The following is a 57,671-nucleotide window of genomic DNA, read 5'->3' as shown; positions in this document are numbered from 1 at the left end:
AACTGGTTATCTTTCATGATTTTTTGAGGGTTTGTTAAGGATTCGGAACGGTCTAATCCCGAAAACTGATTTTAAAACAATACTTATGATATACTTTATGGTTTTTTACTGTAATCCTTATTGGATTGAAGAAATATGCGACACTCCTGCCGAATAACTGGCTAGCCAAGACCCCACAGGCGCTTGCTTTGATGTGGCTTGGCAGACAGTCGGCGGAAAGGGAGCGGATTTCTGAAATCAAGCTGGAACGTTTTTTAAAGAAAGGTCTTCTGTTATGAAGGCCTTTTTTTTGTTGGTATAGATACCGTACTTACGATATATCTATACGGCCCGATCAAGGACAAGAGTGGCAAGTTGAAAAAGTAATCAGGATATACCCAGAATGATAATACCAATATTGGTCACTGGCATTTCAAAATTGAAACCGAGAATTTTGAAATTAAGAGTAATATGAAAATGTCACGAAGTAATAGGGAAAATATCTATTTTTCCTAAGTAGAGAAAACCATTCTTTTTACGGTCGGCCATTTCTGTAGATAAGGGGGCATAAAAAATGCGTAAAAATTTATCATTAGCGCGGTTAATAGAATCGAATAAAGAAAATCTCAACAATAATCAGCTATTCATAGATTATATTGAAGAAAAAGTTCATAAAAAGCAAGTGGAAATGCAGGATAGACATGTGACAAAACAGGCAGGTGATGATGATGTTATTAAGAAAAGCTTGGTTCTTACAACAAACGATTGTCTATCATAGAAAAAAGAAGGATGAAATAGCCCAACGAAAGGAATTATCAAGCTTGGAAGGAGTCCGTGTCAGTAATCAACTTAATTATGCGATTGTGGAAATGCAAAGGTTAATGCGCGAGTGAGGATGGATTCCAAAAAGATAATGAGAATGGCTATAAGCCATAATATCAGTTGGCGGCTATTTGACATTATAATACGCAAAAAAGCGTGTATGATAGTTTATCAATACAAGCTTTTTTGCTCTTTTATCAAGGCCTATAGAGTTAATTTTTTAGCCATCAATCGGTTATTGCCATCAATCATTTAGTTAAGTACACGAACTGCCTTTACAAAGCTAGGTCCCCAGTAAGAACTGTTGATGTTAGCGTAGGATACACCTTTAGATGTAGAAGCATTCAGCATTTGACCGTTACCGGCATAAATTCCCACATGATTGATTACACCATCATTATTGGTATCGAAAAATACTAAATCCCCTTTTTGGAGGGATTTTGAAGATACAACTGTACCAACGTGTGATTGTGCCACTGAATTTCGAGGCAAGGAAACACCTGCACTTTGGAATGCCCTTAATGTGAATGAAGAGCAATCAAATACATCAGTGCGTGAAGTGCTCGCACCGTAAACATACCTGGCTCCCATATATTTAGCGCCAGCAGCCAAAACTTGATCCGCCTTGGTCGATTTGGACGGTTTTTTAATTGCAGATGCCGAGGCTTTCCCGGAAACCCGGATGGATTGGCCGATACGAATACGATTTGAATTGGAAATATTAGGGTTCATTTTAAGTAGGGCACTAAGGGAAAGGTTATATCTTTTAGAGATTGTTGAAAAGGTATCCCCTAATTTAACCACATAAACTTCTGTTGTATTTTTACTATTATTCGAACTCGTATAGTTGTTAAGGGTATTAACCTTCAAGACCTGGCCGGGAAAAATAAGGTTACTAGTCAAATTGTTTTTAGACTTTAATTGTTTGACAGTCATATTATTGACTCTAGCAATTTTATCCAGGGTGTCACCGGATTTGACCTTATATGTAGCATTAGAAGGACTGTTTTTAGCCGTAGAGCTAGATACAGGGGCTTTTCCGGAAACCCGGATGGCTTGGCCAATATAAATTCGATCCGAATTAGAAATATCAGTGTTTAATTTAAGCAGAGCACTAAGGGAAAGGTTATATTTTTTAGCGATTTTTGATAAAGTATCCCCGAGTTTAACCACATATTTTTCGGTTTTATCTATATTTTTATCTGTATGGTTGTTAAGGTTATTAACCTTCAAGACTTGGCCGGGAAAAATAAGGTTACTAGTCAAATGGTTTTGAGATTTTAATGCTTGGACAGTTGTATGATTAGCTTTAGAGATTTCATCAAGGCTGTCCCCTGATTTAACTTGATAAGAACCAGCATAAGCGGAAGTGCCTGCCACTAAGGTACCTATAATAGTTCCTGCAAGAATGAAAGAGTTTTTAGAATTGTTCATTTAGGAAAGTTCCTCCTGATGTGGTAAAAAAATATGTAACATTTATATTATAAGGGTATGGAATATAAAAAACATGACCCATATAAATAAAATTAAACTTTTTCGTCATTTTTCAGGTAATCTTGCTACAGGGAAATGGGGTTTTATGGGATTCAGGTGGAGTGTAAGAGGGCCATACTGTAATTTCGCATAAATGGATAAAAAGAGCATTTCATAAAATGGAAGTTTGAGGTAATTAAAAAGAAAGGTAAGTATAGCATATCCTTACCTTTCCATGATTCATTTTTTAATATTGTCTATAAACGTAGGGATCATTCGGTTCAGCGATTTTACTATGTGATGATACTTTGAGCAGGGGAATGGTTTTCTTGAATGGCTGATAATAAATGGATTCCAATTCACCTGTCACGGAATACCACTCATCATTTTTAGGATGCATTCCTTCAGGAAATTCGATTAGCATACCGAATACCCCAGAGTCCGCGACACAGTGAATGACCCCAAAACGAAACAGGAATGCCTGGTTTTTGGCTAGCTCATTTGAATTGTACGTAAATCCGGTTAACGTTATTTGCTTGCCAGTGAACTTTCCAGGAGAGTAATAGATGGCTTCTAAATCGTTTAGATAGTTTTCATCTGTTAATTGAAGACTATCACGATCAACCAAGCCTTTGAGAGAGTTATCCATTAAAGTTAAATAGTCATCCTTGCCATAATAAAGACTCGTATCCGGCTGCAGGAATTGATGCTGGCTATATTCATCCGAGTCTTCATATACCGGGAAATGAAATCCTTTTTTTTCTACAATATTGGAGTCCATAGTGGCAACAGGCAAAAAGAGACCGGTTAAAATGGGAATGAAGAATAGGAAATAAGTAAGGTTCCTTTTCCATTTCTTATTTTCCTGGGAGTGATCATGTCCACACTGACAATCAACACATTCTTCTTGATCATCTTCCTTAAAATATAAGTAAGATCCCATTAACGTGAATATTGCCAGTATATAGATGGCAATCTGTGAAACATATGAATATTCCATATTAATGTATTTAGATATATTCCCTGAGGCGTGTAAATGCATGAATAAAAAAGTAAGTCCAAGTAATATGAATAATCTTCCCATATAAAACACCCTCTTTAAGAAATAAACAATAAAGTTAGGCCTAAGACGGAAATAAATATATAGGCCATCAAACATAAAACGAATTTTGTTTTGAAGGTACCTAAAAGCATGATCGTATTTTTAATATCAAACATGGCCCCAAATACAAGAAAAGCAACTAGTGAAGAGGGCGAGAAGGTACTTCTAAAAGAACTTGCAACAAAGGCGTCCGCTTGGGAACACAAGGACATGACATAGGACAAAGCCATCATGACTGCATTCCCGGATAGTTTTCCTTGACCGATTTCAAGCAATAGGGATGTTTTCAAAAAGGTTTGAATGGCAGCTGCCAGCAATGCACCAATGATTAAGTATTTTCCAACAGAAAAGAATTCTTCAATCGAGTGTTTGAACATCCCCGTTATTTTGTCTTTAAAAGTAAGTTTATGGTGATGTATATGTTCGATATGTTCCTGTTTAAGCTGATTTGTCTTAAATTGAAAAGACAGGATGCATGCAATGATCAGGACGACCGCGAATGCAATTCCGCCACGATAGAAAACCATGCTCCAGCTATTACCAAACGCTATATAGGTGGAAAACAGGACGATCGGATTGAGTATGGGTGCAGAAAGCATAAAGGCAATGGCCGCTGAAAGAGGAACCCCTTTAGCGATCAAACGGCGGGTAATCGGGACGATCCCGCACTCGCAGGCAAGAAAAAAGACTCCTGCACCTATTGCGGATAGAACAGATAAGATCGGATTTTTCGGAATGATTTTTGCAATCATCTCTTCTGACACAAACATTTGGATAATTCCAGATATAAGGACTCCCAGTAAAATGAAGGGAAGGGATTCAATTAGGATACTAATAAAAATTGTATTCATTTGCAAAAGAGCCTGAACGTTCATCATAAACCACCTTCCATATTGCTGACTTAACTATATTAGGTTCGTAATAGATGGAAGTCAATTTATTATTACTGGGGGAATATGCGGGAAGTTGAATGGGTAAGGAAATTATGGAAATTGAACTATGGGATATTAAGGGGACTTGAATAATCTAATGTATAAGTTTGGCAGAAATTAAGTATTACTTCAATTTAAGCCTTGTTCCTTTTAAGGCTATGGTTGTCATTAGCAATATTCATAATACTTTCATACACGACTCTTGATATGGATTTCGGGATGCTTACGGACAAAGTAAAATCCCCTCTAAGTTGTGTAACATACCCAGAATTTACACAGTTCACTTAGATGGGATATAATCATGGTTTATTTTTCGGCACAGCTTTATTAATTAGGTTTTTACGGGATATAAACGGATTGTCGGTAACCCAGAAACGCCAAGGATAATCTTTTGCTGCCCCGGAGTTGTCGATTCCGACGCGGGGGCCGCTGGATATGTGTTCAGGCATTTTTCCGGCAGCAAGATATAGCGGGGGATCTGTAAAAGATCGACCATAATCATCCATGGTGATGTCTAGTGCCTTTGTTAGCTTTCCAGGTCCATCAGTCCATTTACGTATATCGGCAATTCCGCGTCTTTCATGCATTAGCTCAAGCCCGGAATACGGTTCAACTGCCCGGATTAAAATTGCCTCCGGATTTTCAGGCCCGCCGCTTACGACATTGACCAGTGTATGTGTGTGCATGACGTATGTATATATCAATCCGGAATTACCGAACATCACTTCCGTCCGTTTTGTCCTTCTATTTCCAAAACTATGTGCGGCCCTGTCCCCAGGTCCAATATAGGCCTCTGTTTCAACAATGAATCCAGAAGCGGTTCCATTCGCTGTTTCTTTTACAATGAGGCAGCCAAGAAGGGATTTTGCCAGTTCAAGCGTGGGCCGCTGATAAAAATCCGCAGGTAAAATTGAATGGTTTATCATAGTATCACTCCATTTAGTCTCATACAGGTAAAATTCCCTTATCAATGAAAAAGAAACATGAAGGAATTAAAAAGGCCGGCTGAATATATCAGCCGGTCCCGAGCATATTTTTAGCCTAACTCTTTTTCCGATTCTTGATCTTTTTTGATTCGTCCTGAACCCACGGAAAGTGCCACTAATATCCCCGCGGAAACAAAAAAGATACCGGTGATGAAAACACTGGAGAATGCATCGATCCAAGCATTTTCAATCGTTTTTACAAGGACATTGCTGACTTCTGCCGGCATTTTAAGGTTTTCCGGATAAAGCATGATGTTGAATAACGCATCCGTTTTATCGGCTAATGCTTTCAGTGCTTCATGCAACATAGGGTCCTTTTGGCTTACGACCGCATCATCCATATTTTGCTGGAGATTGTGATTCATGACAGCGTTCAAAATTGTGATGCCCATCGTTCCTCCTATAGATCGGAAGAATGTGGAAGCCGCTGTAACCGACCCTAGCTGGGATTTTGGAAACTCGTTTTGAACGGCAATCATCAATGTCGGCATGACAAGACCCATACCTATTCCAAGGATGGCCATGAATGAGTACGCAGTGAAAATAGTCGTACTGCCGTCCATCATGCTCATTAGGAAGAAGCCAAGCGTTGCAAAGGCCATTCCAAAGGTAAGCACGGTACGAAAACGGAATTTCAATAGTAACCGCCCGCCAATGATGCTGGAAAGAATCATACCGATCATCATCGGAGTCATGGTCGACCCCGCTTTTGTTGGTGAAACTCCCAGTACGCCTTGCATGAACAGCGGGACGAACATGATTGCCCCGAACATGCCAAGGCCAAGCAGGAATCCCAAAATATTCGTGGTGGAAAAAACTCTATTTTTAAAAAGGGATAAATCAAGGATCGGTTCGACTGCTCTTCTTTCAAAAATGATGAATAGGGCAATGAAGACAATGGTGCTGCCGAAAATCAAGAGAGATTCCAGTGATAACCATTCGAATTTATCACCACCGAAGGTCAAGCCCAGCAGTAACAGCACAATACCAGGAATCAAGGTGAAAATCCCCAGATAATCGATATTCACTTTCTCTGCTTTCCTTATGGCTTCATGTTTCAATCCTACATAAATCAAAATGGCAGATAGTAAGCCCGTCGGTACATTGATCAAAAAGATCCAATGCCAGCTTATATGGTCAACGATCAGGCCGCCCAGAAAAGGACCAATGACGGAACTTAAACCAAAAAGGGCTCCAAATACACCCTGCCATTTGGCTCTTTGTTCGGCAGAGAATATATCGCCGATTATCGTTTGGGATAAAGGCATGATCATCCCGCCGCCGATTCCCTGCAGCCCTCTATAAATAATCAATTGCTCCATCGAAGTGGCTGTGGCACATAAAAACGAACCAATCGTAAAAATGATCGTACCAAGCAGATAAAGGGAACGTCTGCCATATAAATCAGATAGCTTTCCAACAATGGGTACAACAGTCGTTGAGGCTATTAAATAGGCAGTCGTCACCCATGCAAAGATAGTAAAACCATTCAATTCGCCGATAATTGTCGGCATGGCCGTACCGACGATCGTCTGTTCCAATGAACTGAAAAACATTCCAATGATCAATCCTGTTAAAACTAGCTTGGTATTGACCGCTTTTTTTTCCATTTGCATACGATTTCTCCATTCCTGGAACTGTATTCCTTATCCGTTTTGTGACTGATAGGTCAAAATTATAAATCCGAAATGACCATTTAGTCAACGGTTTTTTCGCTGAAAATTTCAATTGCATGAAGGTGGATATCAAGATTCATCCATAACAATTAAGTAATTCGACCAGAAACCACCAAATCCTTCCTGATTAATATCTCCAACGTGTTTCCATTTATGATATCCGATATAATAAGAAGGAATATAGATGAACTTATGATTGGAAGTGTAAGATATGAATAAAAAAATCGGGTTTATTGGATGCGGCAAAATGGGTGAGGCAATGCTTGAGGGCATGTTGCTTGCAGAGGTCATTTCACCTGAAGGGATCATGGTCAGTACTGCGAGTGTGGAAACCAAAACTAAAATCACCACGAAATATAACGTTAAAGGCACTTTGGATAATATAGAGGTTGCCGGTTTTGCCGACTTTCTCTTTCTAGGGATCCAACCTGCCATGCATAAGCAAGTGATTGAAGAAGTGAAGAATCATGTGAAAGAAGACGCTGTGATCATTACCATGGCAGCTGGGATCACTATATCTTTAGTTGAGAGCAGCTTCGGAAAAAAAGTGAAGGTTGTCCGGACGATGCCAAACACTCCTTCGCTTGTCGGTGAAGGCATGACCGCCATGAGCATCAATGATGAAATTACCGATGCTGATATAGAGGATGTTACTGCATTGCTGAATAGTTTCGGTAAAACGGAAATCCTGCATGAAGATTTGATGGACGCAGTACCGGCCATCAGCGGTTCGTCGCCTGCTTATGTATACATGTTCATCGAGGCGCTGGCTGATGGAGGGGTCCGTGATGGCATTCCAAGAAAACAAGCATACCGAATGGCAGCACAAGCTGTAATGGGAGCTGCTAAAATGGTACTGGAAACGGAAAGACATCCTGCTGCTTTAAAGGATGATGTCTGCACGCCGGGCGGTTCAACGATAGCTGCGGTAGCGTCTTTAGAAGAGAATCAGCTAAGATCCAGCATTCTGCAAGCAATGAAGGCCTGCACGGATAAAACGAAAGGTTTCAGTAAGTGAAGAAAGATGGATTGCCTATTAGCGGGCAATCTCATTTTGGGTGATATTTTCAGAATGTTTGGTGAAAAAAGAGGGGGCAGCATAATGAATGGTTATATAGAAGAACTTAGGAAGATACTGACGTCAGAACAAGTAACGGTGAATGAAACACTATTGGAACAGCACAGCCATGATGAATCATATCACACTCCGCATTTACCCGATATGGTCATTTATCCAAGGGATACTGCGGAAGTCAGCGCAGTCATGAGTTATGCGAATGAGCATGAAATACCGGTCATTCCTTTTGGATTGGGATCAAGTTTGGAGGGGCATGTTGTTCCAGTCAAAGGGGGAATTTCCCTGGATTTGTCCTTGATGAATCATATACTGGAAATCAGGGAAAATGATTTCCTTGTGAAGGTCCAACCAGGTGTGACAAGGACGCAACTCAATAAAGAATTAAAAAAATACGGTTTGTTCTTTTCCGTCGACCCTGGCGCCGATGCTACATTGGGAGGGATGGCAGCTACGAATGCAAGTGGGACGACCTCGGTCAAATATGGGATAATGCGCGATCAAGTCAGGGATTTGGAAGTGGTTTTAGCAAACGGTGAAGTGATTCATTCCGGAAGTTTAGCGACAAAATCATCTTCAGGCATTCACTTGAATGGCTTGTTTGTCGGCTCAGAAGGTACGCTAGGTGTATTTACTGAACTGACTTTAAAGGTATACGGCATTCCTGAAGTCACCATGGCTGGGAGAGCTTCATTTCCAACCGTCGAACAGGCAGTATCTGCGGTTAATGGGATCATGCTTGCTGGAATCCCGATTGCACGAATTGAATTGGTTGATGCCGAGTCCATAAAAAAAGTTAATCAATTCATGGACAAATCCTATGATGTCCAACCAACTTTATTCCTCGAGTTTCATGGGAATTTTGCCGGACTGGAACAGGACGTCAAATTTGCCAAGGAAATCGTAAGTGATTTTGGTTGTGGGGATATCCAGTTTGAAACCGATTCAAAAGCACGGAATGCCTTATGGGAAGCGCGCCATAACCTCGCATACGCATTCATTCACAGCGCACCTGGAAAGAAGCTGATGGTGACCGACGTAAGTGTGCCCCTTCATGAATTATCGAATGCCATATTGGATACAAGGAAGAAGGTCGAACAATCCAAAGTGGAGGGTGCGATTGTAGGACATGTAGGTGACGGGAATTATCATGTATTGTTCATGATCGATCTGAAAAATCCTGAAGAAGTTAAAGAAGCGAAGAGGTTAAATGAAGAAATCGTCGAATATGCATTAACAAAAGGCGGTACATGTACGGGTGAACATGGGGTAGGACTTGGAAAATCGAAGTATCAGCGAAGGGAGCATGGAGGAGCTTACGAAGTGATGAAAACGATCAAACAGGGATTAGATCCGAAAGGAATAATGAATCCTGGGAAGATCTTCATAGATTAAGAGGCATATTCTATTTTGTAGATTAGTAATAACATCAAACAAACTTGATCACATATAAAATGTGGTGGAAATCTTGCGTATTATTGGGGCCAAGCCGAAAATGCCAATTACATATCACGAAATATAAACATATATTCGCATAAAAATGATTTTCGACTTTAATTCGAGCTCTAATCGGAAAAATGGTCCGTTCGATCTTATAATTCGACCTATATCTAGTTAAATCGCCCGATCGTGCCGATATTCCGACTATATTCGGAATATCGCCAGTAGTGCGAGGTAATCCGACATGATCCAGATATTGTATGAAGAAGTACAGCTTCAACGGGATTCTCGTCCAAAAAAATAAGACTCCAGACAAGATTGTGTCTGGAGTCTTATTTTTTTATTAAGCGTTAATGTTATTTGAGTTTAAGGCATTTTCAACACTTACATAGTTGTAGCCAAGGTCTGTGGCAACTGCTTCGAACGTGATTTCACCGTTCGCAACATTGACGCCTTTAGCAAGTGCATCATTTTCAAGGATTGCTTTGATGGCACCTTTGTTTGCAATTTGAAGTGCAAATGGTACTGTTACGTTAGTTAATGCAACTGTAGAAGTTTGAGGCACTGCTCCTGGCATATTCGCCACTGCATAATGCACTACTCCATGTTTAACATAAGTAGGGTTATCATGTGTTGTTATGTGGTCGACCGTTTCAAAGATACCGCCTTGGTCGATTGCAACATCTACAATGACTGAACCAGGAGACATCGATTTAACCATTTCTTCAGTAACGAGCTTAGGAGCTTTAGCACCTGGAATCAATACAGCACCGATCACTAAATCGGCATCTTTAACTGCTTCCGCAATATTATAAGGGTTGGAGATAAGTGTAGTCAGTTCATTTCCGAAAATATCATCAAGTTGACGTAGACGGTCAGGGCTTAAGTCAAGGATGGTAACATCTGCGCCTAATCCAATAGCGATTTTAGCAGCATTCGTTCCAACCATACCTCCGCCGACAACAGCGACTTTACCACGTTTAACTCCAGGAACTCCGCTTAATAGTATTCCTTTGCCGCCGTTATTTTTTTCAAGGAACTGAGCACCGATTTGTGCAGCCATGCGTCCTGCAACTTCACTCATTGGTGTCAATAAAGGAAGTGTGCGGTTTACTGCAACCGTTTCATAAGCAATGGCCAAGACACCGCTTTCTTTTAGGGCCTGAGCTAGTGCCGGTTCAGCCGCAAGATGTAAATATGTGAAAAGGATTAAATCTTTTCGGAAATATTTATATTCAGATGAGATAGGTTCTTTTACTTTCATGATCATTTCTGTGCTTGACCAAACGCTAGCAGCGTCCTCGACTATAACAGCACCAGCTTCTTGATATGATTCATTTGTAAAACTGCTTCCTAGACCTGCGTTCATTTCGATTAATACTTCGTGACCTGCATTGACTAATGCCACAACCCCAGCTGGAGTGATAGCTACACGGTTTTCATTGTTTTTAATCTCTTTTGGAATTCCTATTCTCATCTTAATCCCTCCAATAATGTGTTTTTACTATTTGTATCACAAGTATAGTTGGAAAAAGAAATAGTTAGTATGTGGAAATCAGAAAATTGAAAATGGTGTATTTGTGGAATTCCACAAACGCAGTGTCAAAAAATATGGGCTCGCCAGGAACAAGACCTTTTTAAAGCTGAATTCAATTCTTTGCAATAGGCTCTTGAATGCGCTCTAAAATCCTTCTTTTCTTATAAAGCATGATTCCCGTATCGGCTATATCGGCAATCATGGAACGATTTGTAAGGGCGCCAAAGATTATTCCGGCAACAGGAACCATTTGCAAAAGCTTTTTCCAGCCAAACTGATCACGGTATGTATAAACGACTTCCCGCCAACCTTGCAGTTCGGATGCTATTTCCCTTTTTGATTGGGAATCGGTCTGGTTCATTTTCGACAATTCATTTAATAGAGCCTTTTTGCCGACAACATCCGATGTTGTGAATTGCAGACATTTGACGATGAAAATACGTTCTTGGCGGTCTCTAGGATTGAAGCCATATGTGATGGCGATATCCTGAAGCGTTTTGATCGACATGCCGAGAAGAAGAGGGATGTCGATGGCCAAGGTGAAGATTCCGCCAATCCCTGTAGTGGCACCTTGAACCGTTGCCAATTTGCTGCCTGAATTTTTAATATCCTGACTCACACTATCCATGATATGGAGGGGTATGCTTGAAACATCTTCCAGGGCTTTAATTTCCAACTCGGGAACCTTGGCTTGCAGCTGACTTAAAATATGAGCTTCTTTCGTTAAATATTTTCCGCCATTCTGAATGTAGCTGCCGATTTCATCAAGCATGACACCCACCTTTTTCTGAATGAAATCCGGTGTCAACTTATCCAATAGCTTGAAGGGGATCCGCCCGATCCGTTCCCAAAACCATAGTCCTTTCTGATCTTTCTCCCATTTTTCAATGATTGTTAATTCTTTTTCAAGCTCTTCTTTTGTTTCAAGTTTCATATGATCAACCTTTCCACACTTCTAGTATTCCATATCAGGGAATATATCATTAATTTTTCTTGTGAAATTCATCATATTGATTAAGTTTAATGTTAAGAAAGAGGGACATTTTTTGAATCGGGTCTTTTAGCCGAATATTTCCCACTTCAGAGATTCTTTTTAATCTGTAATTCAATGTATTCACATGGATATGAAGATTACTTGAAGCTTCATTTGGGTTGCAGTCTTTCTCTAGATAGACAGTGAGTGTTTGCAGCAATTCCGTCTGGTTCTTCATGTCATATGCTTTTAGCCTAAGGATGGAAGGATGAACACGACGCTGTTTGTTGCTTGCGAGTGTTTCAATCATTTGAAACATGCCAAGTTCTTCATAATGTAAAATGAGTTTCATGTCATCCGGGAAAATATTCTTCATTTTAAGGGTGTATTGAGCTTCTTCGTAACTTGATTTAACATCCATTAAGTTTTTATACATATTGCCAGCCGTTCCAAGAATATGCTCGACACCGAAACGCCGTTTCATCTCCAGAATGAAAAAAGGAATGAACTCATAAATCGATGAAGTGAAAGAAGGGCTGTTTTCCTGGTTGCCTCCCGCGAAAAGAATGAGCTTGTTATGGTCAATGGCAAATAAGGAACTGTTTATCTTTTGAGTGGTCGTTAACATGTATGAAATGTAGCGCTCCACTTCGCGATTGATCTCTTTAGGAAATTCGAATACCAATATGGAAAAAACCACTGGAACGTGGATGGAAAATTTCTTGAAATTTTCAATTATTTCCGATTCTTCTTGGTAGTGCCCGGTCAACATGCGCCAAAGGAACTCTTGATGACCTGCTTCTTTCCTTTTCTTTTTCAATTGCAATTGCTGTAACTGGTTCTTCGCCTCCTTGGCAGCGAATTGGAGAAATTTCATATCTTCTTCGGAGAAAGGTTCATTTACTTCCAAAGCCCAAATGAAACCAAGTACTTCATTATTTTTCCGGATGGAAACCGCAACCCTGTTACCGAGACCGACATCATTGATGGCCCCGATTTTAATGGGGGCATCTTCTTTCAATAACGCGGGGATGAAGCCATCTTTCCATAAACTGTTGATGACCTTTTCAGGGACACGTCTTCCGATTATGGTCATGATACGAGCCTGATCCGTAGTATCATCGTGTGTGCTATAAGCAAGTAAGCGATGGTTACCGTCCTCGATTGTAATGGGGCAACCCAAAACAGAACTGATTCTATCGGCAAACTCCATCATATCTCCATAAAGGTCTTTAAAAATATCTCTATTTTTTTCGAATTCCTTCATTTTTATCTTGCCCCTCGCTAAAAAAAATTCCTTCTCCTTGAATTTTAAACGATTTCCTATTAATAAGCATAGATAAATCCTTTGTTAAAACAGAAAATCCCTACCGATGGAAACCGGAAGGGATTTTATTTTAGAATAAGAAGTTAATTAAAAGATAAAGCAAACCAGCTAATGTTGCCGAGATGGGAATGGTAATGAACCAAGTGATGATCATTCTTTTTGCCGTTCCCCATTTTACGCCCTTGACACGATGTGCTGATCCAACACCAAGGATTGAAGACGAAATAACATGGGTTGTACTGACTGGCATGTGTATTACTGTCGCGCCGAAAATGATGAAAGCACCGGTTAAATCCGCTGCAACACCATTGACCGGACGGATTTTCATGATTTTGCCGCCAACGGTTTTAATGATTTTCCATCCGCCGACGGAAGTTCCAAGCCCCATTGCTAGCGCACAGGAGAATTGAACCCAGAAGGGGATATCGGTACTTGATGCATAACCATTTGCAATAAGGGCCATCGTGATGATACCCATCGCTTTTTGAGCGTCGTTCGTTCCGTGGGTATACGATTGAAGTGCCGCAGTAGCAATCTGTATAGTACGGAATTTTTGGTTTGTTTTTGTCAGGTTATTGTTTTTAAAGACTACTTTAAAGATGCTGTATACGATAAACCCGATTGCAAAAGCAATTAGCGGGGAGAAAATCAAAGCTTGAAGAATTTTCATGAACCCTTCCCATTTAATGCCGGCGAAGCCTGCTGCAGCAATGGCGGCACCTGCAATCGAACCAATCAATGCATGGGAGGAACTGCTTGGTATTCCGTAATACCAAGTAAGAAGGTTCCATATGATAGCGGCAAGCAGAGCAGCCATGATTACATATGAACCATTCGGAAGCGTGAACGGATCCACGATATCCTTCGTTATGGTCTTCGCTACTCCAGTAAATGTCATAGCTCCGACGAAGTTCATGATGGCTGCCATGATGATGGCATGCCTAGGCTTCATGGCCTTTGTTGAAACAGCAGTCGCTATTGCATTGGCTGTATCATGAAAACCATTGATGAAGTCAAATGCTAAAGCAAAGAAAACGATTAATATTGTTAAAATTAATAAAGTATCCATTTATTGGGGTACTCCTTAGGCGTTTTTCATTATGATTGTTTCAAGTGTATTGGCCACTGCTTGACAGTGATCGGCGATCTCTTCAAGGCTTTCGTAAATTTCTTTATATTGAATGATCCTGATTGGATCTTTTTCAACTGTAAACAAGTTTTTGATTGATTGACGTTGGATTCCGTCACAAACTGATTCAAGATCTTTAATTTTGATTGCATTTTCACGAATCATTGGCAATTTCTTAGTGGATAGTGTATCGACAGCATTTTCAATCTCATACGTACACTGTTTGATTGCATCCACAAACTTAAGCATATACTCATCTGCATTGACAATTGAGTACATCTCGAATAATGCTGCACAGTGTTCCAAACCGTCTATGACATCATCCATTCTCATGGTCAATTCAAGTATATCTTCCCGTTCGATAGGAGTGATGAAGGCATTGTTCAGCTCTTTAATCACATTATGAACCATTGAATCGCCTTTATGCTCATAGTCTTTCATCGTATCTGAAAATACTTTGAGATCGGAGATGTTTTTGAGTTTATAATCCGCGAAATAGTCAGCACCTTCTTTAAGGTTTTGAGCGATGTTAAAAAGCATTACTGCGAATTTGTCTTTTTTTGATTTAAAAGCCATGTTAAAGCCTCCCAATTAGTCATGCAAATTTACGCACTTTAGTCGTACGCTTAGTATTAACAAATTGATTGTAACGAATTCATGTAGTATCCGTGAAGGTTTTTCGACGAAAATTTACAAAATCTTAATAAAACTTTATATAAAAACACAAGGAAAATTAAAAAATGGGAAAAACCCTACAATTATAAGGGGAAATCTGCAGAAAAAATGCCTTTCCAATATGGAAAGGCAAAAGGTTCTATAAAAATAAAGCAATTAAATAGTAAATGATTCCAGCTAAGGAAGCAGAAATTGGCAATGTAATGAACCAAGTGATCAACATGTTTTTTGCGGTTCCCCATTTTACCCCTTTGATGCGGTGTGCTGAACCGACCCCAAGTATGGAAGAAGAAATGACATGTGTCGTGCTGACCGGCATATGCAGGAAGGTTGCACCGAAAATGATGGATGCTCCAGTCATATCGGCAGCCACACCGTTAACTGGACGGATTTTCATGATTTTACCGCCGACGGTTTTGATGATCTTCCAACCTCCGATTGATGTACCAAGTGCCATGGCTATTGCGCAGGATAGTTGTACCCAGAAAGGAACTTCAGAGGTAGAGGCATATCCGTTAGCGATCAAAGCCATCGTGATGATACCCATGGATTTTTGAGCATCATTCGTTCCATGTGTATAAGATTGGATGGCCGCCGTGAGAATTTGTATTCTCCTGAATCGCTTATTGGTTTTTCCTAAATTATTATTTTTGAATACTACCTTGAAGATGCTGTATACAATGAATCCAAGCGTGAAGGCGAGGATAGGGGATAGAATCAATGCTTGTACAATTTTAGTGAATCCACTCCATTTAATCGCATCGAATCCACTAGCCACGATGGCAGCTCCCGCTATTGAACCAATGATCGCATGGGAGGAACTGCTTGGAATGCCAAAATACCAAGTGATTAAATTCCATATTATTGCCGAAAGCAGGGCGGCAAGGATTACATAAGAACCATTGTTCAATGTGAAAGGATCAACGATATCCTTCGTAATGGTATGCGCTACACCGGTAAAGGTCAGTGCTCCTAATAAATTCATTACCGCAGCCATGATGATTGCATGACGTGGTTTAAGCGCCTTGGTTGATACTGCTGTAGCGATGGCGTTAGCCGTATCATGGAAACCATTGATAAAGTCAAAGACCAAAGCAAAAATAATAATTAGCGCGGTTAAGATGAGTATGCTATTCATACATGGAGGACTCCCTTAATTTCAAGTATGTAAAGTGTATATGGATTGCCGCCCATGAATGGGCAGGACAGTTTGCAACTCCTCAATAATTAGGATGGGAGTTTTACATTTGATTATTCTTAAAATTTGGCACCTTCTTTTTTACTTGGTTTTAAGCCGAACTATTCAATTGTAACGAATTTCATACCTATAAGGATAGATGTTTCGTCATTTTTTTACAAAATATTTAACTTTGTGAATGATTAAAAAGATAAAATGATCCCTTTAATATATATAAATGGTATTTAAGGGTGTCTTTTCGCTTAAGAGGCTCTATAAATCCCGAGGCTTATGGTTAGAAATAGAAGGTGGAGGGATGTATAATTGGTAAATAAAAGTAAGGGGGAATGATGGAATGATTTCAAATATTGGGGAAACGATCACCTTACATAATGGAGTTAAAATGCCACAGTTGGGTTTCGGTGTATTTAAAGTGAAAAACGGCAATGAAACGGTTGAGTCCGTCAAGAAAGCGATCGAAGTTGGTTATCGTGCGATTGATACGGCGGCCATTTATGAAAATGAAGAAGGTGTTGGTCAGGCGATTCGGGAATGCGGAGTGCCTCGTGAAGAATTGTTCATTACATCTAAAGTGTGGAATACAGAGCAAGGATACGAAACGACGCTCCAGGCATTTGATAATAGTTTAAATCGCCTTGGTTTGGAATACTTGGATTTATACCTGATCCATTGGCCGGGAAAAGATAAATATCTGGAAACCTGGAGGGCATTGGAAAAGCTTTATAAGGATGGAAAGGTGAAATCAATCGGTGTAAGTAATTTCCATGTTCATCATTTGGAGAATTTACTTGCAAACAGTGAAGTGAAACCGGTAGTCAATCAAATTGAATTGCATCCACTTTTGACTCAAGTCGAAATTCGTGATTACTGTGCAAAACATGAAATAAAGGTTGAGTCTTGGAGCCCGCTAGGCAGAGGGAACCTATTGGAAGAGCCGACAATTAATCATATAGCGAAGAAGCACGGGAAAAGTTCAGCACAAGTGTTGATTAGATGGCATCTACAACATGATCTAGTTGTAATACCTAAATCGATTACGCCTTCCCGTATCGAGGAAAATACAGAGGTATTTGACTTTTCTTTAAGCCTGAATGAAATGAATCAAATAGATGCCTTGAACAAAAATGAACGGTTCGGTAGCAATCCCGATGAACTTTTGTTCTAAAAAGAATACTGCAAATGATAGGAGGGTGTCCCGAATGGGGCATCCTTTTTCTTTTTCCTCATGAACATAATTGAGACAGTTATTGCTTATAATAACTATGTAACAAAGTTAAGCCTATGGAATACCCGTTTAATATGTCTGTTAATCCTGTTTTCGTTGCCAAATATTTTTTAAAAAAATTAGGTTTTAGATTAATTAAACGGGGAAAATAATGAGTACAGCGGCAAACAAAAAGAATAAATTCACTAACATGAGGATTGTCCAATCAGTTACTCAAGGGCTATAGCTAGCTAACTCCACCCAATAACTAAAACATTCACATTCATTAGATATTGTGCGTAATCGGCATCATACCATTTGAATGTAAAAGTTAAAAATAACTGAAAAAAGGCATGACAATATGGAAGTGATTTGATTTCTTGGAGTCTGCTGCAGAAATTGAAAAAATAACTAATTTGAAGGAGGAAATATATTATGGGATTTTTATGGTCATTAATTATCGGAGGTATCATTGGTTGGTTAGCAGGTATGATCGTTGGACGTGACGTACCATTTGGAATTATCGGTAACATTATCGCTGGTTTTGTTGGTGCATGGTTAGGTTCATTAATTCTTGGGAACTGGGGACCTTCAGTAGCAGATTTCGCTATAATTCCAGCATTGATTGGTGCTATCGTATTTGTCTTCGTCTTAAGCCTTATCTTAAAAGGCATGAGAAAAGCTTCATAAATGCAAAGATTAAGCTGGCCCAAGTGGCCAGCTATTTTTTTTGCCAAAATGAACGGATTTCGTCCCGACATGCCTTTAAACCATCAATTAAGCCCAAATGCAGAAAATCCTGCAGCTGGTTCACAAAAAAATGGGCAACTATTTCATATTAACTATTTCATATTAATGGAAGAAATAAGAACACCGTTCCGAAATCGAACGGTGTTTATTCAGTTTAAATGGTGACATCGAATATCTCAGGTCTATCAATGAAAGGAGCTTCAAGGCTCATTTTTCTTTCTGAAATGGGGTGGATGAATTCGATTTTCCTTGCATGCAGGGCTTGACGTGGAAATGTCTTTTTTCCGCCATACAAAGTATCTCCAGCCAAGGGGTGATTCAAATGACTGAAATGCACCCTGATTTGGTGGGTTCGGCCGCTTTCCAGTGTACAGCTGACGAGCGTCAAGTTTTTCTTGGGATCGCGATTGAGTACCTGAAAATGGGTGACTGCCGTCTGGCCTGTAGAGGAAACCCTTCGTCTCGTGGCATGGTGTCGGTCGCGGCCAATTTTTTCTTTGATTTCGCCTTCGTTCTTTTTAATGTTTCCTTCGACTAAAGCTAGATATGTCCGTTTGATTTCCCTTTCTTCCAACATTCTATCCAGCATGGACCCTATGAGGCGGTTTTTGGCAAAAAGGACCGCACCGGTGGTATCCTTATCAAGCCTATGAATATGCTTGATCATACAGGACTGGCCAGTTTTTTGAAGATGGTGCGCCACTCCATTGATGAGGGAGTGTGACTCACCCGGTTGAGAAGGGTGAGTATCCATTCCAGCCGGTTTATTGGCTATCAATAACACTTCATCTTCATATATGATGGAAATTCCTAAGTCTGCCGCTTGAACTGTTTCATTTTCAGCTTGATCCAATAAAGGGATGCTGATCGTATCTCCTTCATTAAGAACAGTTGACCATGTGACGGAATTTCCGTTCACTGTCACTTCTTTACTCATCCTCCATTCATGGACTAATTTCTTTGGGGCCTTCCACCGCTCCCTAAAAAGCTTTTCCAATGTTAATCCATTCCAACTTTGGAGAACATCTATTATTAAATGTTGGTTAGTTAATTTAAAATTTTCCAATTAAACTCCTACTTTCGACTACTTTGGTTTTAATTAAATGAAAAAAATATATAATAATTATAGATGAGTCATGAAAAAAGTAACCTTGGACCTATTGCTGATGTTTCCGTGGTGGAAATTACCACATATTTTTTACAAAATTTATGTTATTCTAATGGGAAAGAAATCGCTTGTCCTAGAATATACATATAATAGATAGGTCTAACGGATCTGAAAAAAGGTGGTTTTTTTAGTGAAGACGGTCTTTTCTTCAACTGAAGAACAAGAGCAAGAAATAGCGAGTCTCGTTTCTCGTTTCTACGAATCTGTATTTCCAAAATACTTTACGGAAAGTGAAATCCTTCATTTTCGCGAGATTGGCGTTTTAAAGCCCAATCAAAGTTCTGTTACTTACTTGGCAACATTAAGAGACGCATTTCAAGTAATGACATGTCTTCAAGTCCTTATGTCGATATTAGACAAACAGAAGAGAGAAGATTTTATATTGATGGAATCTAAATCTGAAGAATTGTTCCAACATAACATCACACTATTGAATGAATGCGGAATATTCTTCCCCTTTTATTATGACCATTTTTCAAGTATAAACCATGAAGCGAATAATGATATGCAGATGATGGACATCCAGGTGGCGAATCAATATTTAGTATAAGGCAAAAAAAATGAGCCGGCTATAACGGGAGAAGCATTTCCGTTAGGGCCGGCTCATTTTTTACATCCTTAATTAATATCGTGGTCCTCGAACCATTTCTCGAACGTTACTTCATCATTAAAGCCGACGATTCGTTCTTGTTCTTCACCATTTTTATAGTGAACGATGGTCGGGGTCTTTTTGATGCCATAGTCGCTCCATCCTTGTTCAAACTCCAAAAGATTGAATTGAACAAGATCAACACCCAATTTCTCTGCCAAAGGTGCCACGACTGGTGTGGTTTTTTGACTGATTGAATTCGTAGGACTATAGAAATAAACGGTCACGTCTTTACTATCTTGGAGGTCCTGCTCCAACTCTACAGGAAGGATCAAATTTTGATAATTGGGGTCATCCAGCTGATCGACAGTAGCAGGTTTAAGCTTATCCTTGCCGTATGGATTTCCTTTTGATTTTTCTTCTTTTTTCATGTTTGTAAAAACGCCCAGCAGGACAAAAAGGGCGACGATTATCACTAAAAATATAGCCATTTTCTTCATTAAGCTGCAACCTCCTTGGATCTTGTCCATACGATGTAAAAAATAATGATGAATGCAGTCAAGGCTAGAACGTGATGGTGATGAAACCAATATGTTTATATATTGTCCTGTACATGGAACCATTCCTCATGCAAGGGGTGTGGTCGGGAAAGACTGAAACCTTTGCAAATAATGATATGTGGAAATGTATGCACCGATGGCTGTTACTATCATGGTATAAAAGCAAATCCAATGATTTTTTCGAATGATTGCAATTCCTAAAATGATTGTAAAAGGATCCGTGATGATCCGCTGGTACCAACAGAGCGCAAACGGTTCATTTTGCTTAATTTCAGAGAAATAAAAGCTTCCAAACATAGCAATGATGGAGCAGCCAAGGCTACAGTTAATAAGTTTTCCCCATTGCAAATAGTCTTGTTCATGGTTCCTCTTCCCCATCTCTTTTTGCTCTCATGAAAAGTATAGTATGTATGGACGGGGTCTGTAAAATATATATTCTTTTTAACGGACATTAAGATTGGCTTTTATCCATGCAATTTTGAAATCCATGGGTAGGTTCAGTTGTTTTAATTTTTGTATAAGGGGTATAATTCTTATGGAAGAGATTAAAGGAGTCTGAGGAAAATGCCTAATTTGGACCTGCATAAATATGAAAAAATAATGGAAATACGTAATATGAGGCTAGGAGACATAGATGAAATAATTGCTTTGCAGTCGAGTTGCTTTCCTGGAATGGTTCCCTGGAAGCGAGAACAGCTTGAGAGTCATCTGGCAATTTTTCCGGAAGGACAGTTTGTGGCTGAATATGATGGAAAAGTGATTGGCTCATGTTCCAGTCTCATTATTAATTTTGACGAATATGATGACCGACATACATGGGATGATGTAACAGATAATGGATATATCACGAATCATAATCCGGACGGTTATAATTTATATGGGATCGAGGTCATGGTCCATCCTAAATTCCGCAGGATGAAAATTGGTCAAAGACTATATGATTCAAGGAAAGAACTTGTTGCCCATTTGAATTTAAAAAGCATCATTATCGGCGGCAGGATTCCCAATTATCATAAACATGCGGATGAACTGTTACCAAGGGAATATGTGAAAGAAGTGCAATTGCATAAAATATATGATCCGGTTCTTTCGTTCCAGCTTTTAAATGGGTTCACGCTTATGAGGATCAATCCTAATTATTTGCCGGATGATCTGCAATCGAATAAGTATGCTACACTCATGGAGTGGAATAACGTCGATTATCAACCGAAAACAAAACGTTATTATAAAACATCAGAACCGGTAAGGATCTGCGTCGTGCAATACATGCTGCGTAAAATCGATTCATTCGAAGACTTCGCTAACCAAGTCGAGTATTTCACCGACGTTGCTTCGGATGCTAATGCGGATTTCGCCGTGTTCCCGGAATTATTCACCACCCAGCTGATGTCTTTCTTGAATGAAAGATCACCAAGCTTGGCTGTACGGAAACTGTCGGATTTCACGGAGCAGTACATTGAATTGTTTACCACTTTAGCTGTAAGGTATAACGTCAATATCATCGGCGGTTCCCATTTCGTAAAAGAAGATGATGACAATATTTATAATATCGCTTATTTATTCCGTCGCGATGGGACGATTGAAAAGCAATATAAAATTCATATCACACCAAATGAAAGAAAGTGGTGGGGTATTAACGCAGGTGACCGCGTTCGAGTCTTTGATACGGACTGTGGAAAAATCGCCATACAAATTTGTTATGATATTGAGTTTCCGGAACTCGCCCGGATTGCTACCGACATGGGAGCCAAAATCATATTCACTCCATTTTGTACAGAAGACAGGCAAGGCTACCTGCGAGTTCGTTATTGTGCCCAGGCCCGTGCTGTGGAAAACCAAATTTATACCGTCATTTCCGGAACGGTCGGGAATCTTCCGCAAACGGAAAATATGGATATTCAGTATGCCCAATCGGGAATCTTCGCTCCATCGGATTTCGAATTTGCGCGTGACGGCATAGTTGGGGAAACCAGCCCGAACCTTGAGATGGTCCTGATTGGCGATGTTGATTTGGAGATCTTAAGGCGGGAGCGTCAGTCTGGTACTGTAAGGCAATTGAAAGATCGCCGCCATGATATTTACAATCTGCATTACAAAGATGGCGAAAAATAAAGAGGTAAAAGAGCTCGTGATGTGAAGAACGCTAGATTTGGTTCTTTTCATTACGAGCCTTTACTTCATTTATTGGAATAAATATGATAATTTTGTATATGTAAGGCAGATACATAATAATTGCAAATTAGGCGTTTGGGAGGAGATGTTGGAGATGGACTGGAAATCTATATACACCACTTGGGCAGGGTACCAGAATTTAAATGGGGAATTACGTGTCCTCCTTGAGGAAATGCAGCGGGATGAAGCAAAACTCGAAGATGCCTTTTATAAAAATTTAGAATTTGGAACAGGCGGAATGCGTGGGGAAATCGGAGTGGGAACGAACCGAATGAATCTTTACACTGTAAGGAAGGCTACGGTTGGGTTGGCTCAATATATCTCTTCGTTTGGAGAAGAAGCAAAAGGAAGAGGGACTGTGATCGCTTATGATTCGAGACATAAGTCCCCGGAATTTGCACTCGAAGCAGCTAAGACCTTGGCTACATTTGGGGTGAAGGCTTATTTATTCGATGAATTGCGTCCGACTCCGGAATTGTCATTTGCGGTTCGCGAGCTGAATGCTTTTGCTGGAATCGTCATCACGGCAAGCCACAATCCGCCTGAATATAATGGTTACAAGGTTTATGGACCAGATGGAGCACAATTGCCACCGGAAGCGGCCGATCAAGTGATCAGCTACGTGAATGCCATTGAAAATGAGCTAGAAATTCAAATTGAAGAAGCTGAAGTCCTTAAAGGGAAGGGCCTCATCGAAATGGTCGGGGAGGAATTGGATACGGCATATAATCGTGAGTTGCTCACAGTTCCCGAGAATCCGCAGCTTGCCGAGGAAATAGATGTGTCAATCGTCTTTACACCGCTTCATGGAACGGCCAATAAATCCGTCAGGCGGGCACTGCAAAGCTTAGGGTATCAAAATTTGCATATCGTTAAGGAGCAGGAATTGCCAGATCCGGATTTTTCGACAGTTAAGTCACCAAATCCGGAGGAACCAGCTGCATTTGAAATGGCCATCGAACTTGGAAACAAAGTGGAAGCGGACTTATTGATAGCAACGGACCCAGATGCTGATCGGCTTGGAATTGCCGTGAAAAACGAGGTAGGTCAATATGTTGTCCTGACTGGAAATCAAACAGGTGCACTTTTCCTGGACTATTTACTGTCCCAGAAAAAAGAAAAAGGGAAGATTCCTCAAAATGGTGTCGTCTTAAAAACAATCGTCACTTCAGAAATCGGGCGGGCGATTGCCGAGTCATATGGCTTGAAAACGGTTGATGTACTTACCGGGTTTAAGTTCATCGCCGAGAAAATAAATCAGTATCATGTAAGCGGAGAAAATAGCTTTTTGTTCGGCTATGAAGAAAGCTACGGTTACCTGATTAAAGACTTTGCACGTGATAAGGATGCCATTCAAGCCGCAGTGCTGGCTGTTGAAGTCTGTGCTCATTATAAAAAGCAGGGATTGACACTATATGAAGGGTTACTGAATGTGTTTGAAAAATACGGCTTTTACTTGGAAGGATTGCGTTCATTGACTTTAAAGGGCATTGAGGGAGCGAAACAGATTTCTGGAATATTGAATCAATTCCGTCAAAATCCTCCTTCCCGAATAGCTGGCATTCCAGTAGTTTCTGAAGAAGATTATCAACGCAGCAAAAAGCGTACATTACTTTCAAATAATGAAGAATTGATCGAGCTTCCGAAATCAAATGTATTGAAGTATTTCCTTGAAGATGGTACATGGGTTTGCCTTCGACCTTCTGGCACTGAACCGAAAATTAAATTCTATTTCGGTGTCCAAGGTAAATCAATGCCAGAAGCTGAGTCCAAGTTATCGGGAGTCATGGAAGATTTCATGAGCAAGATTGAAGCTTTAGTTTAAATGTATGAAAGCTAAACGAAAGACCTTCTTCGGTCTTTCGTTTTTTGTGATGGCAAATTTTTAGCAGCATGAATGATCAAAATTCTAGGAAATTCCGTTTCCGTTTTGGTATACTGTATTGGCGACTGATCTCGGAAAACATAGGGAATAATGGAGGTATAAATTCATGAAATTAGTAATCATTAATGGTTCACCACGTAAACAAGGGCGTACGGGGATAGCCTCACGCTACATATCCAAGAAATACGGAGCGGAACTTATTGATTTAAGCAATAGTGAAATCCCTTTATATTCAGGAGAAGGTGAGCAATATCAATTGGATGTGATTCAAGGTCTTCGGAAAAGCATCGAGGAAGCTGATGGCGTAATTCTGACCACTCCGGAATATCATGGTTCCATGAGCGGGGCCTTGAAAAATGCCTTGGATTTTCTAAGCAGTGAGCAATTCACGCATAAACCAGTTGCACTATTGGCTGTCTCCGGCGGAGGTAAAGGCGGAATCAACGCCTTGAATTCCATGAGGACAGTGGGTCGAAGCCTTTATGCAAATGTGATCGCTAAACAATTGGTACTGGATCCACATTGCTTCGATTACGAAAATGATGGTTTATTTGAAGAGTCTGCCGTACTTGTAGAAGGTATGATTGAAGAGCTTAAAATGTATGCAACTGCATATACTGCAATGAAAAAATAATGAAATAGGGGTCAGGTATTAAAATACCTGACCCTTCCTTGTTTTTATAGGGTTTCACCAGCCAAAGTTATATCCCGATAATTAATCCTCTTGTATAAATTTTCCCGTTTTGCAAAAACTATAGTTGATTTTAGCTTGGAAGTTCACTTAAATAATCACTTGTTTGTTCTGCCGCATGATCCAGATAGCGAAGCAGTGCATACAGCTGGGATTGAACGATTTGATAATCATGCTCAAACCTGTAAGCGTGCAAAAAATGTTCTATTTTTTTCGAAAGAAAGTGATCTTTCGTTCGAACCATCAATACTAACAAGCTGTCCCAATCAGAACGGTGTGTGTGAAACAATGCCTGATCATAATCCGCAATCCTCATGTTCTTCTCCCCCTTAAATAAGGAGCTATTTGTATTTTGTTCAGATAAGACAGAACATTTCCTTACAATAAGTGGAGATGTATTTGGACCGCGGTTGTTGCTTTTTTCCTGAATAAAAATAAAAGGTGAGTACATGAGAAAAATAATGGTAATTGGAATATTGGTACTGCTTTTTTTCCCTGAACCATCGCTGGCGGCAAAAGTGTATTCCCCTGAACAGATGGAAAGTGATCTGCAAGGAATCCAGAAGCAGTATGAATTGGACGTTAAAATAATCGGGCAAACTGAAAAAGGGAAAAATATAAAGGCAGTCAAATTAGGAAAAGGAAAAAGATCGATTTTGCTGGTGGGATCACATCATGGACGGGAATGGCTCAGTTCCATACTTTTAATGCGCATGCTTGAAGAGTATGCAGCCGCCTATCGAGCGGGTAAACCTGTTGGAGAATACCGGACGGAATCATTGGATGAAGTGAGCATCTGGTTCATCCCGATGCTGAATCCAGATGGAGTAAGTATCCAGCAAGGAGATCTCTCCAACTTAAATGTTTTTGAAAAGGCTGCCGTATGGAAAATGAACCGATTTAGCAGGAATTGGTCCCGGTGGAAAGCCAACGCCAAAGGCATTGATTTAAACAGGCAGTATCCGGCTGGATGGAAAGAAGTCATGAGTGATGAAACAAAACCAACGTATCAATTTTATAAAGGCCAACAACCATTAGAAGCAGCTGAAGTATTAGCACTTACGGATTTCACGAAGGAGGTCGATCCCCTTATTGCTGTTTCCTACCATACCTCAGGAAGGGAAATCTTTTGGCATTACAAAAATAAACGGAAAAATATGGCGAGGGATTATGGGATTGCCAAAAAGACTGCCGAATTGACTGGTTATGAACTGACCTTTCCTGAAAAAGAAGCGGTAGGAAGCGGATTTACGGATTGGTTCATCACTGAATTCCGCCGCCCGGGAATGACGATCGAGCTTAGTTATTTAGTGGATGAAACCAATCCGCCGTTGGCTGTGTTTCCTGAGGAGTGGAAGAGGAATCGATTAGTCGGAATCATGCTTGTAAAAGAAGCGAAGCAGCTGCATAACAACTGAACAATTTTACATAATAATAGTAAGCGGAAAGTATAAGGAGGAAAAGATTTTGAAAAAAGTCATCGTGATGCTAATGGGGATTTTTTTGATCATACAAGCAGGGGCCATTTCAGCACAGGCCCAAAAACCCGAATACGAAAAATACGGAAAGATTGCAATTGCAGTTGTGCAGGCAGATTATCCTGAAGTTAAGATTAACGATTACGAATATAAGGGCAGAAAAACTGTATCGAAAAATCTCGTCGAAGACGATTTCAGATTTTTGGTCGATGATAAAGGTCAGAAGTTCAATGTCATCGTGACCGTACAACATGATTTGAAAAATGAAAAATTACTTAGTTTGAAGGTCACGGAGCAAAAAGGAAAGTGAGGTCAGAACAAACGGAAAATTCAAGGTATGCATCTTACCGGACATCTTCACCTCGAGAAGATGTTTTTTTCTGATTTCTTTTATAGGTTGTCCGGAAAATGGTGGATACCGGATTAGTTGCCAATGGAAAGTGATTCACATCCGTTCAGCTGCCATGAAGTTTTCATTGCATTTATGAGCAGCTAACCAGTATAGTTAGTATCAGATTGAAACAATAAGCTTGATTGTAGGGGTATTAGAAAATGAGAAAGTTTAAGAAAGTTTATGTGGAAATTACGAATATATGTAATTTGAAGTGTAATTTTTGTCCAAGTTCCAGCTTGCAAAGGACTCTGAAATTCATGGATCCTGAAGGGTTTACGGATGTAATCAAGAAAATTAAACCACACACCGATCATATTTATTTTCATCTGATGGGTGAACCATTTTTAAATAAAAATTTGGGTACATTCCTGGATATCAGTGCTGAAAATGACTTGAAGGTTAATATTACAACGAACGGTACTTTGATTCAAAAGGTCAAAGACAAGCTACTCTCCAAAAAAGCCCTTCGGCAGGTGAATATTTCACTTCATAGCTTTGAGGCAAACGATACAAGCAATAGTCTTGATTCTTATGTCAGTAATATTGCCGATTTCATAAATGAAGCAAATGAAAAAAGTGAAGTGATTTGTGCCATCCGTTTATGGAATATGGATACGGCTGAATTAAAAGCGAGTAATGGCCTGAACGACGATATTCTTAGCATGCTGGAGGAGAAGCTTTCATTGGACATCCGCTTAAGTGAAGCACTTCAGCAAAAGAATAATATTAAGTTGAAGGACCGGGTTTATATAAACATGGCCGAAAAATTCGAGTGGCCGGAATTGGACCGTGACATTATCGATGAAAATATTTTCTGCTATGCCCTTAGAGATCAGTTAGGCATCTTGGTGGATGGTACAGTGGTACCTTGTTGCTTGGATAGTGAAGGGAAAATACCGCTTGGAAATATATTCGAAACATCACTTGAAGACATTTTAAATGGTGAACGTGCGAAAAATATGTATGATGGTTTTTCAAGAAGATGTGCAGTTGAAGAATTATGTAAACGCTGTGGCTATGCTAAGCGTCATAAAAAATAAGATTAAGAAAAATCACGGAGTCCATCTTCGTGGTTTTTTTGTGTGATTGAATGATATTGCCCCTTCTTTTTTTTATTCAAAATTCAGAATATTATTGGTTTTTTTGGAGTCCCGTGATAAAATACTCTCTATTATTGATGAAGTGTAAACTTCATATTATCATATAAAAAGTATTGGATTCATATCTTGCTTCAGAGGGGATGTTTTATGGATTTACAGCAAAAAGTTAAAGAAGTATTCCCTGGTTTATCCACTGGTCAAAAAAAGGTAGCAAAATACTTGTTAGTGCATTCACATACATTTGCAGTCACTTCAGCTCAAGAGCTCGGAAAAGATATAGGGGTGAGTGAAACGACCATCATCCGCTTTTGTTATTCATTGGGGTTAAGTGGATATGCGGAACTTCAAAAACTTATTCGCAATCAGTTGATATACGAGAGTAGCAGTTTGAATGAATATCATTCTTCAAAACTTGAAGCCGCGAATCAGCCAAACTTCATGGCTCAGGTGATGGGGCAAGATATCATCAGCATCGAAAAGACAATGAAAAATTTATCAAATGAAGATTTCTCCAAAACAGTTGATAAATTGGCGGCAGCTGACAATGTTTTGATATCCGGACACCGGTTATCATTTTCAGCAGCACATTGGTTAACCTTTACGCTTAGGCTTGTTAGGGAAGAGGTCCATTTATATAGGCCTGATACAGATGATATTTTTTTACTGTTGAATAAAATGACTGAAAATTCCGTTTTTGTAGCCATTTCTTTTCACCGCTATGTTAAAGAGACGGTGAAAATCACGGAAATGGCCAAAAAAGCGGGTGCATTTGTAATTGGTGTTACGGATTCTGAACTGGCTCCAATTGCTGAATACGCTGACATATTATTGCCCATTTCAACACCAAGGACTTCCACTATCGATACGGCACCGGTGTTATTCTCATTATTGAATAGTTTAGTAGCTGGTGTATCGATTAAGGACGAACAGGGTTTCAAAGAAAGAAAAGCTATATATGATGCGTTCAATCAAGATGAATTTTTCTTTTGAGATTAAATTTCCATCAGTTCGGTGAACAAGCCGATTAAACCGGGATACAAGGGGGAGACAGAAATGGATATCACACAGTCTATCGAAAAATTAAGGCCTCGTATACTCGATATCTTTGACCATTTACACGCACATCCTGAAACGAGTTGGAATGAAGTGAATACGACAGCTTTCATTTCAAATATTTTAACGGAAAATCAGTGTACGGTGAAAACATTCAAGGACTGTACAGGAGTGGTTGGGGAAATTGGGGATGGGAATTTCACGGTAGGGTTACGATCGGATATCGATGCACTTTGGCAGGAGGTGGATGGGACGTTTCAAGCCAATCATTCCTGTGGACACGATGGGCATATGACCTTGGCACTTGGAGTATTCCTGTTATTGAAAGAAATGGACTTTCATCCAAGAGGCAAACTGAAATTCATTTTTCAGCCTGCTGAAGAAAAAGGTACGGGCGCCTTGAAGATGATTGAAGAAAAAGTATTGGATGATGTCGATTTCCTTTATGGGGTGCACTTAAGACCGGTTGAGGAAGTGAAGGATGGGCAAGCGGCGCCAGCCATTGTCCATGGTGCCGCTCAGTTCATTAAAGGAGAAATAGCGGGGACTGATGCACATGGAGCCAGACCGCACCAAGGGCAAAATGCCATCGAGATAGGAGCAGCATTCATCACTTTGTTAAATGGTATCCATCTCAATCCATCCATCCCTTATTCGGCAAAAATGACGCAGTTTTTTGCTGGAGGAGAAAGCTCCAATATCATCCCCGGGAGAGCCACTTTTTCATTGGATTTACGGGCACAGGATAATGCAATGATGGAAGAGCTCACCAAAAAGGTGGAAAAGGTTGCAGAATCTTTGGCCATTGTCCATGGAGTGGAAGTGAAACTCGAACCGGGAACCAATGTTGCCGCAGCAACCGTGAACGATCAAGCCCAGGAAATAATGTCTGAAGCGATAGCCAATACACTCGGGGAAGAAAATCTGGTAGCGCCTGTCATTACGACAGGAGGAGAGGATTTTCATTTTTATACGTTGAAAAGACCTGAACTCAAAGCGACGATGCTTGGATTGGGCTGTGATTTGGCACCAGGGCTCCATCATCCGAACATGACGTTCAACAAAGATGCTTTGTTATCGGGGATTGAAATCCTGACCAAAGCCATCATACTGACTTTCGAGAAATATGGGGAGGGGGGACACTTGCATGACTGATGAATTAATCATTAAATCCCTATCAACACTGGAGGATTTACAAGAAGTGCAGCGACTGGAAGTTCTTGTATGGGGCATGGATTGCGTTCCCATCCATCAGACGATTACGGCAGTCAAAAACGGCGGGCTTGTTTTAGGCGGCTACATCAATGGTCAGTTAGTCGGGTTTCAATACAGTTTCCCGGGATTCAAGGACGGAAGGGCATATCTTTGTTCACATATGTTAGCAATCCATCCTGCCCATCAAAAGAAGGGCTACGGCAAATTACTTAAACTTGCACAAAAAGAAGAAGCACTCAAAAAAGGTTACGACTTGATCACATGGACGTATGATCCATTGGAAAGTGTGAATGCAAACTTGAACATCGGTAAGCTAAAAGCTGTTTGCTCTACGTATATGGATGATTGTTATGGAAATATGAAGGATACCCTCAATGAAGGATTGTCCACTGATCGATTCATGGTGGAATGGAATATACGGCAGGAAGCAAAGGAAGAGACTCCGCTTCCAGATAAAGCCATACACATCGTAACGACAGGAATGAATGACCAAGGCTTTTCTTACATCAAGGATTATCATTTTGAAACCAATGCAGAGGTGATCGCCATACCCATTCCGACAGATATTCAACAAATCAAAAAAGCTGATCTCAGCCTTGCGATTGATTGGCGGTTAAAAACCGGTGAATTATTCAAAACGCTTTTTGCCAAAGGTTATGTTGCAGCAGGGATTGAACGGGAACAAGGTGGAAATATTCAAAACTATTTATTAAAAAAACAAGAATAAGAGGGGAATCGGGATGAAAATAACAGAAGTGCGTTTACGTCATTTAAATATGGATTTGGTAGCTCCCTTTACAACAAGCTTTGGAACGTTTGTGGATAAGGAGTTCATTCTTGTGGAAGTGAAAAATGGAGAGGGGCTTTCAGGTTGGGCTGAATCTGTGGCATTTTCAGCACCTTGGTATAACGAAGAAACCATAAAAACCAATTGGACCATGCTGGAGGATTTCCTGATACCGCTTGTATTGGATAAAGAAATAGAGCATCCCCGTGATGTATCGGATATGTTCTCGCATATTCGTAAAAATAATATGGCAAAATCGGCAATCGAGGGAGCCATCTGGGATTTATACGCAAAAGAAAATAATATCCCATTAAGTATGGCTTTAGGCGGGGAACTAGAAAAAATCGATGTTGGGATCAGTATCGGCATCCAAAAAACGGTACCTGAATTACTGGCGAAGATAGAAGCCGGATTGAAGGATGGGTATAAAAGAATAAAAATGAAAATCCAACCAGGTTGGGATGTAGATGTAATCAGGGAAGTGCGCAATCGATATCCCGATGTCCCGATCATGGCAGATGCAAACTCCGCTTACCGTCTGAAAGACATCGAATTACTGAAACAGCTTGATCAATTTGATTTAATGATGATCGAGCAACCTTTGTCATCAGATGATATTGTCGATCATGCCACATTACAAGCGGAAATCAAAACACCGATTTGCTTGGATGAAAGTATACATTCCGTGGAAGATGCAAGAAAAGCCCTTGAATTGGGAAGCTGTAAAATCATTAATATTAAGATTGGCAGGGTTGGCGGTTTAACGGAAGCAATGAAAATACATGAATTATGTAAAGAAAGGAATGTACCGGTTTGGTGCGGAGGCATGTTGGAATCTGGTGTGGGGCGTGCCCATAATATCGCATTGACAACACTTGATAACTTCACGATGCCTGGTGATACGGCAGCATCCGCGAATTATTGGCATAAAGACATCATCCAACCGGAGGTTACAGTGGAAGATGGAGTCATAACCGTTCCAAAGGCGGCTGGCATTGGCTATGAAGTAGATTACGCTGCGGTCGATGAATTCACTTCCTATAGTAAAAGATATACCAAATGATAAATGTACAAAAGTTGTAAATAAAAGTGCCTCCCAGCTTCATGGGCTTCGGCCCGTTAACTTGAAGCTGGGAGGGGATTGTAGAACAGGATAATGATGAAAGGGAAGATATTTCTTTTAACTTCAATTGTCAGAATAATCATATAATTAAGGTGGTATGTGATATGAAAAACAGTGTAAATCTTGCAGGTGCATATATTGGAATCATCATTGGAGCAGGTTTCGCTTCAGGACAAGAAGTATTACAGTTCTTCACGAGTTTTGGAATCTACAGTGTATTGGGAATTTTGGTGGCAACCGCTTTATTCGCATTTTTAGGCATGCAGGTTACTCAATTGGGGAGCACTCTCCAAACACGCTCCCATAAAAGCATCATCGATCATATTTGTGGCCGCTATATAGGCAGGGTGGTCGATATTATTATCACATTTTTCTTGTTTGGCGTTACAGTAATCATGATTGCCGGTTCCGGAACGATTTTTGAAGAACAATTCGGGATTCCAAGTATAGTTGGTGCAATCGTCATGACGGTGCTCACGATTGGTACTCTTTTACTTAATGTTAACAAAATTATGTCCATCATAAGTGCCGTAACACCGTTTTTATTTGTTATCATGATCATTATTTCAGGTTATTCATTTTTCACATCCGATCTAAGTTTCAATCAAATCATTTCATCTTCAAGTAAAGGGACGGCTGCAACCGGAAATTGGATGATGGGTTCATTACTTTATGTTTCATATAATATGACTGCCGGAATTGCCATGCTAGCCGTAATGGGAGGGACCTTCAAGAATAAGAAAGAGGCTGGTATGGGAGGAATTCTAGGAGGTATCGGATTGGGGATCTTGCTATTCTTGATCAATTTGGGGATGATGTCCGACTTGAAGGGCATAGAAGGCACAGGTATGCCTACCCTTCATTTAGCGAATCAGATTTCTCCATGGTTGGGATATCTCCTATCAATCATCCTTTTAGGAATGATTTATAATACCGCTGTCGGGATGCTGTATGCATTCACCGCCAGGTTGGTGCCTGCGGAAACGAAACGCTTTAAAATATCCGTGATTATGGTCGGGATCCTCGCTTTCCTTGCAAGTTTCGTTGGCTTTATTGAATTGGTTGGGACGGTATACCCGATCACAGGGTACTTAGGTTTTGTAATCATAGCAGCGCTCATCATTTCCTGGATCCGTTCAAAAACGAAAAAAGAGGCTGTGAATACGGAAATAGTGAAATTTTAATATCAATAGGACTGTGTGTAGAACTGCATGAAACATTTGGCCTGACATCTTCTTCATGGAGGTGTTTTTTTCTGTTATCGAGGACCTTTACTCATGATCACGGCATTTTTCCTCCTTTTTTTCATACATTAGTTTAAAGGCGGAAGACAAGGGGGATTTCGGATGAATGAAGCGGAGCAAAAGGCTCTGGAATATGCCATTAGTGAAATTACAGAAATAGCAACGGGGTTCGGGTTGGATTTTTACCCGATGCGTTATGAAATTTGCCCTTCAGAAATCATTTATACATTTGGTGCCTATGGGATGCCGACCCGTTTTTCTCATTGGAGCTTTGGGAAGCAATTTCATAAAATGAAGCTGCAGTACGACTTTGGATTAAGTAAGATCTATGAACTGGTCATTAACTCTGATCCTTGTTACGCTTTTCTACTGGACTCCAATTCACTTGTACAAAATAAATTGATTGTTGCCCACGTTTTGGCGCATTGTGATTTCTTTAAGAATAATATACGTTTTAATAATACTAAGAGAGATATGGTAGAAAGTATGTCGGCAACGGCAGAAAGAATCCGTGAATATGAAATCCTGCATGGCAAAAAGGAAGTGGAAACCTTTCTCGATGCACTTTTAGCCATTGAAGAACATATCGATCCGTCGCTGATGAGACCGAAACTTGCCTGGACGATGGAAGATGAGGAAGAAGAAGAGGAAATAAAACCGACAGCCACACAATACGATGATTTATGGAACCTTGATAATAAGGATAAACCGAAGCAATCGAACATTAAAAAGAGAAAAAAATTCCCGCCAAGGCCTGAAAAGGATATTATGCTTTTCATAGAGCAGTACAGCAGGGATTTAACCGATTGGCAACGGGATATCATGACGATGATCAGGGAAGAGATGCTGTATTTCTGGCCGCAGCTGGAAACGAAAATCATGAACGAAGGCTGGGCATCCTACTGGCATCAGCGCATAATCCGTGAATTGGATCTATCCTCAGGGGAAGCCATTGAATTCGCAAAACTGAACGCAGGCGTCGTTCAGCCATCACGGACCAGCATCAATCCTTATTATCTAGGATTGAAGGTGCTTGAAGATATTGAAGAACGCTATGATAATCCCACTGAAGAAATGATCAAGCTGGGCGTCAAGCCTGGATCTGGCCGGGAAAAGATGTTCGAAGTCAGGGAAATCGAATCGGATATTTCCTTTCTCCGTAATTATTTGACGAAAGATCTGGTCATGCGGGAGGATATGTACTTATTCCAAAAGCAGGGCAAGGATTATAAAATCGTCGATAAGGCATGGGAGAATGTTCGTGATCAACTCGTGAGTATGAGGGTTAACGGCGGTTTCCCTTATATCACAGTAAATGATGGGGACTTCATGCGCAATGGGGAACTTTATCTAAAACATTGGTATGAAGATATTGAACTGGATTTGAAGTACCTCGAAAAAGTCATGCCATATATCCATCAGCTCTGGGGCCGCTCCGTTCATATGGAATCAGTCATTGAAGGAAAAGAAGTCCTGTTTTCCTATGATGGAAAGGGTATTCACCGGAAATATTTATAAAGCAGAAAAAACTGCCGATCACTCGGCAGTTTTTTCTGCTTTATATTGATGCTTTTTGGAGATGCAGTATTAAATTACTTTTGGATAGGCGTTTTTAAACATTTTATTTTTTCATCTACAATTCGAAATCTTTAATAACAGCAGTTGGATGTAATACTTTTTCCGAATCGAACGCTTCCAATGGTTCTTCATTTTGAACTTTCTTTACCCAGTCGTGATTAGCCAATGCTCCTTTACCTAAAGAGTGTTAGTAGGCGGACCAAAGACCATAAAGAAAGAGCTGCCAATTTTGGCAGCTCTTTTCATTATTAAATCTTAATATCGACCTTAGCATTTTTCTGAAGTTCTTCCACATGCTTCACAAGCTTTTCTTGTTTCTTTTGCTGCTCTAGTTGTTCCTTGATTTGCGGCTTCATTTCTTCGAGTTTCTGTACCTTCTGTCCGCTTGTTTTAGCTTGCTCTGCAACCTGGTCGTAATACTTTTGAATTTCTTCATCAGTTGCTTCTTCCACTTTAATCTCTTTTTCGACGTACTTCGTATATGGGATGTTCTCTGCGATCTGAGCATTCAGCGTTTCCGTATTCAGACCTGCTTGCTTCATCGCTTCCTTGAATTTCTCTTCACTCTCATATTGTTTTTTGATTTCGGCAAGTTGCTTTTCAATTTCGGCCTTGGAAGCTGTGTAGCCCTTTTTATCAGCTGCTTGAAGCAGCAATTTTTGCCCAACTAAAGAATTGAGCGTTTGCTCTTTAATTTGTTTGGCTCCCTCCTTTGTTGTTGGGTCTTGTCCGAATTGCTGCATCTGCATTTGTGTGGTAGACAACACGGTATTATATTCCGCACCTGAAATTTTTTCGTCATTGACGATGGCCACCGTTTTCTTTTCATCCACCTTTTGCTTGTCTAGTTTCTTCTGCATTTCTTCCATCTGTTTTTGCTGTTCCTCAGTTGCTTTAGCCGTTTCTTTCTCAGTTGTTTTAGTCTCTTTCTCGTCATTTTTCTTATCAGCTTCATCGTTCGAACCACAAGCCGTTAGAACAACTGCCAATAATCCAATGATGATTGGGTACAATAGTTTCTTCATATTTCAGTCTCCTCTCGTATTCAATGCTAAAAAATCATCTAATGCGCATTATAAAGGAATTTCCCATTAAAACACAATATATTCATTCTTTTTTCCAGAAAACAGGAAGATAGTATAGGCATTATCTCATTATATAAGTGTAACATTCGCGGAAATGAACCATTTTACCCTTCGTCAAGAAATAAGCTTAAAAGGAATGCGAAGGCTGATACGTGGTGCAGACAGAAACTTGTAGTCTATCACTTACACACAAGCATTGCTTAGTAACTATTGTATCTAAAACTTGTATGGTATTTTATACCTTATCATCTGAATGTAGTTCATTTAGCCTATATGTTGAGAATTTTAATCATGAACGGAGTGAGCCGTGACAATGAGAAAAGTGAAACAAAGGGACAGGATCGGATAATCAGCTATTGGAGGTATAGATTTTGAAAGGAAAATCAAGGCTGCCATTTGAATTGGCAGGATATTTAAAGTTGGGGGATGCCGTCATCATTACGGATCAAGATCATCGCATACTTGATATTAATGGATATTATGAAAGGACGACAGGGTATTCAAGGAACAGTATCATTGGGTTCAAAGCTGGATTCCTAAAGTCAGGGATAACACCTTTGTATACATACACATCCCTGAAAAACGAGTTAAGGGAAGGAAATCTTTGGTCAGGGGTCTTCACCAACCGAAAGAAATCGGGTGACATTTGGCATTTCTCTATTACGATTACTCCTATTCATCTAGGGGGGCAGTGGTATTTTGTAGGGATTTTCCGTGAACTGGAACAATTGAAAGAAGGGATTTACCTCTCGGAAAAGAAAAGGGCAGAGACTCAAAGGGAATTGTTAAAGGTCTTCGCCATTTCATTCGAAATCCGTGATCCAGGCCCTTGAGAGTTCAAAACCTAACCGAGCGGCTAGTTATGGTTCATGATCGAAGATGCCAGCTTGAACTATCTAAAAGCTATATGAATCATATCGTTCATTCAAGTATTCTACATGATATCGGGAAAGCGGAGATTCCTGAGGGGATATTATACAAACCTGGCCCGTTATCTCCATATAAACGAAAAATCATCGAGATGCATCCGTTAATGGGATCCGATATTTTGAATAAGATTTCAAAGGAAATGAACAATGATGTGATCAGCAGCCTGGAAGTGGCTGAAAACATCATCCTCCATCATTATGAAAAATGGGATGGAACTGGATATCCACATCGTTTGAAAGGTGAGGACATCCCATTGGAAGCTAGAATAGTTGCCATTGTGGATGTGTTCGATGCATTGACCAGCAGAAGGCCGTATAAAGATTCCTGGACAGTGGAGCGGGCATTATCTTTCATAAACGAACAAAAAGGAAAGCATTTCGACCCATCCATCGTGGTGTCTTTCTTTTGTTATTTTAATGAAAAGGCGGCGCAGAAAAATGGTTTCGAAACCGTTCGCAGCACAGGGATATATTAAACAACGAACTCGTCGAATATCATATCCTGATATAATGGGGTAATGCTTCGTGGAAAGAAAAGGTCGCATCAGCCTTCTGGATCTGATCGTTAACCCTTGGAGACCAAGGGGGGACGGCTCCTTATCAATTGTAGGGTTAAAAAGAAAATCCCTACTAATTTACCCTAAAAGTAGAGAAGCCTTATTACTACATTCCTTTTTTCTTAATTCTATTAAAGTAATAAACGACTGCGATTACCAGAATCAACAGTACCAAAACAATCCTTACATCGTCCGATGCCTTCAATATTTGTGTTACCGAATACGCTTCGACAAGGAGGGCAGGCAGTTTTCCGATGGATGTCGCGAGAAAGAAAATCATCATTCCCGTCTTGCTTAATGCTGCTGTGAGGTTGATCACGCCGGATGGAATAAAAGGAAGGAGCCTAAGCATCAGAATCATCCAAAATGCATGAAATCCTTGTGACTTTTGCAGCTTCATGATCCACCGGTTCTTCATGAACTTGGGTTTGAATGTTTGAAAGCCCTTTCGATATAACCAAAAGCTGACCACTGCTCCGGCAATTTCCCCCATGTAAGAAAGGATCAATCCCTTTTCAAATCCAAATACGGTGATATTGGCAGCCGTGATGAATACGCTTGGAATAAAACCAAGCACGCTAATCAATATATTGAATGCTAAACTTACAGCAACGGAAAAAGGGCCGCTGGAAAGTAATGCCTCAGAAATGAAATTCATATCAATCCACGGAACTCCATTTATAACCGATGCCCCAGACCGTTTTCAAATGTTGATCTGCAGGAAAACCGGCATGACGCAATTTCTCTCTAATATTTCGAATATGGGAATCGATTGTCCGATCTTCCGTATCCGTTTTAAATCCCCATATGGTCGAAAGGAGGTGGTCTCTGGAATACACTTGATCTGGGGATTTTAAAAACAAGCACAACAGTGAGAACTCTTTTGGTGTTAATGGGATTGGTTTGGTATGATAATGTGCTTCATAAGCGGATTCATTTAATTTTAGCCCCCTAAAGATCACATGATCATCCTGAATATGCACTCGCCGCGTGACCGCTTCGATTCTGGCAAGTAAAACATCTTCATTAAAGGGTTTCGTAATATAATCGTCTGCGCCCTTTTTCAACCCTTTCACCATTTCTTGTGCAGCATCCCGGGCTGTGAGCATGATTATGGGAATATTGGAAAACGCACGGATCCTTTCGCACGTTTTCCACCCATCCATCTCAGGCATCATTACATCAAGAAGTACTATGTCCGCATGTTTATGCCTTAAGAACTGTATGGCTTCATGTCCAGATTTAATCTTCACGCATGTATATCCGTGAGGTGTAATGTATAGATCTAATAGATCAAGCATTCTCTGTTCATCATCAACCAGAACTACTGTCTTCATTTGTTATCTCCTTAAATGTGATAGTGAAGCACGTTCCTTGCTTCAAGTCGCTTTTAACCGAAATGGTTCCTCCTTGTATCTCCACTAATTGCTTGACGATGGAGAGCCCCAATCCGAATCCACCGGTATCTCTGGCGCGTGATTTCTCGACACGATATAAACGATCAAAGATATGGGGGATATCTTCAGGGGGAATGCCAACTCCTTGATCGATTATGGAGATGGAAATCCTGCCAAGGCATTCAGTGGCTTTGATGGTGGTGACTGTATATTCGTTCGAGTACTTCAGCGCATTATCCAGCAGGTTAAGAATGACTTGCTCAAACCGTGAGGGATCTTTATCTATAAATAAATCATCCTTACATTCCAGATTCAATTGAATTCTTTCATTTGTAAAAGCCGGTAAAACTTTTTCGTGAATGTTTCGCAGGAATGAAGAGAGCTGGACGGTTTCTTTTGATATGGTGAATGTATTTAGATCCATTCTAGCCATATTGAATAGTTCGTCCAATAATCTGTTTAATCGTTCGGATTCATCATGGATGATCTCTAAATATCGTGATCGTTCGGAATCATCCAAATCTTTCCGTCGGGCAACGTCAGCATATCCCTTTATATAAGTTAGCGGCGTGCGCAGTTCATGAGAGATACTTGCCAAAAATTCATTCCGCTCCTTCTTTAAATAGTTCAATTCATCAGCCAAGCTTTGAATGGATTGGGCGAGCTCCCCGAGTTCATCATGAGATCGTACTGGCACAGTCACTGAAAAATTCCCTTTGCTGAGCTTGGTTGTCGCTTCCTTCATCGCTATCAGTGGTCTAGTTAAAGCCTTTGATAGAAAATAAATGATGACAAGCATGAAGAAAAGGAGCAAAGCGGTCGCAAGAAGGAAATGCCTATTCAATTGTGCGATTAAATCCTCCACATCTCTTGTATCTTTGAACATATAAACATAGCCTTTGTTTTCTTCATCGCTGATAAATGGCGTAACGGTGGCTATATATCTTTCATCCTTCCAACTCGATTGGATGATCAGACCTTTTCGAGGTACCTGCGGTAGGTTTTTAGCTAAGATTTTTTCCATTCCCCCATTTACCTTTTCGGAAGATATCAGAATATCTCCTCTTGTATCCGTAATCACGACATCTGTATCGTTATGTGATTCCATCAGGCCGATATGCTGAAGGGTTGAGCCGGAATACGTAATTTCCAACACATCACGATGACTATTGCCACGGGCCTTCAGTGAATCCAATTCCTGATTGACACGGGAATGTATCACTTTATTATGCAAGTAAACCATGGAAACGGTTTCTATCAAAAAAATGCAAACAAATATAGATAGTCCGAGCTTAAATGAGATTTTCAGGAGCATTCACCTTCTTATAGAATAAAGTCAGTTTAGCGAAAAAATATGAAGAAAGTATGCATTTTTTCAATTTCTTCGCATCTTCTTAAACAATAATACGGTTTTCAAAGGGAACAAGCCAATAAATTGGCGAGGTCATTAGCTTAATGCTGGAGGGAGCGGTTACGCGTTCATTAACGTACACAAACTGCCTTCAAGATGGTTCGGAGTGCATCCCGTTGTTATTAAAAAAATAGATGCTTATTCATTACTTGAATTTATATATACTAGTCTTATTTTAATCACCTATAACAATATGAAACTGCCAGGAAATTGGGCAGTTTTTTGATTTAGTTCATTCGAAATATTTTGTATTAAGGAAACATTTTGTCGTAAGTGAATACTATGTAAGAAAGGAGCTGAACCATATGAATTGTACAAACCGTACGCAGAAAAAAATAATCGCTTATTCCGCATTATTCAAAAAAATGGGCATTCTCAATGAAGAGGAATACAAAAACATCGCAAAGACTTTTCAAACTAAGGATTGAGCAAGTGTCCATTGGATCTATTCATTAACTTTCATCCTGCATTAAACGGTCTGTAAAACCCCCGCCTTTCAATTTTTCGAATGAGGAGGGGGGACTGCAGTCTGGCAGGTACTCATTTGCTCCCATTAATTACGGAGGAGGATGATGGTTTCCCTTACTATCTCTTAAGGGGTGTCGCTGATGCCGTCAATTTGTCCCGCTCTGATTCCTATCGGAATTCACCTGTTTGACGGCTTCGCTTTTAGCCATACATCTAGACGAAATGATGTATCCTAAGTTTGAAAAACTACATATATGATGGATGTTCATGGCAAATTGGAGGGGATTATTGAAAATGGGCAGGCCATATATTTTGGCTATCGCTTAATTTCTGCCGTTTTTAATGGAGGTTAAAAAGTGAAAAGGAAGATTGTTGTGATCCGCTGGTGTTCTCTGCGATAATGGAATAAAGAAATCGAAAAGGAGTTACGTAGGATGGCAGAGGACTTTAAGATTCCTAGCTTGAAAGTTGATGAGATCGATAAGAAAATCATTTCGGTTTTACATGAAGATGCGCGAATTTCGTATACCGACTTAGCGAAGAAAGTGGAGCTCTCCAGGGTTGCGGTTCAGATGAGAATCAATCATCTTGTTGAAAACGGTGTGATCGAGAGGTTCACAGCGGTCATAAATCCTGCTAAGGTCGGCATCCATGTTTCGGCATTCTTTAACGTTGAGGTTGAGCCTAAATATCTGGAATCGGTCGCACAGCAATTAGAAAGTGAACCGGCTGTAACGAGTTTATATCATATGACCGGTCCGAGTAAACTCCATATGCACGGAATCTTTACTGATAACCAGGAGATGGAACGTTTTCTCAATGAGAAGCTGTATGCGGTCGTCGGTGTTGTCAGCGTTGATTGCCAAATTCTCATTAAACGTTATAAAAGCCGGATGGGCATGAAGCTTTAAATGAAAAAATCCCCCTATATAGGTGGATTTTTTATTATAATGTGAGCGGGATGATAAAGCCGCCGTACGCAAAGGCAAGGATGATTACGAAGGCCGGGTGGATCTTGAATTTACCTAGGGCCAAAAAGGCCAATCCAGCGATGACGATTGAATGGATGTAGCCGATGGAACCGACGGCATCCTCGGCCATATTCCAGGTGAGCAATAACATCATGATCGCAATCACGGGCTGTACAAGCAGGGACATGCCTTTTACGATAGGCGATTGCTTGTATTTTCGTAGGATTTTTAATAAATATATCAAAGCCACGGCTGAAGGGATGATCGTGCCTGCCAATGCGGCTAGAAACCCTGGCCAGCCATATACATCATATCCGACATATGCGGCTATTTTCGTGGCGATCGGTCCTGGGAGTGAATTTCCTAACGCAAGCATTTGTGAGAACTCGGTATTATCAAGCCAGCCATAACGAGTGACGATTTGATCATACATAAGCGGAATCGAGGCTGGACCTCCGCCATAACCAAGAATATTGGCAATGAAAAACGCTAGAAAAACAGCAACTCCTATTGGGATAATAAGACCCATTAAGTGGATTCCTCCTTCCTATTAACCTTTTTATTTTTCAATCTTTCCTTTAATTTATAATGGAAAGCACCATATAAAAGGAAAATCATAATGACGATACCCGGATGCAGGGAAATGACCTGCAGAAGCAAAAAGGAAATCGCAAAGAAGGTGATACCGAGCACCTTTCCTAACCCTTTTACCGTCTTTTCGCCAAACTCATAAGCCATTTGACCAAGCATGACAGCAACAACCGGCATTACAGCAGCGATCATATTACTGATCATTGCCGAATTACTTAAAACATTAATGAATGCAATCAAGAAAACCATCGCAATGCATGAAGGTAAAACGTGAGCGGCCACGCTGACGATGGCTCCAGGCCAGCCTTTTAATTTATAACCAAGATATGCTGCCATCTTAGTGGCAATAGGTCCTGGGAGTGTATTGGCAATCGCCAAAGTGTCCCCGAATTCATCATCGCCGAGCCAGTGATAACGGGAAACTGCTTCGTGGCGGATGAGCGGGATGACAGATGGCCCGCCGCCGAAACCTAAAATCCCCGTTCTCATCATCCCGATCGTCAATTCCGTATATGGATTTTTCAAGAACGATTCCTCCTTGGTTTTGGAATTCTTTTCCATGGTTATGAATTAATGATAACAAAAACGCTTTCGAAATGTACATGAAATCATGAAAATAATTACGTAATGAATGTATAAAAGGTATATTTCAATGCAATAGGTTGAAGTAAATAAAAAAACATCTTTTTGTCTTAAGAAATAAAAATTGGATTACCTAAGAAAAACAAACAAGTAAAAATACAAAAAGTACACTATAGGCAGACCTTTTTTTAAAGTGACTGCTCTATAGGGTACTTTTTAAAATATAACTCTAATAAACTTTTTAATATGGGTTATTCTTCCCGAATGACTAATAACACACCAATAAAAATTAATATTGTACCTATCCAAAAAGACAAGCCGATTTGTTCACCTAGTATTAACCAACCTAAAAAAGTACCAACTATAGGTTGTAAAAAGAAAAATAATCCCCCACTTGATGCGGTTAGCATTTGCAGTCCGCGATTCCACAGTAAAAAGGCACATGCTGTGGAAATAACGCCCAAGTATAAAAGGCCGCCCCATATGGATGGATGCATGATTGCTTGAAAATCAAGCTCATCTAATCGACTAATCGTAACAGGTGTTAAAAAGACAATTGCCACAAGCACTGCATATGTCGTTATAACAATTTGTGAATATTGCCCAGGTATTCGTTTAATTAGAACAGACATAAGTGCCCAAGTTAATGCAGCAATAAGCAGTGATACGCCCCCAAGTTGGTAAGATGAGCCAATATGGGCATTTCCGACAATGATACCGACACCGATCGTCGCTAAAATAACAGAAATTGATTTTTTAAAAGTAATCTTTTCTTTTAAAACGATACGTGCAAATATCACCATAAATGCAGGTGTTGTCGAAGTAATGATGGCTCCCATTTGTGCAGTGGATAGTAGCGTACCGACTTCCTGGGTTACAATAGAAGTTGTGTTTCCAACAAGTCCTATAATGAAAACCAAAAGCCAGTCTCGTTTTTCAATCCGCCAAGATTGTTTTGTTATAAAACCAATTGTCAGCAATGCTAAAATCGCAATTACATATCGTAATAATACTAATTCAAGTGGTGGAACAACCTCTACCACAACTTTTACCACAACATACATCCCGCCCCAAATGCTAGCAGCGAGTGATAAATATAAAGAACCTAATATAGTGTTTTTCATTTTGTACCCTCCGTTTTAACTAAATATTCCCAGTCCTTAACGGAGATGCAATTTTCAACCGTTAAGGAAGAATAACTGCAGGTACATCATTTTCGAATAGCGGTGACCACAACATCAGCTTTCAGCTCTCTTTCAAAAATATTCTTTCAATAATTTTAGTTAATTATAAAGCTATACCGAGCTTCATTCGATTCAAAAATCAGTAAGTTATATTAAATATAAAGGATTTTAGTTATTTATAAAAGAACAAAAAATAGTTTTAGACACAGCGTACCATTAGAAAAACAACTCCCTTGAAAATCTTCCATTAAAAAACTACTTTACACATTGAAGCCAATTTATCCGGCGTGATTGCAAAAGAGGGACCGGTTAACGTAGATGTAGAAACCACAACTAGAAACCCCACCAGTTGTTAATAGGAAAAGGTGGGGTTTTGTTAGGTGTTTTAAGCTTTAGTATACTGTCTCGATTGACGAATAATCTTTGCTTTTTTTTAAATGTAAGATTGAAAAATGGATTCTAGTTGGAATGAAAAGAGGGATTTATAGGGAAGGGAAACAAATGGTACAGTAATGATGTTAGTCAAATTGTCGGCAGCGGTAATGATGAAGTAATAAAGCTGGAAAGAAAAAACGTGGATTAGGATTAAAAGGCTCCCTTAAAGAGTTTAATCCTAATCCACCATTAAGTTGAATTTTTTAGTGCATGACCTTTCCAGAAGCATCACAAGCGGTTATATTTTCTTTCGATTTTCCTGAACTCATCCGAAAGCTCAAATAAGGTGTGTAATACTGCTGTTTGAATATATAGATTCATATAATTATCATTACTTTTCTTTTGAAAAGATAAATCATGTTTTTCATTAATTTTCTGAGTTATACATTCATTAATTTCGCGCCACATTTCTTTTGTTCCTTCTTTAATTTTAGTCTCCATAATCTCCCACTCCTTTTTTATTAGTTTATCCAATCTATTACATTCTTATACTTATTTTTTGGCCAATCTGGTAACTTTTTTATTTTAAAATTAATACTGTTCAAGTTATGATTCTTTGAGTAGGAAAAGGAAAGAGAAGCGACTATAGTGTTAGTCCACTATTAGTTTTTTGTAGAAATTAATAACCTCTAATGGATGATGACTTCTCCTTATTTTTCGAGTTTGTATTCAAACAGCAGGATACCCAAAGGGCTAATGAACTACAGGTTCTTTGCTTCATTAAGGGAGTTTGCTTTGGCAGCACACTTATGGAGTTAAAGGGAAAGGATAGCTGCATAAGATCATATGGTGCCGGAGCGGCTTATTTTCAATTAAAGGGATTTGATGAAAGATAAGGAATAAAAACGAAATAATCTACAGAAAATACTTCTATTAACTACAAAATAGGAGTGTATATATGGAACAAACACTTTATGAAAAAGTTGGCGGAGAAGAAGCGATAGCAAAAGTTGTGGACTATTTTTACTCCGAGTTGGTTCTTAAGGATGATACAGTTAATCATTTTTTTGAAAAGACGGATATGGAAAAACAACGCCGTCATCAGACAAAATTTATTAGTTTTGCATTAGGTGGTCCAAAACAATATTCTGGACAATCCATGGCAAAAGCTCACCAAGGATTGAATCTGCAACCAGCCCATTTTGATGCCATTGTAAAACATCTAAACGATGCACTTGCTCACTTTGGAGTGAATGAAGCCGACATAGATACAGCTTTAACTAAAGTTGCTTCATTAAGAGATGATATCTTGTATAAATAACCGATATTTAGCTAAAAGGTACTTTGCTTCAGGAGCTGACTAGCAGCTCCTTTTCTTATGGAAGTAAAGGGAGTTCCATAGGGGGATTATTAAATAAAATTTAGCTCAAAAGAATGACCACTCCTACTCTTCGTAGGAATGGTCCAAAATAAATTGTTTGAATTTTTGAGTTGCAGGTGATAAATATCTTCCCTCTACCCAAGCAATTCCAATTGTCCGTTGGCAATGCGGACTTTTGATAGGTATTTTTGTTATTTTACTTTGGTCTGTCCCCTTTAAGTTCGGCAGAATTGAAATTCCCAGTCCAGCAGCGACAAGCCCTGCAACGGTGTCTGCTTCCTCTCCTTCAAATGTAATCTTAGGTGTAATTCCCGCTTCCTTAAAAGCTTGCTCGATGGTGATACGAAGGGAAAAACCTTCTTTTAAAGAGATAAAAGCTTCATCTGAAATTTCTTCTAACGTAATATTTTTACGATTAGAGTATTTGTGGGCTTTAGGGACAATAACAAAAAGTTCTTCTTTCCAAAGCTGTCTCCATACAATTGGTGATTTAATCTCCATTGAAGCAATTAGACAAAGATCGAATTCTCCTGATTGCATCTGATCAATAAGGTTATGGGAGGGACCTTGTCCGAGACGAAAATTGATTTTAGGATGGCAGGCACGAAAGGAAGCGAGTAAATCAGGTATATGACTTGTACTTAAAGTGTGCAGAAACCCTAGCGACACTTCTCCCTGCTCTGGATCAAGTAAATCTTTTATTTCTTGCTTACCTTCATGGAATTCCTTCATCATATTATCCACATGCTTTAAAAAGATATGACCATATTTATTTAATCTAATCGAACGTCCCTGACGTTCAAATAAAGGCACACCTATTTCATCCTCAAATCGGGCAATCGAACGGCTAAGGGCAGGCTGGGAAATTGATAGGGCTTCTGCAGCATGGGTCACGTGTTGCATTCGTGCCAGTGTTTGAAAATATTCGAACTGTTGCCATTCCATTCTATAACACCTATTTCCATCTGATTTTTTCATTACATATATGCATTAAAAACATTAATATAATGAATTATACATCATAAAAAATCGGTGGTACTATAAAAATCAGAAAAACATCAGGATTATTCTCAAAAAAATAATTTCTTAAAGGGATGATTTTTTATGCAACAAGTGGGAAACCACATGAATTGGGTAAATGTATTATGAGTTACATACAACAAGGTACGCCGCTCTTTCGCAAAACCAGCTTTGCTTTCTTTGCAGCTGGTTTCAATACATTTGCAATTCTTTATTGCGTACAGCCTTTAATGCCAGAATTCTCAAAAGAATTCAGTATAAACCCAACTACAGCAAGTCTATCTCTCTCAATAACAACAATGGTTCTTGCCATCAGCATGCTAATATTTGGTTCTTTGTCAGAAGTATGGGGACGCAAGCCTATCATGGTCAGTTCAATGCTCGCTGCTTCTGTGTTTTGCATTCTCACAGCATTCAGTCCTAATTTTCATTTTCTGTTGGTGTTTCGAACTATTGAAGGAATTTCATTGGCGGGTCTGCCCTCTATAGCAATGGCTTATCTTGGGGAAGAAATAGAATCCAAGAGTCTAGGCACAGCAATGGGTCTATATATATGTGGCAATTCAATTGGTGCTGTTTTTGGCAGAGTTTTCTCAGGTATGTTGAGTGACTACTTTGGCTGGCACATAGCAATAGGGGGAATTGGTATCACAAGTTTAGCTGCCACCCTGATTTTTTGGAAATGCCTACCACCTTCGCGGAATTTCAAAGCTCGTCAATTAAAAATTGGAAAGTTAGGTAAATCATTAATTGACCATCTGAAAGATCCCGTTTTGATTTGTCTATTTGTTATGGGATTTTTACTTTTAGGCAGTAATGTTGCGTTGTTCAATTATATTGCTTATGCATTACTTGAAGGGCCTTACTCATTAAGTCAAACATTTGTAAGTTGGATATTCTTAATTATGATAATTGGAATGTTTAGCTCTGTCTGGACTGGGAAATTGGTGGATCGTCACGGTAAGCAAAAAATATTATTCATTAGCTTATTAATTACATTGACCGGTGTCTGTTTGACTTTGGATACTCATTTATTTATTAAAATACTTGGACTTGGATTGTTTACTTTTGGATTCTTTGGAGGTCATTCGATTGCAAGCAGCTGGGTCGGTCAACGTGCATTACAAAACAAAGCACAAGCCTCCTCATTATATTTATTTCTTTACTATACTGGCTCAAGTGTAGGAGGAACACTAGGAGGGGTGTTTTGGTCCACATACGGATGGGGGGGAGTAATCAGCATGAATGTTGGCTTCCTCATGATTGGTTTTATGCTTTGGGCGTGCGTTTCAAAAATTGTACTGAATTCGAAGAAAGTTACTAAGGTAGTCGAATTTGATTAATAATAGGTATTAGATTGTGAAGAAAAACACTTAAACTATCGGGGCAGGATAGTTGCAGAAGGAATTTCCTTATTTGAATTGTTCCATTAGATTGAGCAAATGTTAACGGCTAATCATTTTCCTTTAATTGGGTAACCCTGAGTATTAGTACATTTCCTTAACATAGTGAATAGGATAATTAAAAAAATCTTTGAAGGCGTTGAGAAAAATGTATGATGCTCCTTTTTCGTATCCCCACCAATATCAATATCAAAATCCTTATTATTTTAATGTACCAATAATTAACAATATGATACAGCACAAATGCTGGACTACACATGATGTTGCTAACCGATTGGATTTTTTTCAATCATCAATTGGAAGGAATGAAATCGGACTAAAAGATTATGGACAGAAACCATTTGTAATCAATATTAATGAAGCTACAAAACAAAACAATAACTACCGTACCGCATTATGGACAGGAAATCATTTTCAAGTTACATTGATGAGCCTTAAAGCTGGGGAAGATATCGGTTTAGAAATTCACCCTAACGTTGACCAATTTTTACGCATTGAACAAGGTAAAGGGATTGTTCAAATGGGCAAGAGAAAAGATAATTTAAACTTTGTACGAAATGTTGATGATGATTTTGCCATTATGATACCTGCTGGAACATGGCATAATGTAACCAATACAGGTAATATCCCGTTGGAAATTTATTCTATATACGCACCTCCACAACATCCATTTGGCACGGTACATGTAACTAAAGCAGACGCTTTGGCTGCAGAACACCGTTCTGACTGTGATATGCACTATTCTCATCCAACAAAGTATCTAAATAGGATTCAAACAAATAATTTTAACATCGTAAAAACAAGCTTTTCTAAGGAGGAAGCAGCAGCGATAGCTTTACTTTTAGGCATTGATTTTAATAAAAGCAAGTTTGATTTAGATGAGTTTTGGATGGGAGTAAATACCGAGCTTGAACATGGAAAAATATCCAGCCAAACAAATGTAACTGGTGATGATCCTATTATAACGGGGAAAATTGCCCTAGCTCATCTTCACGAGTTCCCTGATTACTACAAAAGACTAAAGGTGCTTGAGGAAGAAGCAAAAGCCTATTGGAACATGGGTTAAATGATAAGAACAACTCATATTTTCAAGCGAGTTTGTGAAATGTTTTACTTAAACTAATGGGTGCGTTAGGTCACTAAAAGAAAAAGGAGAGTACATAGTATACATGGCTAATATGTACTCTCCTTTATTAAGGTTTTTTAAAATTAGTTATAGAAAACTTCAGCTCGGTTATGAAGCCACCGTCCTCGGAGGGTTGCCAAAACGAGCAGTTCACTGTGCGGTAAAAAGTGAGCAATTGTTGAAAATCGTAATAAGTTGTACTGTAGCTTTTTTCGAATGGGGGAAATCATTTTCTTCATTGTATTGAATAATTGGGCCACTCTCGAGTAGCTCCCATCTTTCATAAAAGAGTTGGGTACGTTTGTTATCATTCGCAGTAACTCACGAAATATAATCAAATACTTTTAAAAAAACGACAAAGGGTTTATTAAGATACTTAAGGAATTACTGAAGTATAGTATCTTTAGGGGGAAAGTATATGCAAACTTTGGAAAAAATCAGCAATCGATGTTGGTATCAAACACCTGTTTCAGAAACGGATAGACCTATTCTAGGAGTAGTGGTTGGAGAAAACAGATCGTTAATGATTGATGCAGGAAATTCAGAAGCACATGCTAATTGTTTTCTTAAAGAGCTTAAAGAACAAGGTATTCCACTTCCAAGCATCGTTGTGCTTACACATTGGCACTGGGATCATATTTTTGGTTTGTCTGCTTTGAATATGCTGTCAGTTGCTTCTATTCAAACGAAAGCTAAAATTAAGAACCTTGTTTCGTACGAATGGACAGATTCTGCTTTAGAAGAACGAGTGAAATCGGGATTGGAAATTGAATTTTGTGCCAATGCAATCAAAAAAGAATTTGGAAGTGAAAGAAATATTATCATTTCATTACCAAATTTAGCCTTTGAACAGAGAGTGGAGCTTGATCTAGGAGGAGTATCTTGTCTTTTGCAGCATGTAGGTGGCAATCATTCCCCAGACTCTATCATTGTCTATATCAAAGAAGAAAAAATACTATTCCTTGGCGACTCTATTTATGCAGATATCTATTCAAACAAAAGGAATTATACGACTAAAAGTACGATTCAATTATTAGACACAATCGATCAATTTGATGCTGAAATCTATGTCCTATCCCATTGGAAGCCAATATCGAAGGAAGAATATCAGAAAGAAGCAATACTATTAAGGACTGTAGCCACATTGACAGATCAATATAAGGGACGCTTTGAAGATATAAAGAAATCTTATCAACTCAAGCTAAACAGAGAGCTAAATGAAGAAGAGCTTGAAACGATTGGATACTTTGTGAACGGGTTCGAAATAAATAATTAGTTTTATAAGAATTCCTATTTAGTTAACGGTGGGCATTTTATAAAATTGGAGACGATGCCTTTCTTATAGAACTATCAGGTGCGTTAGTTGAAGACATAAATGAATTTGAAGCTATGATCATAGCTCTTTTTTAGTGGTACTAAAGTTAGCTTAGTTTTATATAACTTAAATACTTTGGATTATTTTACCCTTATGAATAATTACTCATCATTGTTATTATTTTCTTAAAGGTTTAAATTACTTTACTGATCTTGAGTTTAATTTTGATATCGTTAATTCACCATTAAGGAATGTGGTTTACTGTGAGATCAATAAATAAAATTAACTTAGTTACAAAGTTATTAATTTTAATAATTTTTTTCTGTTTTAATACATATATTTGTTTTATGCAAGAGACAAAACAGAGGGCATGGTTACTGCGTTTATAGGTATCTTTCTAGCGATTTTAGTTGCAATTATTGGGTATAGATAAGAAGCAAAGATAATCGGATTTTCTACTCCCAAATACCTTTTAATTATCAGGTGATACTTCCAAAAAAAGAGGTCGGGATCACTTATCCCGACCTCTTTTTTAATACTCTACTCTTTGTTAAGCTACCTTTTTTTCCTCTATTGTTCTGTTAGTAAATAGTTTTTCTTTAAGAGTAGGTATAATCATGCCATCTACCCCATACCTTCCTGCATTCATAGCAGAAACTAGGATAAACATAGATAATAGAACAAGTTGTGGATTGGTACTTGTCGTGCCACTAAACAGATAAGAGAAGTTCATAACTAGACCAAAAAAGACAGCTGTTTTAGTGAAACAACCCAGCAATAATCCTATCCCGACGAGGAATTCTCCCCAAGGTACTAACGTATTGAATATCTCTACATTAGGAATGGCTACATTTTCAAGGAATGCAACCCACCATCCCTGAACAGCCGGATGCTCTCCAGTTGAATTTGCCAACGCACCCTGTAAGAAACCAGAAGCATCAAATTGTCCGCCTGTTAATTTCCCCCAGCCAGCCATAACCCATGTATATCCGAGATACACACGCAAAAAGGCTAAAAGAATGGAGACATTTTTGTTAAGCCTTAAAAGATCAATAAACATACTTTTCCTCCCTATAAATAAAAAATAATGACTAGGAGATATAATAACATAATTGAAAACGATTTTCATTATCGATTATGAAATATTATATAAATAATCCCCTTTTAATACAATTTGAGGTAATATAGACCACACTAAGGATACATAGAAGATCGGAGCTGTCTTTAAGGCAGCTCTTTACTTATTGAACTAGAGGGGCAGGATAGTTGAAGAACGAATATGGTTTTTTATGGTAAAATAAACTTTATTACCTTCATTAAGAGTCTACTTTCAATATGAAATTAGATGATAGATGGGAGATATTCTATTTATATTAATAATTGCTTTTGCTAGGGTAATTATTGCTATTACCGGTTTCATTTTTATATTAGGTCGAAGGATATTTGAACCGAAGAAAGAGCTACAACAAAGAATTGTTAATCTCGAAGAAGAGGTTTGGAAATTAAAATTCAAAAATAACAATCTAAGCAAGCTTTAATGATCAGGTTACAGAGGAAGTCTTAACTGTTCTGTGGGTTTCCATTAACGCAATAGTATATTCCACTATTGCATATCTACTAATGCTCCTCATAAAATCCAATTTTATTGCTTTATCCGTTCCATTCGTTTTTTACCATGTTTTTAACTTTGTATCGGGTGTGCTAGGTGTACCAAATTTTTCACCATTAAGCACGATTTTCCCATTCAGTATTGATCAACAGCCTTTATGGACTGTACTAATTCCGTTTTCAGTTCTTTTAATTAGTTTAATAGCTCTCTTATTATTCGCACTTCGTAAACGAGGCGGAATGGGTGATATAATCCATGGAACAACGTAAATATCGGGTGAAGAGGTTATAAAGGGTTACCTTGCTCGACAAGAAAAGAATCCATTTTAATCAATCTTATTTCAAAATGGATTCTTTTTATTTACGCTGGAATATGGGGGGCAGGTGAAAATTTTGATCAAGCTTGATTCCAAAAATACACATAGATCTTAATTAGTTCTATATTTTGATAAATCGACTTACTGATCATTTTTCAGTTCCTATATATTCAACTTTTAGGGAATTTTCCACCTGATAATTATCCTCAGGATTCAATGCATCTTTCAAAGCTTCATGCCTTTACCGATTCCTAGTTTCTTCAGAAAAGAGAGTATGAGCTACAGTACCATACTCTCATATTTTCTTCATCAGTATAATATTTTTTTTGTGATACACACTTAAAACCAGGCCAAACAAGCAGGCGGTAATCATCGCTGATAAAGCACCATAACTCATAAATGGCAGGGATACGCTTATTATTGGTAATAAGCCGAGAGACATTCCGATGCTGACAGTTACCTGTGCAGTGAATATGGCAAAACTGCCGGAAACAAGCATTTTCCCAAATGGGTCTTTAACAGTTTGGAATATACGAGAGATTCGCCAGATCATCCATAAAAACAGCAGACCAATGAGCAAGGCCCCGGCCCAGCCAAGCGTATAGGTAATCGTTACAAAGATAAAATCCGTCATCATTTCATTTGAAAAATCAATCTTCCCGAGGGAACCAAAATGTCCAAACCATCCGGCATCTTCAATTAGCTTTTCCAGTTTCAAATACATATACCCCGATGTCTCACTGAATTTTTCAGGCGTAACGAACGCAAAAAGTCTTTCAAATTGATAGGCCCTTATATCTTTCAAGGATATAAGCAGAAGTGAAACACATGTAGTAAGCAGGACCGCTGCAGTGATAAGGATTTTCCTTTTATTTAGGCTGCTCTTCCAGACCATTACAGCAACCATCAATGAATAAAGCACCGTCGCCTGCAAGTTGGTTGTAAACATAAACAAAAAGGCAGAACAAACGTATAAAATGGCAGCCAAATAAACATTCATCTTTTTTGATTGCAGCATTCCGGCCCAGGCAAGCAGAAAAAGTGGCAGAACTACAATCGAACTGACCGACAATAAACCCATAATATTAATTCGAGGACTGCCGTTCACTAATACATTGGAAAATTGGAACTGAAAAAGAATCAGACATCCTATCGTAAAGAAAACCCAGCCCCATCTCTGAAATTTCCGATAATCGAAAAAAAGAATGACACAGGCCAAAATTACACTTCCTGTGACAGAATATACCTGATTCAGCACTGAAAATGAATTACCATCCTTAAATAAGAACCAAAACAAAAACAGGCCCGTAGCTGACATGAACAGAAACATGCTCATTAGCTTCCAATCAATCTTCGGCCTGTGCAGCTTGTCCATCTTCTGCCCAATGTCAGAGGGGCTTCCCATATTCCGGACAGCCAGTTCCTCTGCTTCATCCTCTTTATATCCTTTTTTGACCAGTTCAGTTTTAGCTTGATGCAGATGGGCTTTTAATTCAGCTTCTATATATTTTTTTGCTTCTTTTGATCGGATATACGACGAAACCTCATCTAAAAAATGATTGCTTCTCAATCGGTTCTTCCTCCTTCAAACGCTGTCCGCCAACTAGCAGAGGCGGAACCACTTTTAGATTCCTTTTTCTTTAGCCACTTTTTCGCACGTTCATCCAAGGAATAGAGCTTCCTTTCTTCAGTTTCCCAAAAAGACTGGAGCCAGCCTTCCTTCTCAAGCTCATGCAACGTAGCATACAAGGAGCCTTCGTTATTTTCAAATTTCCGGATGCCTTTCTGGTAAAGAGATTTATTAATTTGATAACCATTTTTCTCCTTATCCAATGATCTGAAAATACCAATCAAGATGTCTTCCCTACTTACATCCTGCTTTTCGATAGCAGTATGGATGGAGTTTCTATGGTTTTCAGTGAATTTCAAATCAAGAAATGTATGCTTTTTCATAGCCGATTTCAAGCGTGTTAATTTATCTTCCATCGGTGGATTCCTCCCAATAGGTTTTTAACCGTCTTTTCGCTTGGCGCATCCGGGTCTTCACCGTTCCAAGTTTGACCCCGGTAATTTCAGAAATCTCCTTGAGCTTCATTTCCTGAAAATAATGGAGATAAATGAGCTCGCGATACTGGATTGGCAGTTCCATGACTGCATCAGCAAGCTGCCTGTCTTCATCCTGCTGAATGATCTCTTCTTCCACATTATCGGTAGAAGTCCATTCCTGCTCTTCTTCCGCAGTCGAAACTTTGCGGAAGTACCAGCTTTTCCTATAATCCTTACAATGGTTAATAGCAATTCTCCAAAGCCACGTCCTTATATTTGATTGTTGGTTATACGTGGGTAGCGCCTTATAGCATTTGATGAAAATCTCCTGTGTCAGGTCCTCTGCCACAACTGCATCTTTTACATAGGAATAGACCAATTGCAGAATATCCTGGCCATAAAGGGACATGATTTCATCCAGTAAGGATTTGTCATCTTTCATTTGAGACCATTTCAACACAAACTCCTCCAAAACAGTTCACACTTCCTTCCCTAGTTATAGACGATTGTACTTATAAGAAGGTTTTCTGTTTTTTAAAATTAAACCTTTGTTACTATGAAGTACAGCTAAAAATATAGAAAACATTTTAAGAATCAGTACAGCAATAGTAGAAAATCCTTGCCTGACAACATCCAATCAGAAAAGTTTAACCGGTTATAAACATGATAAACCGAAATAAATACTAGAATTTTTTTCTTATAGAACTATAGGGGCAGATTAGTTGAATAAGAAAAAGATATTAAAGGATTATTATGATAAAACAAGAATATAAATTGAAGAAGGTTTTGGGAAAAGGTGGGACAAAAATGGAAGCGTTGATTGAAGAGTATGGTCGTGGATACGCAATGATTCGGAAAGCTATCGAAGGATTAGCGGAGGAGGAGCTTCGTTTCAAGCCCGCACCGGACAAGTGGAGCATCCATCACATTCTCATCCATGTGACGGATGCTGAGGTCTTGTCTACACATCGGCTGAAAAAAGTCTTGGCGGAGCAGGAGCCACTTCTGCTTTCGTTTGACCAAGACGCATGGGCGAATGGCTTGGGGTATGATCTGTTGGACCGTGAACAGTATTTGCTCCTGTTCCAATTGCTGCGTTCCAGTATGCAGCCCATTCTGGACCATCTGACAAATGAACAAAGCGAGCGGGTGGGGGTATATGACGATGCAGAGCGGTGCACATTTAAGCAATTGCTGGAATTCCGTGTTGAGCATGTTCGAGGACACCTTGCCCAGATTGAGAGGGTGAGGGAAGCGTATCGGCAGAGCAAAGTATAATGTCTGTTAAATTTATAGAACTAACGGGTGCGTTAGCTGAAGATCGGAGCTGTCTTAAGGCAGCTTTTTCTTATGCAACTATCGGGGCAGGATAGTTCCATAAGGAATACTGTTAAGTGACATTAAAGTCGTTTAAAAACGTCAGTCTTGTTATTCCATTAAAGGGTCGGATTGTGGAGGATTGGAAAATTTTGATTCTACAAATAATTGTGGGATTGGAAGAAGGAAAGCTATGTATAATTAGTGATGTAAGTTTATGCTTTTTATGTAATAATTATTTTGTAGAAATGTAAAGTTATAATACATACATAGTGAAGGTGGGGATCATAATGGCAACGGGAACGCATACTGTAGTAGTTCCAGTAGATGTACAAGCAGTTTGGGATTATGTCAGTGATCTCGAAAAATGGGCAACGACAGTACCAGCCTATAAAGAACATGAAATCATAAATGACAAGCAATCTATTTGGACATTTGAAGGTAGTGTGAAAGGTATTAAAAAAACAATACAAGCGCAGGTAGATATTACCGAATGGAATGAACCTTCAAATATTAAGTTTGAACTAAAAGGTTTATCAGATAATTTTACAGGAAGCGGTCACTTTACTGCAGAAGATGTTAATGGTAAAACAATAATGACTTGTACGGTGGAAATCCATGCAGGCGGATTATCTGGTGCGGTGTTAACACCAATTATTAAATGGGCTGTTCCAAAAGTAGCATCTCGTTTAACAGAATCTATCGCACGTAAAATTGCAGTATTCTCATAGTTTTCAAAGATTGAAAGCCAATTCATTTTGGAGATACCTTCTCTGAAGTATAGATGGTAACATTCTGAAGTGACCAATATAATGATATCGAGCTCTACTAGAAATTTTATAATTAGCGGAAAGGGGGCTGTCCAAAAAGGATGGCCTCTTTTTTTCAATATTCCAGAATCGCTTTTCTTAATGAACTAAGGGGTGCGTTAGCTGAAGATTGGAGCTGTCTTTAAGGCAGCTTTTCCTTATGGAACTAACGGGGCAGGATAGTTCCATAAGGAATACTGTTAAGTGACATTAAAGTTGTTTTAAAAACGTCAGTCATGTTATTCCATTAAAGGGACAGATTGCCGAGGAAACAGTTGAAACATATATATGGAAAATTATTTGAAAGGATATACTAAGATGAGTTCGATGATATTTAACCCTTATTTGGGGACATTTTGGCTACCATCGGAGGTTCATTAACAAAGCGTAGTTAGAGGAGATTAAAATGGAGAAGCAGGCTGTTTTATTTCATTCATTAGAGGGTGAAAAAATCTACTTCAAAG

55 protein-coding genes and 1 pseudogene are annotated in these 57,671 nt (G+C 39.2%); 28 read left to right on the top strand and 28 right to left on the bottom strand.

The window, feature by feature from the left end; genetic code table 11:
• Positions 1-553: 553 nt before the first annotated feature.
• Positions 554-757, top strand: coding sequence for a hypothetical protein (locus FNK51_RS08220; RefSeq protein ID WP_141993012.1), 204 nt, complete (start codon positions 554-556; stop codon positions 755-757).
• Positions 758-1,053: 296 nt separating this feature from the next.
• On the opposite strand, the gene FNK51_RS08215 is transcribed toward FNK51_RS08220, so the two are convergent.
• From FNK51_RS08215 to FNK51_RS08195, 5 genes are all read right to left on the bottom strand, one after another.
• Complete coding sequence (locus FNK51_RS08215) at positions 1,054-2,235, bottom strand: C40 family peptidase (RefSeq protein ID WP_141993011.1); 1,182 nt, start codon at positions 2,233-2,235, stop codon at positions 1,054-1,056.
• Positions 2,236-2,521: 286 nt separating this feature from the next.
• Positions 2,522-3,358 (bottom strand): TIGR03943 family putative permease subunit, encoded by an 837-nt coding sequence (locus FNK51_RS08210; protein ID WP_141993010.1) that lies wholly within the window; start codon positions 3,356-3,358, stop codon positions 2,522-2,524.
• A gap of 14 nt (positions 3,359-3,372) precedes the next feature.
• Positions 3,373-4,251, bottom strand: a complete 879-nt coding sequence (locus FNK51_RS08205) for a permease (protein WP_098373360.1) — start codon at positions 4,249-4,251, stop codon at positions 3,373-3,375.
• 356 nt (positions 4,252-4,607) lie between these two features.
• A complete protein-coding gene (locus FNK51_RS08200; RefSeq protein WP_141993009.1) occupies positions 4,608-5,234 on the bottom strand; it encodes a DNA-3-methyladenine glycosylase in 627 nt (208 codons plus the stop codon).
• 110 nt (positions 5,235-5,344) lie between these two features.
• A complete protein-coding gene (locus tag FNK51_RS08195) occupies positions 5,345-6,910 on the bottom strand; it encodes an MDR family MFS transporter (RefSeq protein ID WP_141993008.1) in 1,566 nt (521 codons plus the stop codon).
• A gap of 271 nt (positions 6,911-7,181) precedes the next feature.
• On the opposite strand from FNK51_RS08195, the gene proC reads away from it, so the two are divergent.
• Entirely contained in the window at positions 7,182-7,988 is an 807-nt protein-coding gene (proC, locus tag FNK51_RS08190; protein ID WP_141993007.1) for a pyrroline-5-carboxylate reductase, read from the top strand.
• A gap of 84 nt (positions 7,989-8,072) precedes the next feature.
• Entirely contained in the window at positions 8,073-9,440 is a 1,368-nt protein-coding gene (locus FNK51_RS08185) for an FAD-binding oxidoreductase (RefSeq protein WP_141993006.1), read from the top strand.
• 388 nt (positions 9,441-9,828) lie between these two features.
• On the opposite strand, the gene ald is transcribed toward FNK51_RS08185, so the two are convergent.
• From ald to FNK51_RS08155, 6 genes are all read right to left on the bottom strand, one after another.
• Complete coding sequence (gene ald, locus FNK51_RS08180) at positions 9,829-10,962, bottom strand: alanine dehydrogenase (RefSeq protein ID WP_076367639.1); 1,134 nt, start codon at positions 10,960-10,962, stop codon at positions 9,829-9,831.
• A gap of 172 nt (positions 10,963-11,134) precedes the next feature.
• Entirely contained in the window at positions 11,135-11,956 is an 822-nt protein-coding gene (locus FNK51_RS08175) for an EcsC family protein (protein ID WP_141993005.1), read from the bottom strand.
• Positions 11,957-12,005: 49 nt separating this feature from the next.
• Entirely contained in the window at positions 12,006-13,262 is a 1,257-nt protein-coding gene (locus FNK51_RS08170) for a PucR family transcriptional regulator (protein ID WP_286178602.1), read from the bottom strand.
• A gap of 130 nt (positions 13,263-13,392) precedes the next feature.
• Positions 13,393-14,391 carry an inorganic phosphate transporter gene (locus tag FNK51_RS08165; RefSeq protein WP_141993004.1) on the bottom strand — a complete coding sequence of 333 codons (999 nt, stop codon included), beginning with the start codon at positions 14,389-14,391 and terminating at the stop codon, positions 13,393-13,395.
• Positions 14,392-14,406: 15 nt separating this feature from the next.
• A complete protein-coding gene (locus tag FNK51_RS08160) occupies positions 14,407-15,027 on the bottom strand; it encodes a DUF47 domain-containing protein (protein ID WP_063235631.1) in 621 nt (206 codons plus the stop codon).
• A gap of 238 nt (positions 15,028-15,265) precedes the next feature.
• Complete coding sequence (locus tag FNK51_RS08155) at positions 15,266-16,264, bottom strand: inorganic phosphate transporter (RefSeq protein WP_098373353.1); 999 nt, start codon at positions 16,262-16,264, stop codon at positions 15,266-15,268.
• Between the two features lie 394 nt (positions 16,265-16,658).
• Here FNK51_RS08155 and FNK51_RS08150 point away from each other — a divergent pair, with 394 nt between their 5' ends.
• Both FNK51_RS08150 and FNK51_RS08145 read left to right on the top strand, forming a co-directional pair.
• A complete protein-coding gene (locus FNK51_RS08150; RefSeq protein WP_141993003.1) occupies positions 16,659-17,489 on the top strand; it encodes an aldo/keto reductase in 831 nt (276 codons plus the stop codon).
• A gap of 474 nt (positions 17,490-17,963) precedes the next feature.
• Entirely contained in the window at positions 17,964-18,218 is a 255-nt protein-coding gene (locus FNK51_RS08145) for a GlsB/YeaQ/YmgE family stress response membrane protein (protein WP_179086047.1), read from the top strand.
• Positions 18,219-18,432: 214 nt separating this feature from the next.
• Here FNK51_RS08145 and FNK51_RS08140 read toward each other — a convergent pair whose 3' ends face one another.
• The gene (locus FNK51_RS08140) at positions 18,433-19,344 is read right to left on the bottom strand and encodes an RluA family pseudouridine synthase (protein ID WP_181762218.1); all 912 of its coding nucleotides are present in this window, start codon (positions 19,342-19,344) and stop codon (positions 18,433-18,435) included.
• Between the two features lie 232 nt (positions 19,345-19,576).
• Here FNK51_RS08140 and FNK51_RS08135 point away from each other — a divergent pair, with 232 nt between their 5' ends.
• The gene (locus FNK51_RS08135) at positions 19,577-19,996 is read left to right on the top strand and encodes a DUF5365 family protein (protein ID WP_098373349.1); all 420 of its coding nucleotides are present in this window, start codon (positions 19,577-19,579) and stop codon (positions 19,994-19,996) included.
• 68 nt (positions 19,997-20,064) lie between these two features.
• Here FNK51_RS08135 and FNK51_RS08130 read toward each other — a convergent pair whose 3' ends face one another.
• Entirely contained in the window at positions 20,065-20,535 is a 471-nt protein-coding gene (locus tag FNK51_RS08130; protein ID WP_141993002.1) for a thioredoxin family protein, read from the bottom strand.
• 126 nt (positions 20,536-20,661) lie between these two features.
• Positions 20,662-20,973, bottom strand: coding sequence for a disulfide bond formation protein B (locus FNK51_RS08125; protein WP_286178601.1), 312 nt, complete (start codon positions 20,971-20,973; stop codon positions 20,662-20,664).
• Positions 20,974-21,159: 186 nt separating this feature from the next.
• Between FNK51_RS08125 and FNK51_RS08120 the strand changes: the two genes are divergently transcribed.
• The 3 genes from FNK51_RS08120 to FNK51_RS08110 all read left to right on the top strand — a co-directional run bounded on the left by FNK51_RS08120 (position 21,160) and on the right by FNK51_RS08110 (position 25,286).
• Positions 21,160-22,707: a carbon-nitrogen hydrolase family protein gene (locus tag FNK51_RS08120; protein ID WP_098373347.1), complete on the top strand. Its 1,548-nt coding sequence runs from the start codon at positions 21,160-21,162 to the stop codon at positions 22,705-22,707.
• Between the two features lie 154 nt (positions 22,708-22,861).
• Positions 22,862-24,592 carry a phospho-sugar mutase gene (locus FNK51_RS08115; protein WP_141993001.1) on the top strand — a complete coding sequence of 577 codons (1,731 nt, stop codon included), beginning with the start codon at positions 22,862-22,864 and terminating at the stop codon, positions 24,590-24,592.
• A gap of 166 nt (positions 24,593-24,758) precedes the next feature.
• Positions 24,759-25,286: an NADPH-dependent FMN reductase gene (locus FNK51_RS08110; protein WP_076367619.1), complete on the top strand. Its 528-nt coding sequence runs from the start codon at positions 24,759-24,761 to the stop codon at positions 25,284-25,286.
• Between the two features lie 130 nt (positions 25,287-25,416).
• Here FNK51_RS08110 and FNK51_RS08105 read toward each other — a convergent pair whose 3' ends face one another.
• Positions 25,417-25,659, bottom strand: a complete 243-nt coding sequence (locus FNK51_RS08105) for a YhdB family protein (RefSeq protein ID WP_076367617.1) — start codon at positions 25,657-25,659, stop codon at positions 25,417-25,419.
• 133 nt (positions 25,660-25,792) lie between these two features.
• On the opposite strand from FNK51_RS08105, the gene FNK51_RS08100 reads away from it, so the two are divergent.
• The 9 genes from FNK51_RS08100 to FNK51_RS08060 all read left to right on the top strand — a co-directional run bounded on the left by FNK51_RS08100 (position 25,793) and on the right by FNK51_RS08060 (position 35,255).
• Entirely contained in the window at positions 25,793-26,761 is a 969-nt protein-coding gene (locus FNK51_RS08100; RefSeq protein WP_141993000.1) for a M14 family zinc carboxypeptidase, read from the top strand.
• 49 nt (positions 26,762-26,810) lie between these two features.
• Entirely contained in the window at positions 26,811-27,131 is a 321-nt protein-coding gene (locus tag FNK51_RS08095; protein WP_141992999.1) for a DUF3889 domain-containing protein, read from the top strand.
• A gap of 242 nt (positions 27,132-27,373) precedes the next feature.
• The gene (locus FNK51_RS08090; RefSeq protein WP_076367611.1) at positions 27,374-28,255 is read left to right on the top strand and encodes a radical SAM/SPASM domain-containing protein; all 882 of its coding nucleotides are present in this window, start codon (positions 27,374-27,376) and stop codon (positions 28,253-28,255) included.
• A gap of 207 nt (positions 28,256-28,462) precedes the next feature.
• Positions 28,463-29,305, top strand: a complete 843-nt coding sequence (locus FNK51_RS08085) for a MurR/RpiR family transcriptional regulator (RefSeq protein ID WP_098373342.1) — start codon at positions 28,463-28,465, stop codon at positions 29,303-29,305.
• A gap of 63 nt (positions 29,306-29,368) precedes the next feature.
• Positions 29,369-30,523: a M20 peptidase aminoacylase family protein gene (locus FNK51_RS08080; RefSeq protein ID WP_179891179.1), complete on the top strand. Its 1,155-nt coding sequence runs from the start codon at positions 29,369-29,371 to the stop codon at positions 30,521-30,523.
• Positions 30,516-31,310: a GNAT family N-acetyltransferase gene (locus FNK51_RS08075; RefSeq protein ID WP_141992998.1), complete on the top strand. Its 795-nt coding sequence runs from the start codon at positions 30,516-30,518 to the stop codon at positions 31,308-31,310. Before FNK51_RS08080 ends, FNK51_RS08075 begins: the two co-directional genes overlap by 8 nt.
• A 13-nt stretch (positions 31,311-31,323) precedes the next feature.
• Complete coding sequence (gene menC / locus FNK51_RS08070; protein WP_098373340.1) at positions 31,324-32,433, top strand: o-succinylbenzoate synthase; 1,110 nt, start codon at positions 31,324-31,326, stop codon at positions 32,431-32,433.
• 164 nt (positions 32,434-32,597) lie between these two features.
• Positions 32,598-33,677, top strand: a complete 1,080-nt coding sequence (locus tag FNK51_RS08065; protein ID WP_141992997.1) for a YkvI family membrane protein — start codon at positions 32,598-32,600, stop codon at positions 33,675-33,677.
• A gap of 162 nt (positions 33,678-33,839) precedes the next feature.
• On the top strand, positions 33,840-35,255 hold the full coding sequence (locus FNK51_RS08060) for a SpoVR family protein (RefSeq protein WP_098373338.1): 1,416 nt from the start codon (positions 33,840-33,842) through the stop codon (positions 35,253-35,255).
• A gap of 308 nt (positions 35,256-35,563) precedes the next feature.
• Here FNK51_RS08060 and FNK51_RS08050 read toward each other — a convergent pair whose 3' ends face one another.
• On the bottom strand, positions 35,564-36,340 hold the full coding sequence (locus FNK51_RS08050; protein ID WP_141992996.1) for a SurA N-terminal domain-containing protein: 777 nt from the start codon (positions 36,338-36,340) through the stop codon (positions 35,564-35,566).
• 431 nt (positions 36,341-36,771) lie between these two features.
• Between FNK51_RS08050 and FNK51_RS27130 the strand changes: the two genes are divergently transcribed.
• On the top strand, positions 36,772-37,233 hold the full coding sequence (locus tag FNK51_RS27130) for a PAS domain-containing protein (RefSeq protein ID WP_286178600.1): 462 nt from the start codon (positions 36,772-36,774) through the stop codon (positions 37,231-37,233).
• A 29-nt stretch (positions 37,234-37,262) separates the two neighbouring features.
• Positions 37,263-37,805: an HD-GYP domain-containing protein gene (locus tag FNK51_RS27125; RefSeq protein ID WP_286178599.1), complete on the top strand. Its 543-nt coding sequence runs from the start codon at positions 37,263-37,265 to the stop codon at positions 37,803-37,805.
• A gap of 187 nt (positions 37,806-37,992) precedes the next feature.
• Here FNK51_RS27125 and FNK51_RS08040 read toward each other — a convergent pair whose 3' ends face one another.
• The 3 genes from FNK51_RS08040 to FNK51_RS08030 are packed head-to-tail and all read right to left on the bottom strand — an operon-like array spanning position 37,993 to position 40,598.
• Positions 37,993-38,544: a TVP38/TMEM64 family protein gene (locus FNK51_RS08040; protein ID WP_141992995.1), complete on the bottom strand. Its 552-nt coding sequence runs from the start codon at positions 38,542-38,544 to the stop codon at positions 37,993-37,995.
• A 1-nt stretch (position 38,545) separates the two neighbouring features.
• Complete coding sequence (locus FNK51_RS08035; RefSeq protein ID WP_141992994.1) at positions 38,546-39,223, bottom strand: response regulator transcription factor; 678 nt, start codon at positions 39,221-39,223, stop codon at positions 38,546-38,548.
• The gene (locus FNK51_RS08030; protein ID WP_141992993.1) at positions 39,201-40,598 is read right to left on the bottom strand and encodes a HAMP domain-containing sensor histidine kinase; all 1,398 of its coding nucleotides are present in this window, start codon (positions 40,596-40,598) and stop codon (positions 39,201-39,203) included. The genes FNK51_RS08035 and FNK51_RS08030 overlap by 23 nt, the downstream gene beginning before the upstream one ends.
• Positions 40,599-41,596: 998 nt before the next feature.
• Here FNK51_RS08030 and chrS point away from each other — a divergent pair.
• On the top strand, positions 41,597-42,073 hold the full coding sequence (gene chrS, locus FNK51_RS08025) for a chromate efflux transcriptional regulator ChrS (RefSeq protein WP_034315019.1): 477 nt from the start codon (positions 41,597-41,599) through the stop codon (positions 42,071-42,073).
• 34 nt (positions 42,074-42,107) lie between these two features.
• On the opposite strand, the gene chrA is transcribed toward chrS, so the two are convergent.
• The 4 genes from chrA to FNK51_RS08005 all read right to left on the bottom strand — a co-directional run bounded on the left by chrA (position 42,108) and on the right by FNK51_RS08005 (position 45,366).
• Positions 42,108-42,662, bottom strand: a complete 555-nt coding sequence (chrA, locus tag FNK51_RS08020; protein ID WP_098373333.1) for a chromate efflux transporter ChrA — start codon at positions 42,660-42,662, stop codon at positions 42,108-42,110.
• Positions 42,662-43,249 (bottom strand): chromate efflux transporter ChrB, encoded by a 588-nt coding sequence (gene chrB / locus FNK51_RS08015; protein WP_141992992.1) that lies wholly within the window; start codon positions 43,247-43,249, stop codon positions 42,662-42,664. Before chrB ends, chrA begins: the two co-directional genes overlap by 1 nt.
• A 308-nt stretch (positions 43,250-43,557) precedes the next feature.
• A complete protein-coding gene (locus FNK51_RS08010; protein WP_141992991.1) occupies positions 43,558-44,430 on the bottom strand; it encodes a DMT family transporter in 873 nt (290 codons plus the stop codon).
• Positions 44,431-45,153: 723 nt separating this feature from the next.
• Entirely contained in the window at positions 45,154-45,366 is a 213-nt protein-coding gene (locus FNK51_RS08005; RefSeq protein WP_141992990.1) for a hypothetical protein, read from the bottom strand.
• A 457-nt stretch (positions 45,367-45,823) separates the two neighbouring features.
• Here FNK51_RS08005 and FNK51_RS08000 point away from each other — a divergent pair, with 457 nt between their 5' ends.
• A complete protein-coding gene (locus FNK51_RS08000; RefSeq protein ID WP_098373329.1) occupies positions 45,824-46,186 on the top strand; it encodes a group I truncated hemoglobin in 363 nt (120 codons plus the stop codon).
• A 123-nt stretch (positions 46,187-46,309) separates the two neighbouring features.
• Here the strand turns inward: FNK51_RS08000 and FNK51_RS07995 are convergent, their stop codons facing one another.
• Complete coding sequence (locus tag FNK51_RS07995; protein ID WP_141993026.1) at positions 46,310-47,191, bottom strand: LysR family transcriptional regulator; 882 nt, start codon at positions 47,189-47,191, stop codon at positions 46,310-46,312.
• A 200-nt stretch (positions 47,192-47,391) separates the two neighbouring features.
• On the opposite strand from FNK51_RS07995, the gene FNK51_RS07990 reads away from it, so the two are divergent.
• From FNK51_RS07990 to FNK51_RS07980, 4 genes and pseudogenes are all read left to right on the top strand, one after another.
• Positions 47,392-48,609 carry an MFS transporter gene (locus FNK51_RS07990; protein WP_141992989.1) on the top strand — a complete coding sequence of 406 codons (1,218 nt, stop codon included), beginning with the start codon at positions 47,392-47,394 and terminating at the stop codon, positions 48,607-48,609.
• 208 nt (positions 48,610-48,817) lie between these two features.
• Positions 48,818-49,384 (top strand): annotated as a pseudogene (locus FNK51_RS27120) (cupin domain-containing protein); the annotation flags it as partial.
• Between the two features lie 18 nt (positions 49,385-49,402).
• Positions 49,403-49,735, top strand: a complete 333-nt coding sequence (locus FNK51_RS27115) for a DUF5661 family protein (protein ID WP_286178607.1) — start codon at positions 49,403-49,405, stop codon at positions 49,733-49,735.
• Positions 49,736-50,213: 478 nt separating this feature from the next.
• Positions 50,214-51,071, top strand: a complete 858-nt coding sequence (locus FNK51_RS07980; protein WP_141992988.1) for an MBL fold metallo-hydrolase — start codon at positions 50,214-50,216, stop codon at positions 51,069-51,071.
• A 589-nt stretch (positions 51,072-51,660) separates the two neighbouring features.
• Here the strand turns inward: FNK51_RS07980 and FNK51_RS07975 are convergent.
• The 4 genes from FNK51_RS07975 to FNK51_RS07960 all read right to left on the bottom strand — a co-directional run bounded on the left by FNK51_RS07975 (position 51,661) and on the right by FNK51_RS07960 (position 55,553).
• Positions 51,661-52,170: a DoxX family protein gene (locus FNK51_RS07975; protein WP_141992987.1), complete on the bottom strand. Its 510-nt coding sequence runs from the start codon at positions 52,168-52,170 to the stop codon at positions 51,661-51,663.
• Between the two features lie 1,160 nt (positions 52,171-53,330).
• Positions 53,331-54,605, bottom strand: a complete 1,275-nt coding sequence (locus FNK51_RS07970; RefSeq protein WP_141992986.1) for an FtsW/RodA/SpoVE family cell cycle protein — start codon at positions 54,603-54,605, stop codon at positions 53,331-53,333.
• Positions 54,602-55,021 carry a PadR family transcriptional regulator gene (locus FNK51_RS07965; RefSeq protein WP_141992985.1) on the bottom strand — a complete coding sequence of 140 codons (420 nt, stop codon included), beginning with the start codon at positions 55,019-55,021 and terminating at the stop codon, positions 54,602-54,604. The genes FNK51_RS07970 and FNK51_RS07965 overlap by 4 nt, the downstream gene beginning before the upstream one ends.
• Positions 55,011-55,553, bottom strand: a complete 543-nt coding sequence (locus FNK51_RS07960) for a sigma-70 family RNA polymerase sigma factor (RefSeq protein WP_141992984.1) — start codon at positions 55,551-55,553, stop codon at positions 55,011-55,013. The genes FNK51_RS07965 and FNK51_RS07960 overlap by 11 nt, the downstream gene beginning before the upstream one ends.
• A gap of 335 nt (positions 55,554-55,888) precedes the next feature.
• Between FNK51_RS07960 and FNK51_RS07955 the strand changes: the two genes are divergently transcribed.
• Entirely contained in the window at positions 55,889-56,359 is a 471-nt protein-coding gene (locus FNK51_RS07955) for a DinB family protein (RefSeq protein WP_141992983.1), read from the top strand.
• A 329-nt stretch (positions 56,360-56,688) separates the two neighbouring features.
• Positions 56,689-57,129 carry an SRPBCC family protein gene (locus FNK51_RS07950; protein ID WP_053347531.1) on the top strand — a complete coding sequence of 147 codons (441 nt, stop codon included), beginning with the start codon at positions 56,689-56,691 and terminating at the stop codon, positions 57,127-57,129.
• Positions 57,130-57,671 lie beyond the last annotated feature (542 nt).

This window comes from Bacillus sp. B4EP4a, from assembly GCF_006680105.1.
In the GTDB taxonomy this organism is placed as follows: Bacteria; Bacillota; Bacilli; order Bacillales; family DSM-1321; genus Peribacillus; species Peribacillus simplex_E.
Note: the sequence above shows the minus strand (reverse complement) of the source record. Positions and strands in the feature narration are given on the sequence as shown.

Coding starts and splice junctions, on each gene's coding strand:
- FNK51_RS08220 (WP_141993012.1), top strand. CDS start 554: ATGCGTAAAAATTTATCATTAGCGCGGTTAATAGAATCGAATAAAGAA.
- FNK51_RS08215 (WP_141993011.1), bottom strand. CDS start 2,235: ATGAACAATTCTAAAAACTCTTTCATTCTTGCAGGAACTATTATAGGT.
- FNK51_RS08210 (WP_141993010.1), bottom strand. CDS start 3,358: ATGGGAAGATTATTCATATTACTTGGACTTACTTTTTTATTCATGCAT.
- FNK51_RS08205 (WP_098373360.1), bottom strand. CDS start 4,251: ATGAACGTTCAGGCTCTTTTGCAAATGAATACAATTTTTATTAGTATC.
- FNK51_RS08200 (WP_141993009.1), bottom strand. CDS start 5,234: ATGATAAACCATTCAATTTTACCTGCGGATTTTTATCAGCGGCCCACG.
- FNK51_RS08195 (WP_141993008.1), bottom strand. CDS start 6,910: ATGCAAATGGAAAAAAAAGCGGTCAATACCAAGCTAGTTTTAACAGGA.
- proC (WP_141993007.1), top strand. CDS start 7,182: ATGAATAAAAAAATCGGGTTTATTGGATGCGGCAAAATGGGTGAGGCA.
- FNK51_RS08185 (WP_141993006.1), top strand. CDS start 8,073: ATGAATGGTTATATAGAAGAACTTAGGAAGATACTGACGTCAGAACAA.
- ald (WP_076367639.1), bottom strand. CDS start 10,962: ATGAGAATAGGAATTCCAAAAGAGATTAAAAACAATGAAAACCGTGTA.
- FNK51_RS08175 (WP_141993005.1), bottom strand. CDS start 11,956: ATGAAACTTGAAACAAAAGAAGAGCTTGAAAAAGAATTAACAATCATT.
- FNK51_RS08170 (WP_286178602.1), bottom strand. CDS start 13,262: ATGAAGGAATTCGAAAAAAATAGAGATATTTTTAAAGACCTTTATGGA.
- FNK51_RS08165 (WP_141993004.1), bottom strand. CDS start 14,391: ATGGATACTTTATTAATTTTAACAATATTAATCGTTTTCTTTGCTTTA.
- FNK51_RS08160 (WP_063235631.1), bottom strand. CDS start 15,027: ATGGCTTTTAAATCAAAAAAAGACAAATTCGCAGTAATGCTTTTTAAC.
- FNK51_RS08155 (WP_098373353.1), bottom strand. CDS start 16,264: ATGAATAGCATACTCATCTTAACCGCGCTAATTATTATTTTTGCTTTG.
- FNK51_RS08150 (WP_141993003.1), top strand. CDS start 16,659: ATGATTTCAAATATTGGGGAAACGATCACCTTACATAATGGAGTTAAA.
- FNK51_RS08145 (WP_179086047.1), top strand. CDS start 17,964: ATGGGATTTTTATGGTCATTAATTATCGGAGGTATCATTGGTTGGTTA.
- FNK51_RS08130 (WP_141993002.1), bottom strand. CDS start 20,535: ATGAAGAAAATGGCTATATTTTTAGTGATAATCGTCGCCCTTTTTGTC.
- FNK51_RS08125 (WP_286178601.1), bottom strand. CDS start 20,973: ATGGGGAAGAGGAACCATGAACAAGACTATTTGCAATGGGGAAAACTT.
- FNK51_RS08120 (WP_098373347.1), top strand. CDS start 21,160: ATGCCTAATTTGGACCTGCATAAATATGAAAAAATAATGGAAATACGT.
- FNK51_RS08115 (WP_141993001.1), top strand. CDS start 22,862: ATGGACTGGAAATCTATATACACCACTTGGGCAGGGTACCAGAATTTA.
- FNK51_RS08110 (WP_076367619.1), top strand. CDS start 24,759: ATGAAATTAGTAATCATTAATGGTTCACCACGTAAACAAGGGCGTACG.
- FNK51_RS08105 (WP_076367617.1), bottom strand. CDS start 25,659: ATGAGGATTGCGGATTATGATCAGGCATTGTTTCACACACACCGTTCT.
- FNK51_RS08100 (WP_141993000.1), top strand. CDS start 25,793: ATGAGAAAAATAATGGTAATTGGAATATTGGTACTGCTTTTTTTCCCT.
- FNK51_RS08090 (WP_076367611.1), top strand. CDS start 27,374: ATGAGAAAGTTTAAGAAAGTTTATGTGGAAATTACGAATATATGTAAT.
- FNK51_RS08085 (WP_098373342.1), top strand. CDS start 28,463: ATGGATTTACAGCAAAAAGTTAAAGAAGTATTCCCTGGTTTATCCACT.
- FNK51_RS08080 (WP_179891179.1), top strand. CDS start 29,369: ATGGATATCACACAGTCTATCGAAAAATTAAGGCCTCGTATACTCGAT.
- FNK51_RS08075 (WP_141992998.1), top strand. CDS start 30,516: ATGACTGATGAATTAATCATTAAATCCCTATCAACACTGGAGGATTTA.
- menC (WP_098373340.1), top strand. CDS start 31,324: ATGAAAATAACAGAAGTGCGTTTACGTCATTTAAATATGGATTTGGTA.
- FNK51_RS08065 (WP_141992997.1), top strand. CDS start 32,598: ATGAAAAACAGTGTAAATCTTGCAGGTGCATATATTGGAATCATCATT.
- FNK51_RS08060 (WP_098373338.1), top strand. CDS start 33,840: ATGAATGAAGCGGAGCAAAAGGCTCTGGAATATGCCATTAGTGAAATT.
- FNK51_RS08050 (WP_141992996.1), bottom strand. CDS start 36,340: ATGAAGAAACTATTGTACCCAATCATCATTGGATTATTGGCAGTTGTT.
- FNK51_RS27125 (WP_286178599.1), top strand. CDS start 37,263: ATGGTTCATGATCGAAGATGCCAGCTTGAACTATCTAAAAGCTATATG.
- FNK51_RS08040 (WP_141992995.1), bottom strand. CDS start 38,544: ATGAATTTCATTTCTGAGGCATTACTTTCCAGCGGCCCTTTTTCCGTT.
- FNK51_RS08035 (WP_141992994.1), bottom strand. CDS start 39,223: ATGAAGACAGTAGTTCTGGTTGATGATGAACAGAGAATGCTTGATCTA.
- FNK51_RS08030 (WP_141992993.1), bottom strand. CDS start 40,598: ATGCTCCTGAAAATCTCATTTAAGCTCGGACTATCTATATTTGTTTGC.
- chrS (WP_034315019.1), top strand. CDS start 41,597: ATGGCAGAGGACTTTAAGATTCCTAGCTTGAAAGTTGATGAGATCGAT.
- chrA (WP_098373333.1), bottom strand. CDS start 42,662: ATGGGTCTTATTATCCCAATAGGAGTTGCTGTTTTTCTAGCGTTTTTC.
- FNK51_RS08010 (WP_141992991.1), bottom strand. CDS start 44,430: ATGAAAAACACTATATTAGGTTCTTTATATTTATCACTCGCTGCTAGC.
- FNK51_RS08005 (WP_141992990.1), bottom strand. CDS start 45,366: ATGGAGACTAAAATTAAAGAAGGAACAAAAGAAATGTGGCGCGAAATT.
- FNK51_RS08000 (WP_098373329.1), top strand. CDS start 45,824: ATGGAACAAACACTTTATGAAAAAGTTGGCGGAGAAGAAGCGATAGCA.
- FNK51_RS07995 (WP_141993026.1), bottom strand. CDS start 47,191: ATGGAATGGCAACAGTTCGAATATTTTCAAACACTGGCACGAATGCAA.
- FNK51_RS07990 (WP_141992989.1), top strand. CDS start 47,392: ATGAGTTACATACAACAAGGTACGCCGCTCTTTCGCAAAACCAGCTTT.
- FNK51_RS27115 (WP_286178607.1), top strand. CDS start 49,403: ATGCACTATTCTCATCCAACAAAGTATCTAAATAGGATTCAAACAAAT.
- FNK51_RS07980 (WP_141992988.1), top strand. CDS start 50,214: ATGCAAACTTTGGAAAAAATCAGCAATCGATGTTGGTATCAAACACCT.
- FNK51_RS07975 (WP_141992987.1), bottom strand. CDS start 52,170: ATGTTTATTGATCTTTTAAGGCTTAACAAAAATGTCTCCATTCTTTTA.
- FNK51_RS07965 (WP_141992985.1), bottom strand. CDS start 55,021: ATGGAAGATAAATTAACACGCTTGAAATCGGCTATGAAAAAGCATACA.
- FNK51_RS07955 (WP_141992983.1), top strand. CDS start 55,889: ATGGAAGCGTTGATTGAAGAGTATGGTCGTGGATACGCAATGATTCGG.
- FNK51_RS07950 (WP_053347531.1), top strand. CDS start 56,689: ATGGCAACGGGAACGCATACTGTAGTAGTTCCAGTAGATGTACAAGCA.